The organism is Flavobacterium tagetis (assembly GCF_016735615.1).
Taxonomy (GTDB): Bacteria; Bacteroidota; Bacteroidia; order Flavobacteriales; family Flavobacteriaceae; genus Flavobacterium; species Flavobacterium tagetis.
Window position 1 is genome coordinate 980,414 of sequence record NZ_JAERSF010000002.1, and the last position, 57,671, is coordinate 1,038,084.

Consider the following 57,671-nt stretch of genomic DNA (forward strand, 5'->3'; position numbering starts at 1 on the left):
AACCAAAGAAGATGGCGAGCGTTATTGGGCAAGTCAGCGAACATTGTATGTTTTATCTAAAGATTTAAAAACGTTCGAAGGAACTCCAAAGCGTTTATTTGATTGGGATATGGGAACAATAGATGTTTTTATTCGTAAAGTCGGCGATTCCTACTACGCCGTGATTAAAGACGAAACGTATCCGACTTTGTATTGGACAACGGGAAAAACCATCCGAATTGCCAAATCAAAATCCCTTTTAGGACCTTATTCTTTGCCCCAGCAATCTATCAGTCCGAACTTTAGAGAAGCGCCAATGCTGATTCCTTCTCCAGATGACAAAATATGGTACATGTATTACGAGCAATATCCGGGTGTCTCCTACGGATTATCGATCGCAGACAACCTAAACGGACCTTGGTTTCAAGCCTCAGGCTACACTTTTTTCTCAGATTGGGATAAATACAGTCTCCCAGAAAAAGTACGCCACGGCTGCATGATTACAATCTCTAAAAAAGAATACGACAGTTTGGTGAAGAAATTTGGTCTTACGAAGAAGTTATAAGTTATAAATTATGAGTTATGAGTTTTTGTTGTGATGACTAGCTGGTTATTTATTGAGGAATAAAATAACAATTAGCAAGAACTCATAACTTCTAACTCAAAACTCATAACTCATAACTCAAAAATATGGTTAGTTAAGTTAGTTTAGTTCAGTAATTATCGGGCTTATGTGGAGATGAGCCCGGTAATTCATTTTGATTTAGAAGAAAATCATGGCATTCATTAAATGCCTAAAAATATAAAGCATGAAAAGAAAAAGCATCCTTTTTTTAGCCTTGTTATCCATGTTTGCGGTAAATGCGCAATGGAAATCACAAGGAGATAAAATCAAGACCAAATGGGCAGTGCAGGTTGATCCGAAGAAAACTTTACCCGAATATCCCCGTCCGATTATGGAGCGCAACCAATGGAAAAATCTGAATGGTTTGTGGAATTATAGCATTCAAGAATTTGGAAAAGCTGCGCCTTCAAAATATGACGGGCAGATTCTGGTTCCGTTTGCGGCTGAATCTAGCTTGTCAGGGGTTATGAAAGAAGTGGGAGCTAAAAACGAACTTTGGTATGAAACTCAATTTTCGATTGAATCGGGCTGGAATGGAAAAAACATCCTTTTGCATTTTGGAGCTGTTGATTGGAAAACGGAAGTTTTTGTGAATGATGTAAAAGTCGGTTCTCATACGGGAGGTTATACGCCTTTTTCGTTTGACATTACGCCATTCATCCAAAAAGGAAAAAATCAAAAGCTAGTTGTAAAAGTTTGGGATCCTTCCAACGATGGGCCTCAACCAAGAGGAAAACAAGTTAAGAATCCAGAAGGAATTTGGTACACGCCTGTCACCGGAATCTGGCAAACGGTTTGGATTGAGCCTGTAAATGCTAAAAACATTTCAGGATTAAAAACAACGCCAAATATTGATCAAAATACGATTAGTATAAAAGCTGATATAAATGGAGCAGAAAAAGGCGATTTAGTAGAGATTTCTGTTTTTGATAATGGAAAAGAAATTGCCAAAGAAAAGGCGGTTGTGGGCGAAAGCAATGATATTGTTTTGAATAATCCGAAATTATGGTCGCCTGAAAGTCCGTTTTTATATCAGACTAAAATCCGCTTAATCAGCAAAAACAAAGTCGTTGATGAGGTAAAAAGTTATTTTGCGATGCGAAAAATTTCGTCTAAACGCGATGAAAACGGTATTTTGAGAATGCAGTTAAACAACAAAGATTATTTTCAATTCGGACCTTTAGATCAAGGCTGGTGGCCAGACGGATTATACACCGCGCCAACCGATGAAGCTTTGAAATACGATATTATTAAAACAAAAGAATTAGGCTTTAATATGATTCGCAAACACGTAAAAGTAGAGCCAGAGCGTTGGTACACGCATTGCGATCAGTTAGGAATTTTGGTTTGGCAAGATATGCCTAGCGGAGACGATCAGCCAGTTTGGCAAAATAGGAAGTATTTTGAAGGAACAGAATTACAGCGTTCGGCAAAATCGGAAGAAATTTACAGAAAAGAATGGAAAGAGATTATGGATCATCTGTATTCCTACCCAAGTATTGTGGTTTGGGTTCCGTTTAATGAAGCTTGGGGGCAATTTAAAACTGTTGAAATTACAGAATGGACCAAAAATCATGATGCAACGCGTCTGATTAATTCTGCGAGTGGAGGAAATCACTTTCAAACTGGAGATATTTTAGATTTACATAATTATCCTGGTCCAGATATGTATTTGTACGATGCAAGAAGAGTTACGGTCTTGGGAGAGTATGGCGGAATTGGTCTTCCGTTAGAAGGGCATCTTTGGAGGGCAAATGACAACTGGGGTTACATCAAATTTAAAAATGAGACAGAAGTTACCGCCGAATACAAAAAGTACGCGGAAACCCTTCAAAAATACGTTAAAACGGGATTCTCGGCTGCAGTCTATACTCAGACAACAGATGTTGAAGGTGAAGTAAATGGTTTTATGACTTATGATCGAAAAGTGGACAAAATGGATTTTAAAGCGGTGAACAAAATTAATACGGAGGTTATTAATGCTTTGAATTAGAAATGATGTTTTCTTCTCTCGCAGATTTGGCAGATTATGCTGATAAAAAAGATCTGCAAAATCTGCAAAATCTGCGAGAAAAAATTCAAAGACTAACAAAAAACTAAAAATGAAAAAATACCTAATCCTTTTTCTGTTCACAACAATAAGTTTTGCACAGCAAAAAACATTCACAAACCCAATCCTTCCATCAGGAGCAGATCCTTACAGCACGTATTACAAAGGCTATTATTACTATACCAACACGCTTGGAAATAAACTGGTGCTGTGGAAAACAAAAGACCTTTCGGATATCAAAAATGCCGAAAGCAAAGTGATTTGGACACCACCCAAAAACACCAATTATTCGGCAGAAATCTGGGCGCCAGAGTTTCATATCATCAACGGAAAATGGTATTGCTATTTTGCGGCAGATAATGGCGATAACAACAATCACAGGATGTATGTTCTGGAAAATAAATCATCAGATCCGTTTAAAGGGAAGTTTGAATTTAAAGGCAAAATCGCTGCGAACACCGATAAATGGGCAATTGACGGAAATGTTTTTGAATATAAAAAACAGCTGTACATGATTTGGGCTGGTTGGGAAGGCGACAAAAACGGACAGCAGAATATTTATATCGCTAAAATGAAAAATCCGCTTGAAATTGATGGCGATCGCGTTATGATTTCTGCACCAACAAACGATTGGGAGACACATGGCGCTTTGCATGATGAGGTAAATCCACCACAGGTAAATGTGAACGAAGGGCCACAGTTTTTAGAAAGAAATGGAAAAATCTTCATTGTGTTTTCGGCAAGCGGCTGCTGGACCGATTTCTATGCTTTAGGATTGTTAACCTTTACGGGCACAGATAATTTGCTAGATGCAAATGCTTGGAAGAAATCTCCTGAGCCTATTTTCAGACAATCAGAAAAAAACAAAGTTTACGCGCCGGGACATAATTCATTCTTTAAATCTCCCGATGGAAAAGAAGATTGGATTTTATACCATGCCAATTCAAACCCAGGAGAGGGTTGCGGCAACAAAAGATCACCAAGAATGCAGAAAATAGAGTGGGACGCCAACGGTTTTCCAGTTTTGGGTGAGCCAGTTAGTGAAGGAACGCCATTGGCTATTCCGTCAAAATAATTAGTAAATATTTAAACCAGAGGATGGGATTACTTCGTTCCTCGTAATGACATAAAAATGAAAAACATTCAAATTGCTGCAGTTTTGTTGCTTGTACTTTTTCAGTTTAGCTGTAAAGACAGTAAAAAGGAAAATGCGGTTTCAAAAGAAAGCTCAGAAATCAAATCAGATTCAGTAAAAACGGCTTTAGAGGCCAAAAACTTCGATACAATCATTGATGGTAAAAAAGTCGGTTTGTATTGGATCGAAAATAAAGATATAAAAGCTGCTTTTACCAACTATGGCGGGCGATTAGTAGGTTTGTGGGTTAAGGATAAAAACGGAAAACCAACCGATGTTGTAGTCGGAATGAATAGCGTAAAAGGCTTTAAAAATTCCACAGAACCCTACTTTGGCGCTACAATCGGAAGAGTTGGCAACAGAGTTGCATTAGGTAAGTTTACGCTCGAAGGAAAGCACTATCAGATTCCGCTTAATAACGGAAAAAATGCGCTACACGCTGGTGTAAAAGGGTTTCAAGACGTTGTTTGGAATGTTGAAAAGACAAATGAGAATACGCTGGTTTTTACGTATGCTTCGCCAGATGGAGAACAAGGTTTTCCCGGAAATCTAAATGTAAAAGTAACTTATTCTATTACAGATGATCATGCGGTAAAAATGGAATATGAAGCTACAACCGATAAAACTACGATTGTCAATTTAACCAATCATGCCTTTTTCAATTTGAATGGAGAAGGAAGCGGAGCAATTTTAAATCATGAATTACAGATTTACGGAGATAAATTTACACCCGTTGATGAAGGTTTGATTCCGACTGGAGAATTGAAATCGGTAAAAAATACACCATTCGATTTTACATCAAAACATAAAATTGGCGAAAGAATAGAAAACAAAGACGAACAGCTGAAATTCGGAAAAGGTTATGACCATAATTATGTGCTTAATGGCACTAAAAAAGACGGGTTTATTCATGCGGCAACGATTAAAGGTGATGTTTCAGGTATTACTTTAGATATTTACACAGAAGAACCTGGACTACAATTTTATAGTGGAAATTTTATGCAAAGAAAAAACATCTTTAAATCAGGTGCTAAAGATGATTTTAGGACTGCTTTTGCGTTAGAAACACAGCACTTTCCAGATGCGCCAAATCAGCCAAAATTCCCTCAAATAACTTTAAAGGCAGGAGAGAAGTATCATACGGTTTCTTTGTATCAATTTTCGGCTAAATAGTAAGGAGTTTTGAGCTGGAAATTAGGAATTGAAAAACGTTATTCGAAAGACTTTTTTGTAAAAAATAAAAAGGAGTTTTTTGAAGGGAAATGATAGATTTTTATCAAAATTTGCATCATAGAGGTTTTCTATAGTGTTGTTTTAACTAATTGATTTTTAGTTTTTAAATTGATTTAATTGAATAAAAAGTTTAATTATGGAAATAAAAAAATATTTTACGATTTTAAGCCTGTTTTGTGTCTTTATTTGTTGTTCTCAAGACAAAGAAACGGCTAAAAAAACGACTTCAAAAGAGCAGCCAATCTTGCTGGCTGATCCGACCATTTTTTACGAAAATGGAGTTTATTATTTGTACGGGACAACGACAGGAGATTTTCCTAATGGAGAAGGTTTTCAAGTGTACACTTCTTCCGATTTAAAAAAATGGAAAGGCCCTGTTGGAGCGCAAAATGGACTGGCATTAAAAAAAGGAGATGCTTATGGAACGAAAGGTTTTTGGGCACCACAAGTTTTTAAAAGCAACAATAAGTTTTATATGATCTATACTGCCGATGAGAATATTGCCATTGCAAGCAGTGATAGTCCGCTTGGACCATTTAAAAACGATTCTAAGACTCCAATGTTTAATTCGGGCAAACAGATTGATCCTTTCTTTTTTGTTGATCAGGATGGCAAAAAATACCTTTATCACGTGCGTTTGACTAACGGGAACCGAATCTTTGTAGCCGAATTGAAAGATGATTTGTCTGGAATTAAAGAAGAAACATTGAAAGAATGTATTTCCGGTGTTCTTCCGTGGGAAAATACCCAAAATGTTTCTTGGCCGGTTACAGAAGGGCCAACGGTTTTGAAACACAATGATTTATATTATATGATTTATTCTGCAAACGATTTTAGAAATCCAGATTATGCAGTGGGTTATGCAACCGCTAAGAGTCCGCTGGGACCTTGGGAAAAAGCAACTGAAAGTCCGATTATCAGTAAAAAAGATGTTGGAATAAATGGAGTAGGTCACGGGGATGTTTTCTATGATAAAAACGGAAAAATGAAGTATGTGCTGCATACACATTTTAGCAATAGCGGTGTTTCTCCAAGAAAAGCAGCAATAATCGATATTGATTTTGAAGGAAATAAACTTAGGGCAGACGCCAAAAGTTTTGTTTTATTGAAAGAATAAAACTTATGATTTTAGGGTTGATAACGTTGGGCTGTCTCAAATTGAGTCAGCCTTTTTTTAACATTTTAACCTGCTTTTAACACGGATGCCATTTTAATATTGTCTATTTCAGTTCAGATTCGTACATTGTTAAAAATTACAGACATGACAAAAAAAATAGAAGATTTAATTCCGCATCGTGCTCCATTTCTTTTTGTAGATGAAATTATTTCTTATACAACAGATACAATCATTGGTTTAAAGACATTTACAGATAAAGATGCTTGGCTTCAGGGCAGTTTTCCCGATTTTAATTTTGTTCCAGGAACGATTTTGATTGAAGCTATGGCGCAATGTGGCGGTGCAGGAATAAAACTTTTAGGAATTGCAGATGGCGTTTTTGGCTTGGTTAGTATGGATAATGTTGAGTTTTTTGCGGGCGTTGAGTTCAATAAACTCGTTAAATTTGTTGTAAAAAACATTCGTACGAGCGAAAAAATCATAAAACAATCGGGTGAAGCTTTTGATGAAGATAAATTGATTATGAAAGGGGAATGGATGTGCGTAAAACTTCAGTGAGAGAATAGTCAATAGAGAAAAGAAGCAAGAAGAAAAATTATAGAAAAAACGCCTTAAGATTGGATTCTTAAGGCGTTTTTTTTTACATTTTTGTTATGATGAATTCGCTTCGGCGATTGACTTGGTGCTGTGCTTCTGTACAGGGAACTCCGTTTGAACAATTATTGAGCAATTGGGTTTCTCCGTAACCAATTGCACTTTCAATTCTTTCGGGAGCAACACCTTGAGAAATTAGATAATCTCTTGTGGCTTTTGCTCTTCTGTCAGAGAGTTCGAGATTGTATTGATCGTTGGCGCGCGAGTCGGTATGTGATTCAATTTTGATTACGACAGTATTGTACTGATGCATTAAGAGAACTACTTTATTTAATTCTATTGCAGCATCATAACGAATATTAGATTTATCTAGATCAAAGTAGATAATTCCGATTTTTATTTTTAAAAGACCATTTTCGCGCACAATCAAAGCTGGATCTAAACCAACTAAAGCTTCAGTTTTTCCTGAACTGTTTCCTGTTATAATTGCTTTAGTATTGTTGTTATAATTCTCTTTTGAAACTTCGACAGTATAAGGTGTATTGCAATTTACGTTATTGTTAAAATCGTATTTTCCGTCCAATTGAGAAACAGTTTCAGCCACCTTTATACCGTTAGCATTTTTCAGTGTTACCATGGCACCTGCAATTCTGTTGTTGGAAATGGCATCAAAAACATAACCGCTTACGGCTTGGTTGCATGATCTTTCAAAAGAGTAAATATCATCATCGCCTTTTCCTGTTTTTCTGTTGGAACAGACAAAACCTTTATTGGTGGCTTCGTTAACGATATACCCAAAATCGTCTCTATTGCTGTTTAATGGCGCTCCAAGATTGGCTGGCGTGTCAAAAGCACCGTCATTTATTCTGCTTTCGAATACGTCTAGTCCTCCTAAACCTAAGAATCCGTCAGAAGAAAAATACAATGCTTGATTGGTAATGTATGGAAACATCTCGCGCCCTGTCGTATTTATTTTTTCGCCTAAATTTTTTGGTTCCGAGAATTGATTGTTGCCTAAAATGTCGACTACAAAAATATCTGTAGAACCAATTGTTCCAGGCATATCCGATACGAAATAGAGCTTTTTTCCGTCTTTGCTTACCGATGGATGTCCAACAGAATAACCGTCGCTGTTAAAAGGCAGCTCCTGAATCTCTTTCCAAGTAACTGTGCCATCGCTATTTTCTACGGCTGTAGCAGAAAAGATCTTAAGATTATTAATGCCTTTGCTGTCGCGTTTCAGTTTTCCGTTATAATTGTTTCTGGTAAAATAAATCGTTTTTTCGTCTGGAGAAAAGGCGATACAGGCTTCGTGATACTTTGTAGTGATATCTTTTCCGAAACGCTCTTTAAAAGTAACATTCGATTGTGTTTCGCTAATTTTTCCCAACTGCATGTTCAAGTAAGGCTGATCATTCCATCCGTATTTTTCAGTTTTAAAATATGAAGAATCAACTGTGGTAGAGTAAACCAGATCGCCTTTGTAAAACATTGGGCCAAAATCAGAATAAGCTGAATTGATATCTAAGTTTTCAAGCAAAAAAGAAGGTTTTATGTTTTCTATATCTTCTAATGTCACATTTTTAAGCGAAAAGTTCTTCGCTCTCACGTCTGTCGATTTTTGTTTTTCGGCAAAGGCTTTCATCCATTTTTTTGCCAATTCATAATTTTGAATTCCCTGTAGCGATTGTGCATAACGAAATAGATATTCGGCAGAAACTTCGTTGGGATAATCCGCAATCAGCTTTCCATACCATTTTGAGGCACTTGACATTCTAGTATTAAAATAATAAGCGTCTCCAAGCCGCTGCAGCGTTTCTTTAGAAGCGTCTCCATTATTTATTGAAAGTTCGTACGATTTTGCGGCTTCAACATAATACATCTTATCAAAAAGAGCGTCGGCTGTTTTGTTTTTGGTTTGTGAATGAATCAGCTGTATAACCAATAATGCGAGTATAGTAATTGTTCTTTTCATAGACTATCCGTATTAAAAGAATCTTGGTGATTTTAATCCTTTTTTGCGTGAAACTAGTTCAAAGCGAAGCATGATTTCGTGCGTACCATTGTTGTAATTTTGTAAAGCGGTTGTAGTATAATCGTAGGCATAACCAGCCATAATCATTGGCGTTATCTGTATGCCGACTAAACCGCTAACCGAATCTGATGTACGATAAGAAGCTCCGAGCGTTATGGCATTGTTGAACATGAAATTGGCTGAGAAATCGGCAATAATTGGAGCTCCAGCAACATATTTTACCAAAACGGCTGGTTTGAATTTGGTATGTGCTGAAAGGTCAAAAACAATACCTCCAATAAGATATACGTGTATTCTCTGATTGACTAGATCATCGCTGATATCATCGTAGGTATAGCGTTCACGGGTCATGAAATTTGGAACTGAAATTCCGATGTAATCTCTTTCTCCATGCCAGTATAGTCCAGCACCTACAACAGGCAAAAATTTATTGGTAATGTTTTCTCGAAATTGGGAATCAGGGTCTTTGTGGCTTCCTTTAGACCAGTCAATATTAATAACACGCCCGCCGCCTTTTAATCCGAATGAGAGTTTGTGGGTTTCTCCAGATTTAATGGTATAAGAGAAGTTTGCATCTAAATACTGTTCTTCTGTAGGTCCGATTTCTTCATTTACAATTGAGATTCCAAGACCGACATTTTTTCCGAGAGGAGTGTCTAATGAAAAACTTTGTGTATCTGGAGCGCCTTCAATACCAACCCACTGCGTTCTTAAAAGACCAGTTACGGTTAAATGTCCAAGAGATCCGGCATAAGCTGAGTTTACGGTCATTGTATTATACATATATTGCGTGTATTGCGGGTCCTGTTGTGCAAAGGCTCCATATACCGAGAATAGAGTAATTATCGCGAAAACCTTTTTTATATTTTTAATCATAGCCAATTCTATTTTGGTTAATCCTATTCTTAAACTTTTCATTTTCTGGATGGTTTTATTTTAGGTAAACCCATCCAGAGGTTTTTTTAGATCCGTCTCCTAAATCAAGAATATAGAAATAGGTTCCTTCAGGAAGCGTTTTGGCAGAGCCATCTGCTTTTCCATCCCAAGTATTTTTATAGCCTTTTTGGTAGTAAACCAAGTTACCCCAACGATTAAAGATTTCGAGCTGATTATTTGGATATCTTTCGATACAATCAATATAGAAGAAGTCGTTCTGGCCATCATCATTTGGTGAAAACTCATTGTAAATTTTCAGACAGTTTGGCGAAACAGTTGCACTATCTTGATTGTTTGCCGAATTAGTATCTATCTGATCCAGTTTTGTCAAATGTGCTGTGTTCAGATAATCATTAAAATCTACCACTTTAACCGTCAAATTTAGCGTTTGTAAAGCTCCTGCATTGATTGATGGAATACTCCAAATACCTGTTTTAGAATCATAAGTTCCTGAGCTTGCAGTTGAGCTTATAAATGAGTATCCTTTTGGCAATGCATCCTGAACCTCTACATTTGTGGCAGTTATATTGCCATGGTTTTCTGCTGTAATGGTAAAGGTTGCTTGAGTGTCCATTGGAACATCTGTTTTATCAACTTCTTTATTAATGGCTACATCTGTAGAAGGAACATTGATAGATTCAGAATCTTCATCGTCCTCGCTTTGATCTCCGTTATCATTATTAGGAGTAGAATCCGGGTCAAATTGATTGCTTGCTGTTACTTGAGCAATATTAACATAATCTACGCTTTCCAATCCAAGTGGGTTTGCTACAGTAGCGTCGTATGTTAGCATAATACCTCCTACAGGAACGGTTAGATTCACCCATTTTATAATATCTTTGCTGAAGATTCCACCATTATTGATATTCGAAATATTCTTGAATCCAAGCGGTATCAAGTCTTCAACAGCAACTCCAGTAGCAGTGCTTGGTCCATCATTATTAAGCTGGAGCGTGAATGTTACAACTTCGTTTACATTTGCGTTTTTGTTGCTGGCTGTTTTTTCCAAACTTAAATCGGCAACTGCAATTTTAATCTGTAAGCTGTCATAATCATCTTCTGTTGTAACCCCGTTATTTGGAGTTGAATCAGGATCAGGCAGGTTACTGGCTATAACCTCAGTTATATTTGTGTATTCGCCTGCTGCACCCGATGGCTTATTCACTGTTGTATAAATATCCAGCGATTGATCTGTTCCAGTAGGAATGTTTCCGACATTCCAAATGCCTGTGACATAGTTATATAACCCACTTGTAGGACTGCTGGTCTGATAAGTAAATCCAGGAGGCAGCAAGTCTTTGACTCTTACGCCAGATGCATCTGCAGGACCATCATTGGTAACGGTGACAGTAAAAATAACTGTTGCACCTACATCGTAAACAGCATCTTGATTTAAAGCTGTTTTTTTAATAGATAAATCTGCCATTACAATTACTGGTGTAACAGAAATACTATCATAATCATCTTCAGTTGTAACGCTGTTGCCTGGCGTACTGTCTGGATCATGCTGATCTGCGGTCATGATTTCGGCTACATTTAAATATTCGTCTGCAGTGCCTGTTGGAGCTTTTACTAAAACATTTAAAATTAAAGTATGGCTATTTCCAGGCAATATAATTCCTGGACTCCATTCGCCAGTTAAACGATTATAAGGCCCTGAAGTAGAACTGTGAAAAATATAATCATATCCAGAAGGCAGTACATCTTTTATTGTAACGCCAGTAGCATTGCTTGGTCCTGAATTGGTTACTGTGATTGAGAATGAGATTTCTGATCCTACAGCAGGAGTAAGGATATTATTGATTACTTTTTTCTCGATAGAAAGATCAGAAACTGCAGGAACAGGAGTTAGCAATAATGAACTTATATCGTCCTCACCGCTGACATTATTATTTGGTGTCGAATCTGGATCCAGTTCATTAGAAGCATACACTTCAGCGATGTTTAAATAATTGCCTGTTGTATTTACTTTTGCACCAATTAATAGAGATTCTGAACCGCCATTTGGTATGGTTCCGATATCCCAAATTCCTGTTGTATTATGATATTGGCCAGCTGTTGAACTGTAGACTACATATTCATAACCGCTTGGCAGCATATCTATTACCTTAACGCCAGTTGCATTTTGCGGTCCACTATTTTTTACAGTTACTTCAAAAGTGATGGTAGCACCAAATATCGGACTAAAGTTACCGCCCACGACTGCTTTTGTAAGCGATAAATCGGCCATTGGAACAACAGGCGACGTTCCAATTTCAGCATAATCATCTTCTGTTGTAATTCCGTTGTTTGGAGTTGAGTTAGGGTCAAGAAGACTGCTTGCAGTAACTTCGCTTGTATTTAAATAATTGCCAGAAGCATTTACGATGGCTGTCAGTTGAAGCGTTTGCGAATCTCCATTTATTAATGAGCCAATAGTCCATTTTCCTGTTACATTGTTATAGGTTCCTTTTGTTGCGGTAAAACTAGAAAATGTATATCCCGATGGAAGCAAATCTGTCACTTCAACTCCTGTTGTGTTTTCCGGCCCTTTATTGGTAATGATTATTTCAAAAGTGACTGGAGCACCAATTAGAGGAGTTGGATTATTAACTGTTTTAGTCAATGATAAATCGGCTGTTTGTTGAGATGGTACAACTCTATTGCCAATGGTTGCGTAATCATCTTCGCTTGCAATTCCATTATTTGGAGTAGAATCGGGATCAGGAAGATCGCTAGCAGTTACTTCTGCAACGTTTGAATAATTTCCAGAAGCATTTACAACTGCAGTTATTTGTAATACTTGAGAATCTCCGTTAAGAAGTGAACCAATGTTCCACTTTCCGGTAGCGCTGTTATAAGTCCCTTTGGTGGCAGAATAGCTACTGAAAGTATAACCGCTTGAAAGGAGGTCTGTTACTTCGACTCCGGTTGTATTCTGTGGACCGTCATTGGTTACAACAATTTCAAAAATGACTTGCGAGCCTACAAGAGGCGAAAGGTTATTTACTGTTTTAGTTAAAGATAAATCTGCCGCTTGAGGGTTTGGAGTAGTTGTTGCTGTCGCATAATCATTTTCTGTGGTAATCCCGTTGTTTGGAGTTGAATTAGGGTCTGGAAGATCAGCCGCTGTTACTTCGGTAACATTGACATAATTTCCTGTTGGGTTTACTATAGCCAAAATTTGCAAAGTTTCTGATTTTCCATTTATCATATTGCCAACGTTCCATACACCTGTGGCAGGGGTGTAAGTTCCCGTAGAAATAGTGTATCCTGTTAGTGTATATCCAGAAGGGAGTAAATCTGTAACTTGAACTCCTGTGTTATCATCTATTCCATTATTGGTAATTATAACTTCAAAAATAACTTGTGAACCGACTAATGGGGTAGGGTTATTTACCGTTTTAGTCAATGAAAGGTCCGATACGGGAGTTTTTTGTATTACTGTTACCACTGCTGTATCATAATCGTCTTCTGAGGGTACTCCATTATTTGGTGTTGAATCAGGATCAGGCAGATCAGATGCTGTTACTTCTGCAATATTTGTATAATTACCTGTAGGCAGTACCGTTGCAATTATCTGTAACGTTTGGGAATTTCCATTTGGTAAAGTTCCAACATTCCATAAGCCGGTTGCCGAATTGTACGTTCCTTGTGAAATAGTATAAGCATTAAATTGATAACCGCTAGGAAGCAAATCGGTCACTTGAACTCCAGTTGCGTTCTGTGGACCGCTATTAGTAACTATAATTTCAAAAGTTACTAAAGAATCCACCAATGGGGTAGGATTACTAACTGTTTTAGTTAACGACAAATCTGCTGAAGCTGGGATTGGAGTTGTAGTAGCTTCTGCGTAATCGTCTTCTGTTGTAACCCCGTTGTTTGGAGTAGAATCTGGATCCGGCTGGCTGCTTGCTGTGATTTCGGAGCTGTTAGTATAATTTCCTGTTGCATTAACGGAAGCTGTTATTTGCAATGTATAAGAGTCTGAAACAGGCATATTTCCAACTGTCCAAACTCCTGTTAACGGGTTATAACTTCCTGTTGTTGCACTGTATGATACGTAGGCATATCCAGAAGGCAATAAATCGGTAACAGCGACTCCATTAGCTTCCTGCGGACCTGAATTAGTTACCTCAATGCTGAAGGTTACCTGTGAACCTACAAGTGGGGCAGTGTTGCTAACTGTTTTAGTTAATGATAAATCTGCTGATGTTGGAACTGGTGTAGTTGTAACCTCTCCATAATCATCTTCTGTTGTGATTCCGTTATTTGGTGTCGAATCGGGATCAGGAAGATTGGCTGCGGTTATTTCGGCTGTATTAGTGTAAATACCAGTTGGATTTACTTGTGCAACAATCTGCAACGTTTCTGAATCGCCAGTTACTAAATTACCAACAGTCCAAATTCCTGTGGCAGTATCGTATGTTCCTGTAGAAATGGTGGATCCTGTAAATGTATATCCTGAAGGAAGAATGTCTGTTACTTGCACTCCAAAATTATCCTGAGGTCCATTATTCGTTACCACAATTTCAAAAGTAACAAGAGAGCCTACTAATGGTGTTGCATTGTTGACTATTTTAGTTAATGATAAGTCAGAAGATTGGGAAATAGGTGTAGTTGTTGCTGTTCCGTAATCATCTTCTGTTGGCACTCCGTTATTAGGTGTTGAGTCTGGATCTGGAGTGTCGCTATTGGTAACTTGAGCAATATTGGTATAATCTCCCGTTGGGTTGACTATAGCGTTTATCTGTAATGTTTCAGATTCGCTGCTTTCCAATATATCTAGAGTCCATAAACCAGTTGCACTGTCATAAGTTCCGCTTGTTGCATTAAAAGTAGTAAAAGTATATCCAGAAGGCAATAAATCTGTTACTTGAACTTGAGCTGCATCTTGCGGGCCGCTGTTTGTTGTAATTATAGTGAAAGTCACAACAGAGCCTACCAAAGGAGTAGCATTACTCACCGTTTTTGTCAATGATAAATCTGCTGATGGCGGTATAGGAGTTAACACCACATTATCTTCATCATCTTCACTCTGATCTCCATCGTCATTATTGGGTGTACTATCAGGATCAGGAAGGTTACTGGCTGTTACTTGTGTTATATTAGTATAATCTCCTGTAGGCAATACTTTTGCATCCAAAATAAGTGATTCTGTAACACCAGTATCGACTGTACCAACATTCCATATTCCAGTAGTACTGTCGTATGTTCCAGCAGACGAACTATAATTTACGTATTCGAAACCAGAAGGTAATAAATCAGTTACCTGTACTCCAGTTGCATTATTTGGACCGTCATTTGTTATTTTAAGTTCAAACGAAACTTGACTTCCAACCACAGGACTTGTATTGCCTGCTACAACATTTTTGACCAAAGACAAATCAGCAGAAGGACCGATAAAAGTAATTTCGGCATCGTCTTGATCATCTTCAGTAGGAACATTGTTATTTGGAACACTGTCTGGATCAGGCAAATCGCTGGTTATTACTTGGGCAACATTCAGATAATTTCCTAAAGGATTAACAATAGCGCTGAAAGTTAGATCTATATTTGAATTGGCCGGAAGATATAGATTTCTCCATTCTAGAGTAGCAGTAGCCACCTGATAGGTTCCACCGTTTGATACAGAGCCGGGAATTAAAGTGTAACCAACAGGAACAATATCTCTTATACCAACTCCAGTTGCGTTTCCGGGACCTAAGTTAGTTACGTTTATAGTAAAGCTAACTTGTTCTCCTGCCGCAGCAGAAGTAGGAGTAACGGATTTGGTAAGTTCTAAATCGGCTTGTTTTAGAGAAACCGAGACTGTGGATATATCATCTTCTGTTGTAACACCATTTCCAGGAGTACTATCAGGATCGAACTGATGAGCAGTCTGTATTTCCGCCGTATTAAAGTAATCGTTCATTGATGTCACGACATTCACTTTAGCGGTAATCTGTAAAGAAAGCGTATTTCCGTTGTTCAAATTGCCAACATTCCAAATTCCCGTAAGACTATTGTATTTTCCCGCACCATTGTCACTTACATAAGTATATCCAGGAGGCAATTTGTCAGAAACTGTTATTCCAGTTGCGTTATTTGGACCGCTATTAGTTACTGAAATGGTAAAAATAACATTGTCATTTATGCTAACCGTGCTAGGTGAAACTGTTTTCTTAAGCGATAAGTCGGCTACATCAAGGACTACTGTAGCGCTGTCCTGATCATCTTCGGCAGGATTTTGATTGTTTGGCGTGCTGTCTGGATCAAATTGATCTGATGCGATAACCTCTGCCGTATTTACATAAGATCCTCCTGTAGGCAATATAGTAGCTTTGAATGATAAATTTAAAATGCTTCCGCTTGGAATTGTAATACCACTCCAAGTAATAGTATTGTCACCAACATTATATACTCCTGCTGAAGTAACAGATCCGGCAACAAGCGCAAAACCAAGCGGAATAAAGTCACGTATGGCAACATTGGTAGCCGTGGAAGATCCTCCCAATGCATTATTATTAAAAACATTGATGTTAAAAGTAACCACATCGCCAGCACTCCCTGTTGTTGGCGTTACAGTTTTAGTTAATTCAAGATCGGCTACGGCACGTATTGTAAGATTCATTGAATCTGATGATACGGCACAATTTCCATTTGTTACATTCCACTGAAGGGTGTAAATACCAGGAATTGTTCCAGTTACAGCCGTTGTTGGACTAGTAGGATCGGTAAAACCTATTGTACTAGGGCCGGCAGTTTGAATCCAGTTTCCAGTTCCTACAGTTGGAACAACTGCATTCATATTAATAGCTGAAAATTGAGGTTTAATTTGATCCGGTCCTGCATTGGCTGTTGAAGGATTTGCGTATATAGTTACTAGAACAGTATCTTCAGATATACAACTAGTTGAGGCGGCTGTAGTAACTGTCCATTTAAATTCATAAGTACCGGGTATTAGGCCAAGCATTAATGAGTTTTCATTGTTTGGGGATCCTATACCAGCTGTATTTGGACCAGAAATCTGCGTCCATTCTCCCACTCCTGAAGTAACGGTGGCAGCATTCATAGTAGCACTAGTTTCATCACAGAGTTCTTGATCAGGACCTGCATTGGCTATAGATGGAGGAACATCATTAAAAGTAATAGACACATCATCTGAAGTAGGCTGACATAATGATGGATTTGTAAATGGACCGTTGCTAACTGTCCATGTTAAAACATACGTGCCTAGAACGTTAATATTAGATAAAGTAGTAACGGGACTGTTTGGGTTGTCAATTACTGCATTTCCGCCAGGAGGCTGAGAAGAAAATGTCCAAGTTCCTATACCGACTGTAGGAGGAACCGCAGCAGTTTTATAAGTCGTCTGGCAGGCAACATTATCATCAGGACCAGCAATAGCACCGCTTGGCGGTGCGTTCATTTCTATTCTCACAATATCGGAAAGAGAGCGACAATCGTTGCTTTTAAATACCCATTCCAAAATGTAAAGTCCAGGAATGGTTAAATTTGAAACCGTTGTTAATGGTGCAGTTGGAGTATCAATAACCGCTACACTTCCTGCCGGCTGATATACAAATCGCCACTCAAACGAGGTAACGTCGGGAGGCGGAGTATTTCCGCTCATAGTTGCAACACCACCAACATCACTAATACATAAGGTTTGATCTGGACCAGCATTTGGGTCAATGCTGGCACCATTAAATATAGTGACATTTACAGAATCTGAAGTTCCAGTACACGTACCGCCATTTGGAAATGTAGTGCCGGTGGTAGTAAATGTAAAAACATAATCATTTCCAGGAACCACGGTTGCATTTGCAATATAGCTGTTTGAAGGCGATTGTGTAATTATAACATCAGCAGGGTTTCCTGTTGTACTGGTTAGCGACCATGTTCCAGTTGAATTTTCATTGGCAATCAATTGCACACTGGTAACGTCGCAGTGGGTTTGGTCAGCACCTGCATTTGCTGCAGGATCAACTACAACGACTACATCATCAAAACTGCCAGGGCATAAGAATATGCTTTTTGCGGTTATAGTCCATCGAAATGTATAAGTTCCAGCTACAAGACCATTAATTGCCGTATTTGGATTGGAAGGATCTACAATTGTAGGCTGGTTAGGAGAACCAGTAAGTACAGACCATTGCCCTAATTCAAAAAAACTGTCATATGAGCTTCCTGCCATGATAACGCTGCTGTTGTTGCAGATATTTTGATCAGGACCTGCATTTGCTGGATGAGGCGGAAGTCCGATAGTAAGATTGATGTCATCAAATGCCTGACCGCAAATGCCGGCATCGACTGTCCACCTGAATATGTAATAACCGCTGTAAGAGAAAGTAAAAACAGCATTTGGATCGTGAATATCGCTTATGGTATAATTTCCAACGCCCGAAATTCTAGACCATGTACCTGTCGATCCGCCACTTTGAGTAGCGGCCATAGTAATTGTGGTTCCGCAAATTTCTTGGTCGGGACCTGCTGAAGCAACGGGAGGAGTTTCTGCAACTGTAACAGATACGCTACTTTGGCTTGGAATACAGGTTCTTAGTCTTGAACTGATAGACCATGTAAAAACATAAGTTCCGTTTCCTGGAACCGTTACCATGGTATTTGGGTCTTCTATATTATCAATGACTACTCCAGTTGAGGGTTGTACCGTCCAAATTCCATAGTCTCCAAATCCTGGGGTATTTCCGCTAAGATTAAAAGTGGTTGTACCAGACGAATAACAGGCATTTGGTCCTGCATCTGATGTAGTAGGAGCCTGATTGTTATTTGTAGTAATAGTTACATTATCTGAAACTGCCGCACCGCATGATGGACCTGGGTGCGAATAAGATACCGTCCATTGCAATTCATAAGATGCCATCGGCGTAAGAAAACCAGATGCAATAGCATTAGGATCGTTTACATTTGAAAATGTAATGGTATCGGGACCTGAAACTTGACTCCAAGTTCCAATTTCACCAGCTTCAGCCGGTATTGCACTAAGAGGGACTAAGGAACTCGCACACACAACCTGATCTGTTCCAGCGTCAACATTGCTTATCGTGCTATCTGAAACGTAAACGGTTACCGTTGCCACTGAAAAACCGCAGGTCGCACCGCCGCCTTTTGTAATGTACTGAAAGACGTAGGTTCCAGAAATAAGATTGGTGACCGGTGTGTCAATGGCAAAGTTATCAGCAATTGTTGCGGTGTTGGGACCGCTGAGCTGGCTCCAAAAATGCAGGCCATCAGCTGTACTTACTCCGGAAAGAACAGTAGAGGTATCTCCGCAAGGAAGGCTTACATCGGTTCCTGCATTAGACGGGGTTGGATCTCCAGAAACTAAAATTCCCAAGGTGTCAAAGCCAAAATCACACTCAACAGTTAATGCTCCATTTTGTTTTCGGACAAATTCGACCGTATATTCTCCTGGTGCAGTAAGAGTTAAAGTCAGTGAGTTTCCAACATCTGTCAAAGCAGTTGGAAAAGGGCCAAGAGGAGAGAGTGGAGGACCACTTACAATACGGTATTGGTTGGAACCTGTTCCAGTTACAGTAAGCGGAATTGTAAATACAGTTGCATTACAGCTTCCGACGATATCATTTCCGTTATTCGCGAGAATAGTTCTAGTTGGACCGTTATATTGTACAATATAATCTTTGGTAAAAACGCAGCCTGTATTATTATTTGTCAAGGTGTAGCGGAAACGGTACGGATCACCTCCTTGAAAAATATTGGTCACTAATGTTGTAGGGTTGGTTGGCGAAACAATTACAGCACCTCCGTCACCAGAGACCTGAGACCAAGCTACAGTTTCACCTGCATACAAAGGAGTTTGTGCAACTAATGTTACCTGATTTATAGTGTTATCGCAAAAGAATATGTTTTCGTCTCCGCCAGGAAGTTGTGTTACATCTTGAGTTGCTGGAGGTACAGTAATTACAACTGTATCATTTCCAGAAGCACAAGGGCCAGTAACAGTCCATCGGAATGTATAAGTTCCTTCAACAAGATTAGAAATGCCTGTATTGCTGGCATTTGCATTGCTTATAGTTGGCGTATTTGGCCCGCTCACAAATGTCCACTGTCCATTTTGTCCATTAAGTCCGCAGCCGCCATATGTAGCATCTAAATTTGTCGATTGTGTCGTGGTGTAACAATTGCTCAAAGTTTGATCTGGTCCAGCCGAAACAGGTTTTACACCTCCATAATTGGTTACCGTTATCTGAGAAGTGGTTCTGCATCGCTGTCCAGGAGCATATTCTGGGCCTTCAATAACCCATTGAAGTGTTGTGACGCCGCAACTTGTTGCAGGCAGGCTGATGGTTGAGGTAGCTAAATTTGGAAAATTAATTACAACTCCAGCATTGTTTGTGCCTACAATTTCCCAATACCCTGTTTCTCCAGTATTTTGCGGAGTGTTTGCAATAATGGCTAATGTTCCGTTGCTGTTTGGACAGCTTGCAATATTGGCACCAGCATTGGCTTTTGTTATGGGTTTAACATTAACCACTTTATCCTGATAGGATACAATGCCGTCGCTACAGGTTGCGCTGTATCTAAAAATATAGGTATTGCCTCCCGTGTAGCCAGAAACAGTTGTGCTCATACTTGTTGGCGAATTGATAGTTACAGCTGGACCCGAAATTTGTGTCCATTTGACTGTGCCAGTGATTGGAGAAGGATTGTTTCCTGTTAAAACCAATGCATCGGTTTCACAAATAGTAACATTAAGTACTCCAGCATTTACAGAACAGTTTTGTGCATTTGTTTGAAAAATTGAAAGAAAAATCAACAAGGCAGCAAAAGCCAGTTTTTTTGATAAAGTGCAAATTCTCCAAGAAAAATAAAATTGTGCCATAAGCAATCAGGAATGAAAAGGCAGCACAATAGATTTATAACTACCTTAAATTAATAAATTGATTTGAGCATTAATTGTAGTTAAGATTTGAATTTGATTTGAGGGTTACTCAAATTTAAAGAAAGATAGTCATCAAATTTTTTTTTCTATGTTGCAGATTATAAAATGAAACATAAAAAACAGATTTTGAAACAATAAAACGCTCTGTAGTAGTGTGAGTGAGCGTTTGTAGAAATATTGGGTTTAGTCTTATTTTTACAAAAAGTTTCGGTGGAAATAAAATATTCGGAAAAAATTAAAGGATTTGAACACTTAAAAATTATATAAAAACAGCAAAGACTGTCTTTTTGAGACATCTCTTTTACAGTGTTTTTTTTAAGATTAAAAAGCTTCGCCGATTCTAAAATAAACTCCCCAATCTCCTTTACCAACAGCGCCGTCCAGACCGACATTAAATTTTGATTTTTTGAATGGATTGTATCTGTATCCAACTCCACCTCCTGGATAAATTTTCCAGTCAAAGCTAGGAGTGTCAGAACCATAAATTGTCGCAATACCAAAAAAGCCGACCAATCCCATTTTGTTTGCAAAGTTATATCTGTATTCACCCTGGATATCCATTAATCCGGCACCTCTATATTTTCCTTCAGAATAACCGCGAATATCTGTTCCGCCGATCGTGCTCTGCTGTTCAAACGCAACATTTCCAAGACCAAATTTGCCAAAGACTCTAGCCGCAATAACATCTTTATTTTCTCTAGTGGGAATATATCTATTGGCTTGAAAAGATATTCGATTTGACGCCAATTCATTGTCTAAAAAATCAGGATAAGTAGACCAATCCAATTTAATCTTGTATCCTTTTGTTGGATAATAAACAGCATCTCGAGTATCATACAATAGATTTACAACCAAAGCATTACTATGCGATACAGAAGAAGGAGAAATGTCATCTTCATAAACTGTATTGTAATGCGAATAGGTATAAGAAAGTCCGCCGTAGAATTTTCCAACGATTTTGCGCTGACCTCCAACGCTTATAACCGTTATTTTGGTTCCATAATCATAAAAATCAGGCTGATCTATATCATCCACATAAAACTGAGAATTCTGATTTCCATTAAAAAAGAAAAGTTTCAAACGCCATTTGTCTTCATTTAAATACCATTTATTGAAAAAAGCCAAAGCATAAGATTTATTAGTTGTATAAATGGCCGACATTCCCGATAATGATTTTGGCGAAATAGTATCGGCTTGATTCATTTTATACATTGCCATCGGAATAGCTCCGAACATAAAATCAAGATTCCGATTGTAACTTATATAAGGCATTACTCGCAGTTCAATTTTCTTTTCTTTTTTCGGAATAGAATCGGCTGTTTTTTGTCCAAAAGTAGAATGCATAAAACAAGCAATAAAGAATAGGAGTAGAAGATGCCTCATGGTATAAATTTATTTGGTGAAACTTATATTGGCGAAGAAAATGTTTTTCGGGTAATTGTAAATTTAGATAAAAAAATATAAGTAATTGGAATAAAAAGATTTAAGTTTTAGCTGTTTTGTTAAATATCGAAAGTAATCTTTCTAAAGCATTTTCAGAATGCAACTGCTCCCCATTTTTTAAAGTATTTTCTAAAGCTATTGCCGCTCTTTCCAGCATTCTTTTTTCAAAGTGAGAAATAGCAGTTTTCATATCAGAAAATTGATTATTAGTCAAACAGTCTGCCAGTTCAACAGCATCTAGCAAAGCTAAGTTAGCGCCTTTTCCCGCAAAAGGAGGCATTCTATGCGCTGCATCGCCAATCATAGTCAAATTTTTCAACGTCTCCCAAGATTGGTTAAACGGAAAATAATATTGCGGACGTGGAATGAAATACAATTCGTTACTTTTAAACAACTCATCCCATTCAGAACTCCAATCTTGATAAACTTCTTTAAACCATTCAAAAATCTTTTGATTATTTTTAAAGTCTAAATCATTTTCTGCAATCCAACTTTCGGGAATTTTACTGCTAAGTAAAAACATCAGCGAACCATCTCCTTTTGTGCCGTACATAATGGTTTGTTCCTTTCCAAAAGCAAGAACTTTTCCTCCTTTCGAAAACTCAAAAAGATTGGGAGCATTTTCTTTGGCATTATAAATTGTGCCTTCAATCATGGTAATTCCAGAATAAATTGGTTTTTCAGTACTTATATAACGACGGATTTTAGAATTTGCACCATCTGCAGCAATTACCACATCTGCGTAAATGGTAGTTCCGTTTTTAAAATGCACTCGCCAACCTTCGTTTTCTTTTTCCATAGAAGTAAACTGGCTATTCCAGGCAATGGAATCAGGAGAAAGGGAATTCAATAAAATGTTTCGAAGAACTGAACGGTCTATTTCTGGACGAGGTTTTGAAATGTCTTGAAGCGAATCTTGATTGTTTTCTGAATTAGCCTTGGAAACAATTTTCAGAATAGCATGTTCATCAAACCTCAATTCAAAATTTTGGTCAACAATTCGGGCTTTGCTGGCGTTTGGTCGGATGTTTTTATAAAATTCATCCAATAACTCAGCTTGTTTCATGGCTATTAAACCTGAATCTTCATGTAAATCTAAAGGAGATCCCTGCACACGAACTTCTGAGTTGAGGTCTCTTTCGTAAACTTTTACAATACTATTTTGTAATTGTAAAAGGCGGGCTAACATTAAACCACCCATTCCGCCACCAATAATCGCAACTTCTTTATTTTCTAGTAACATAGTTTTGTATTTAAAATCTATGCCACAAAATTATTTGGATGAAAGAGCAGATAATAGTATAAATCGGTCGTTTTTATTTTGAAACAACTCTTTTGGAAGTGAGCCTGAAATCTTTTTGATCTCTTTAATAAAATGGGTCTGATCTGAAAAATTCTCTTCAGGAAACAATTTCCCTTTTGCAATATGTTCCAAAGAAGCACGAAAACGCAGAATCGAACAATACCCTTTTAATGAAACCCCAAAATACTGATTAAAATATCGGTTGATCTGTCGGCTGCTCCAATTAGCTTTTTCCGATAATTCTTTTACCGTCATGTCTCCGTTGGTTTCGTAAATGAGTATGAATAATTTTTGTTTTCGATTATCGATTTCTTTTAATAATAAAGATTCAATTTTTGCAGATGCTTTTTCGCAGAACAATTCAAAATTTTCTAAATCATTTTTATTGAAATCCCAGAAATTATTTTCAAGCAGTTTTCCAGAATTTAAAAGATCTGCAATGCTTTCATGAAAAACATATTCAGCAGCAGGAAGTTTAAAACTAATTGTAAAAGTCAGACTATTGGCTGGAATTTTTCCTTTTTCGTATTGCTGTGTTCCCAAACCCAGAAGTCTGATTTGAAAAGGAATTTCAGCTGTTTTTATCAGTGACAAATCAATTCGGCCGTCGGGAAGGCCAATTGTTTCTAAAGTTTGATCCGATTTATTCTCCATGCACCAAAAACTATCCACAAAATCTGAGAGTTTTTTGTTGGGCTTAATAGATTGATATACTAAATCGTGAATCATTTCATCAAATTTAAAACGAAATTATGCAATTCGCTACTCATTCTTGCAAAGAAAGAATAGCTGTAAAAAGGCTGTACAGACGTTTTTAATTTCGAAAAAATAGCATTGAAAAACTTAACATTGGATAAGTATTTGATTTTTAATCTAATACGGTCTGTTTTTTCTTGCCATGAAAAACTTAACATTGGCGAATGTCTTTTTCAATTTATCTTTGTTTATTATTTTTTGATGTTAATTTAATGATTTAATAACATTAAAAATTAGTTTAATTAAAAATAAATTTAATCAATTTCTTAAAATTAACAGAATAATGGCAAAAGAAATACTTGTTGGTGAAACCATTCAAGAAACAGAAACTGTTTCGGTTATTTCTAATGAAGAAAACGAGCAAAAAGAGACTCCGATTCTAGAATCTGCTGAAACTCCAGAATCAAAACCAAAATCTAAAAGAGCTCCAAAAAAAGTGGCTACTGCAACGGAAGAAGAATTGCAAGAGCCAAAACAAACGGAAACAGAAGAAACTATATTAGAGGCTGAAGAAGAAATTTCAGAACAAAACGAAGATAAACCAAAATCTAAAAAGAGTAAAAAAATGAAAGATAAAGACAAAGAGAAAAAAGAGAAAAAGAAAAAAGCTGTTGCTAAGAAAAAAGAGAAAGCAAAAGACAAAAAGAAAGAGAAAGCTAAAAAAGCAAAACTAAAAGCTAAAGCGAAAAAGAAAGCCAAAGCTAAAAAAGCTAAAGAAAAAGCAAAGGCGAAAAAAATTGCTAAAAACAAAGCGAAACGATCTAAAGCAAAGAAGAATAAGAAGAAATAATTTTTAATTGTGAATGGTTAATTGTGAATTTTCCTAAACCAATTAGATCAATCAAAATATAAAGCCACAAATTACAAGATTATCACAGATTTTTTTAATCTTTTTAATCCTTTAATCTGTGGCTATTTTTATTAGCAATCTTAGCATTTCACATTTCACATTTCATAACTCACCATTCACAATTCTTTGACTTTTTTCTGTATCGCGAGTTTGTCAATTTTTTGGAGAAATTCAGGATCAAATTCGGAATAGGCTCTTAATCTGTATTTTTCATCTCTAATTTTCATTACTAAACGAATTTTTTGAACCATTAGCCAAATAGGTTCATATCTTTTATGTCCAAGTAAGTATTGAATTTTGAGTATAGATATTCTTCTGTGTGAGAGGGTCATCAATTCGATGCAAATCATCCAGTATCGAATCGGTAGATTAGAATTTTCCATAACAGTTCCAGATCTAAGACTGGTTCTGCTTCCGCATTTTCTGCACTGAAATTTTAAATCATTTTGTCTGAAAGAATGCACATTATGACTGCATTTTCTGCACACAAGACCATTTTCTAAGCGCTTATTTTTTAGCTCCTCAATACAAGTTGCCTCATCCGGATATTTTTCAAAATATGCGCGTAATTCCATTTATATAATTCCTCATTTGTTTTTCGAAATATAAAATATTTTATAGAATTGAAAAACAAACTGGAATAAAAAATAAAAAGGAATATCCGAAAACGAATATTCCTTTTTACATGGGGCAAAATTGTGTTATAATTTAGCTACGATTTCTTTTTTGTACTTATTAAGGATAGATTTTGTCATTCCTAAATTAGCTTTTGTAGAATCTACAGCCAGGTAAATAAAGTAATCCTGATTGTCAGAAACATCAATAATGTGAATTTGAGAACTTAATGTAATCATGATATTATCGATTACTTGTCCTTGTAATCCTAAAGCTTTAATAGCGTTCATTTTTGCTTTTACCACTTCAAGATTATAAGCTGATGCAAGTTCTGGATCAAAATCTGCAACTACAGACTGAGAATAGTATGACATACCGCTTGCAATTTCGGCTACAGAAACTGCGATGAACCCTGGGACGTTCTTTTTTAGATCTTCCCCAAATTGAGTTAAAAAATCAGACATAATGTTAGAATTTTAGTTGTTGTAAATAAGATTGAATTGTTTTGGATACAGGCAAAATTAGGGATACAATATTATTTAATTATCCGCATTGAGTACCTTTTTTTATACAATAATTAAAAAATAACACAAGTCTGATAAAATCAGTTTTTTGTTCTTCTAGCTGAATTCTGTTTTGGTTTGAAAATGAAATAATTAAACTAGAAATGCTTCTGAAAAAGCACTTATAAGCCTTTCAGAAGCATTTTATTTTAAGCAAAAATTAATTTTTTACTTGATTTCTGTTATAAATTCTTCTTGAGCAGTTCTCACTTTTTTCAAGTTTACCAACCAATCGTTTGCATCATCTCTATAACCAAGTGGTAAAACTAAAACACTATTTAAACCAAGTTCGTTTAAGCCTAAAAGTTTGTCTACTTCAGCAGGAATAAAACCTTCCATTGGAGTTGCGTCTACTTGTTGCTCAGCAGCTGCAGCGATTGCGATACCAAACGAAATATAAGCTTGTTTAGCAGCATGGTTAGCGTGCCATTCTTGACCAAGAGGCTCGTACATACCCCAAAGTCTCTGTTTGTACTCGTCCATAGCATCTGCAGGAATTCCTCTTTCAGCAATTGTTTTGTCAAATATAGCAGAAATTTTCTCTAGACTGTAACCGTCCCAAGCAGCCCAAACCAAAACGTGAGAAGCGTCTGTAACTTGACTTTGATCAAAACTTACCGCTCTTAGTTTTTCTTTAACTTCTTGGTTTGTAATAACAAAGATTTTATAAGGTTGTAAACCAGAAGAAGAAGGAGCTAGTTTTGCAGCTTCAAGAATATAATCTACTTTTTCTTGCGGAACAGCTTGTCCGTTCATTTTTTTTGTAGCATAACGCCACTTTAGTGCATCTATTAAGGCCATCTTTTTTAATTGATTAAAATTGTATTCAAATGTAAAAACTTTAAGTGTATTTTTGTCATCTGATTACCAAAAGTAACTGTAACATCGAGGTAACCTACTATTATAACATGATAAAAGAACCAATACACGATAAAAAATCTTGCAATCAGCATATTATGGCAGTGCACGACGCCATGTATATTTTAAACGGAAGATGGAAAATTTCTATAATCGCATCTCTTTGTTTTAATACATTGAGATTTACCGACTTGTTAAGAGAAGTTGAAGGTATTTCTGGAAAAATGCTAAGCAGACAATTAAAGAATCTAGAAGAAAATCAATTGGTAACGAGAACTGTTCTAAACACACAGCCTGTTACCGTTGAGTATGAATTAACAGAATACGGACATACATTAAAAGAAGTCATCGATTCTCTTGCAAAATGGGGGCATAACCACAGAAAGAAAATTACAGGAAAAGATTAGTTTTTGTCTTTTAGTTCAATTGCTTTCTGAAAAAAACCTTGACGTGTTAGATTTTGTTCTGCTTCTTCAATCGCTTGCAGAAGATTGTTTTGAGTATTGGTGATTTCGTTTAAAGCTTTTGTCATAATGCTCCAAACGGGCTGCATTTTAGTAATCAGTTCTTCCCCTTTTGCTGTTAAGATGATCAATCTCTTACGTTCGTCTTGTTTGTCTTTTTTAGAACTAATAATTTTTTCTTTCTCCAATTCCTTTAATAAATTGATGGTTGACGGATGACTGTAGCCAATTTCATTGGCAATTTCAACCACGCTCAACATTTCTTTTACGTGTAAAGTATAAATTACAGGAAACCATTTCGGTTCAAAATCAATATTAAAATAGCTGTAAATCTGTGCGCCATCTTTGCGTAATTGTTCGCTAAGACGCTGCAAACGCGTTGATATGGCTAAAATTCCAATTTCGTCAATTATATTCATTTCTATGGATTTAAGTTTAAATGACAAAAAACATTGTCAGGTTTCATTAACGGAAAATCAACAGGAAGTGTATCTTTTGGTATTTTTACAAAACTATTCTTTTCGTAAAAACGTAAGGCCGCCTGCAATAAAGTAACCGTTCCTAAATATAGGTCTTTAATTTTGTTTTCTTTGCTGTATTCAATTAATTGCTCCAATAATTGTTGGGCAATTTGAAATTCTTTTCCCCTGAATTCTTTCTTGACGAACATTTTTCTGATGGCTGCAGCTTCTGGATTAAATTTTACCAAAGCGATTGTGCCAACCAATTTTTCGTCAATAAAAGCCCCCAAAAAAGTACCGCCCGATTTGAAATAAAAGTTTTGGATATCTAATAAATCTGGCTGATCTTCTAAAGTAATAGGTACATTGAATTCTTTTTGCTGAATGTTTAATATGAGATCTACGATTTCATTTTCGTACTCATTTTGTATAGGTTTAATCTGCATGGTTATTTCAAATAATTAAATATGAGTACAAAACTACGTAGTTAGCTACATATATACAAGCAAAAAACCGCTGAAACCAGCAGTTTTAAGTGTTTTTTATGATTTATTACAATTTTTTGTTTCTGATTTTTATTCTTTAACTAATACGATAACAGCTTTATAACCCGTACCAACATTCCATTCGCTTGACGAAATAACCTGGCCTTTATCGTCATAAACTTTAAATTCGGCTGTGTTCGGAGAAGCAAAACCTTCGTTTAAAGCTTCAATGTCAATTTTATTGATTCCTTTTTCCAAGTTTATTTTGACACTTTTAAAATCGCCATTCAAAAAGACTTCAGGTTCAATAACTTTATCGTTCAAATATACTTTTACTTTATCGCCGTCTACAAAAGCTGCATCACGGTACATTATAGTAGAAGTAATGGCAGTAGTATTGAAATTGCCTAAAAACTGATTCCTTCTATAAAATATTCCCTCGACATTAGCTTCTGGCTTATAAAGATTTGTGTTTTTAAATAACTCGTCTGGATTAACCTGAAGTGGAGCAGGTTTCTCAATAGGCGCTGGCGGGTTTTCTTTAGGAGCAGCTTCTGTTGGTGGGATAACTTCTTTTACAGGAGATTTTTTTGCAGGAATCGATTTGAATTTTTTATCCAATTCCTGGGCAAAACCCTGCAATGAGAAAGAAGCAAAGGCAATTATCAAAAATATTTTTTTCATGTTTTTATACTATTAATCTTGTGTGGTATTGATTTAAAAAAAATTAGATGCATCATAATCTTTTATATATAAACATTTTATAAAACCAATTATTGCCTTATAAGAGGTTATTTTTCTAAAAATTAACTTTCTGCTTTGTTTTTTTTAAGTATAAATATACTTAATATAAAATCGTTTTTAAATACTTTAATGTGTTTTTAATATATTGATTGTTAATGTTTTATATTTGTATTTCAATCGAAAAAAATATGCTATGATTAAGTTAAGTTTGGCCTTACTTCTTTTTGCATTTGCTAGTTTTGCTCAGGGAAGTAAAAGTGATTCGGTTTTTAAAAAGCAAATTGAAGAGTATAATACTTCATTTGCAAATGCTTTTATAAAAGGAAATCAGGGCGATTTGGTAAAAGCTTATACAGATGAAACTATATTTATGCCAGAACACAGCAGACAGCGAGTTGGCAGCAAAACGATTCTAGACTTTTACAAACAATGGCTGAGTCAGGCAAAAATTACTACTTATGAAAGAAAAATTTTGGACCTGCAGGATTTTGGAAACTATGTTTTAGAGATTGGAACTTTCGTTGAAACTTTAAATCTAAACGGACAAAATCCTTTTTCTTACGTTGGAAAATATGCGCTTTTATGGAAAAAGCCTTCCAATAGGAGCCTACCTCCAACAATCGCCGCTGAAATTTGGGGATCTTCAAGTTATTTTGATGATAAAAATATTCCTGATATAGACGATACCGCAATTTTAAAGATTAAAGAATATATTCCGACAGATAAATTAACTTTAGAAGTAAAAGAAAGAAATAATACAATTAAAAATCTGGTACAAAATAGGCAAGGAGCAGAACATGCCAAAATGTTTATGACAGATGCCATGTATCTTACATATTACACTCCGATTCTTTCTGGAGAAAAAGAAATTACAGATTATTTTACGGAGCACGAAAAACCAGGAACTTTAAGCATTGAAAAAATTTCGATTCTGACATCTGAAATTATTTATGCCAGAACGGCAATTATAGAATTTGGGTTTTACAGTGTAGATTGGCGTGATCGTGATAATCACGGAAATGTAAAAGGTAAAAGCATGAACGTTTGGAAAAAAAATAATGATGGAGCACTACTGCTTTTTCGCCAAATCGTAAATCATGATTAACTTTTTAGTTTCTTCATGATATGGTTTATTTCTTCTATTTATTATTAAATGCTAGTAATTTTATATAATTTTGAACCCATCTTTATGATTTTTATACACGATGGGTCGATTACTTTGCATATTTTTTATTTTCACTACTTTTTATATTTATCCGCAATCTTCAACAAAAGAATGGATTGATAGTCTAAATATTACTGACAGCCATGAGAAAAAGGTTGACTTAGCCCTAAAAATCGCTTCCAAACTTAAGGATACTGATTGGGACAGAGCCATAAAATATATAGAGCTTGCTGAAACAGAAGCAAAAAAAATAGACAAAGCCGATTTAGCTTTGGCTAAAGTTTATATATCTGCGGGAGGAATTTATAGTTCAAAAGATGTCTTTGATGTTACCTTACAATATTATTTAAAGGCTTATGAAATTTATAAAAGCAATAATATTGAAGATGAAATTGTTCAGGTAGAAAATAGTCTTGCTATTATTTATGGAAAAACCAATAACCAAGAAAAAGCGCTTAAATATTTCCTGAATGTATATCGTTATGAGAAAGCTAAGAATAAGCCAGATAAACTAGTAAAAATCTTAAACAATATTGGTACAGCTTATCTCGGTAAAAGTTTAGATTCTTCATTGCATTATTATCATAAAGCCGATGCAATTGCAAAAAAACTGAAAAACTATACCTTAACGGTTTATGTATACACCAATTTAGCTAGGGCTTATAGTTTAAAAAAAGATAAAAAAAATGCTGATTTATATTTTGAAAAAGCTTTTTCATTAATAGATACTCCTATCGATAATTCATTAAAAGCCTTTGTTTTCGAATCGTTTTCTGAATATAAATTACAGGAAAAAAAACTAGATGAAGCTATTCTAAACGCAAAAAAGTCGTTAGAATATTCCAAAGAAAATCTATTTGGTTTTTCGAGCATGCGTTTGAACAAAATGCTTTATGATGCCTATTTGAGTAAAGGAGATTATAAAAATGCAGTGTATTATTTTCAGCAATACAATAAAATAAGCGACAGTATTAATATTGAACAAAAAGCGGTAAATCTGGAGAGGCTTAAACTAGAGCAAGATTATAAAGTAAGAAGCCAGATAAGAACATTGGTAGAAGAGAAAACAAGATTTAAGTATTATGTAGTTGGGTTAATATTGATTGTCGGAATGTTGGTTCTCATTATTTTACTGATTAAGTATCGCAATAAACACATTAAAAACCAGCTCGAACAGGAGAAATTAAGAGCAAAACAGCAAGAGCTCAACCAAAGTCTAGAGGCTAAAAATATGGTTTTGGTTGGAAAAGCCATGGCTGAAATTCACCGTACTGATAATATTAATGAAATCTTGACTGATCTTAAAATGATCAAACTCAAAACACCTAACAAAGAATTGCAGCAGGCAATTGATATTGTTTTAAAGCGTTTGGAGAAAGATTTGAATACAGATATCTGGAAAGAATTTGAAATCAGTTTTGAGCAGGTTCATAAATCTTTCTTTGATAAACTAACTATCGATTACCCAAGTCTTACCCCAAAAGAGCGTCGACTTTGCGCACTGCTTTATTTAGATTTAACTACAAAAGAAATTTCCCAAATTACAGGACAATCGTTTAAATCGATAGAAAATGCGCGAACTAGATTGCGTAAAAAGTTCGATTTAACCAACGAAAAAGTCAATCTTTCCACTTATTTAAACAGTTTTAAGGCAGAATCCATTTAAAATAATTTTTACTGTAACTAATTGTTATAGTTGATTTTATTTTAAAATGAGTGCTTAATAAGTGCTCCTTTTTTACCCGTGAGTGTTTTTGCATTAGTCCTTTTTTTTTGAGCAAAGAATCCCCATTCTATTTTTACCAAACGATTGCAATAAATACGTTTGATGAATACCACAAAAAAAGAAGAACCTAATAAAAGTTTAGAAGAACTTTTAGAAGAAACCAAAACTAAGAAGAGCGCGCTCTTAAAAATTCTACAAAAAATAACAAAAACAAATTCTAAGAATCAACCGCCAAATTGATTCTAAGGAAATTGCCTATGTGGTTTTCTGTAAAAGCTTTTGCGCTATTAACTCGAAGCCTTAATACTAATTTTAAATTAAAAAGAATGAACCAGATTTACCCTAAACCGAGGTATTTGTTTCTTTTGTTAGGTTTACTGACCTATTCTGCTGGAATGGCTCAGTCTCCTTTGCCAAAGAACAAAACCGCAAATGTGCAGACGACATTAGGATCGTCTGGCGCAAATCAGAAAAATGATCAAGTTTTTAAGAAAGCTTCTGATCCAACTCTCAATCAAGAAGATAATGTTAATCCTTTTTTAACTCAGAAAAGTGTAAATGGCACAGCACTTTCGCAGGAAGAAAGCGACGCTGTCAATAAAAGAATGAAGGAAAGCCAAAAGCTTTTGAGTTCAAATCAGAATTCAGCAACAGCTAGAACTATTCAGGTTGCTTCAGATAGCACTAAATTGAGATCTTTTGCCAAATCTTCTAATTTGACATTACGAAACGTGTTTGAAGTTAGAAAAGAAGATTTTGAACTGTCGAATGCAGACAAAATGCAGTTGAAATCAGTTTCAGAAAAGCACGGCAGAAAGCTGGCAACTTATCAGCAGCTGCACAATTCTGTTCCTGTAGAAGGCGCAATTTACAAGGTTAGAGAAAATAAAACTAAAATTGATGCTTTTGGTGAAACTTCTAAAAAGCTTCCAACAAACAGCAATTACAAAGTAAGTGCTTCGCAAGGGTTAGAGAATGCTTTAAGAGAGGTAAATGCAAAAGAATATGTTTGGCAGAGTAAAAAGCTTTCGCCATTAGTTCATAAAAAAATAAGCACAAAACCTCAAGGAGAATTAGTTTATGTTGGCCCAAATTTTTCTTCAGAATTAAAAGAATACTATTTGGCTTGGAAATTTGATGTGTTTGCTACAAATCCACAGTCAAGCCAGACAATTTATGTAGATGCTAATACTGGAAAAATCATTCTAAAAATTGATTTAAACAGAGATCTTCGTTTGTCTTCTGCACCTGTTGCTGATGGAAGAGCAGCTATTGGTAAAGGAAAAGCGAGATTTTCTGGAGATGTTACTTTTGGAACCACTCAATATGCGGAGGGTTATAAGTTGGAAACTTTAGAAGGAAAATATAAAGTGCCTATTTATACTTTAAACATGAATCATGCAGAGCACGCATCTGATGAAGTCCTTACAGAATATATCGATGAAGATAATAACTGGAATGATTTATACAATAAAGATCACGATGAAGTGGCAATAGATATTCATTGGGGGTTACAAAAGACTTTGAACTATTACGAAGAAAAATTTGATCGCAATAGTGTTGATAATGAAGGAATGACCATTTTTGGACTAGCGCATTTAGGAACAAATGTTCAAAATGCTTCTTGGACAGGTGGATGGGCACAGTTTGGTGATGGAGATAAGCAGCCTTTTGTAAGTTTAGGAATTACAGGTCACGAGATGACACATGCTGTAACGCAGTTTTCTGCTGGATTGATTTATCAGGGAGAATCTGGAGCGATGAACGAATCTTTCAGTGATATTTTTGGAATTTCGATTGAGCTTTATGCTGGAAAAGATTCTAAAAATGATATCTGGATGCTGGGCGACGAATTGTACAAACACGGAAGTTTAAGAAGCATGTCTAACCCAAAAGCAGCTGGACAGCCTGATACTTATGCAGGTGAATTTTGGACAAATCCAGCAAACATCCAAGACGACAATGGTGGAGTGCATCAAAACAGCGGAATTACTAATTATTGGTATTATCTTCTAGTTGAAGGTGGCAATGGAGTTAATGATTTAAATAATAGCTATAGTGTAAAAGCAATTGGTCTTGAGAAAGCAGAAAAAATTGCTTATGCAACGCTTACCGAATATTTATCGCCGTCTTCGAACTTTATGGCAATGCGTCAGGCAAGTTTATTGGCAACTGAAGATTTATATGGATTAGGTTCTGAAGAATACAAACAAGTTACAAATGCTTGGTATGCAATTGGCGTAGGACCTGCGTATGGAGATAAACAAGTGCTTTTGGTTTCTTATGAAAATCCATCTGTTCCTTGCGGTCCTTTAAAAGGAGAAGAACCTTTTTATGTGAAAATTAAAAATACAGGAAGCACTGTCATTAAAGCAGATGAAAATTTAAACTTCAAATTGAGAGCAATGGCAAGCGCTCTTGGAAGAATGATTACTTTTTATACTTATGATGGTACAACTGCTTTTGGAAAAGATTTAAACCCAGGCGAAGAAGCTACTCTTGCCTTAAAAAGTAAAATTCCGTACCAGACAGGAGGAGCAATAAACTACATAGAAGTAAAAGTAGATTTAAATCCGATAGCAGAATTTGGAGCAAAAGAAGGATATACTTTTATTTCACAAGTAGTTGTTCCAACGGCTCAAAAAGATTACGATCTTAAAGCGACCGCATTAAGCATGCCTTACTATACTGGAGATGCGCTTTCTTCAAGTTATCAGTCATCAATTACAATTTTTAATTTAGGTTGCGCAGCTATTCCAGCAGGAACTGTGCTAAAAGTAGGATATGCTGATACAACTCCTGGAAGTGCAACGGTTTGGAAAGATGTTACTTTAGCAGCAGATTTCAAAGGAAATTCAGAAATGACAATTGCTTTTGATAGTACTTTCGATTTATCTGGACTTGGCTTGCATACTTATGAAGGATATGTAACATTGGCTCAAGATCCAGTTACAACCAACAACAGTGTTTTGAATGCCGCTTACAGTGGTATTGTAACTCAGCTTCCTTACAGTGAAGGTTTTGAAAGAACACCTGGAGGATGGAATACAAAATCATTAAATGATGTAAATCAAAAGTTTGTGTTTCAAAATTATCCAGGATCTTTTAGAGATATAAAATCACAATACAATTGGGCAACAGTAGATTTTAGATCAAATGAAAGAATGGCTCTTAATTCTGATTTTGTATTAGAATCTCCAATATTTGACTTTACGAATGTAGCTTCGCCGTACATTGAATTCGATTTGTATTATTTGTTCCATGCGGGATATGACGGATTAATTGTTGAATATTCAGAGGATAAAGGTAAAAACTGGAAAAAAGTAGAAAATGTTAATTATCCGCAAACTGTGCATTATGATGAATATGAATCATTTGGTGGACCATGGTTTACAGGAGTAAATACGGTTCTTAAAAAAGATCCTTATCAAATGCGTTTAAACGACTTGGCAGGAAAAAAAGTAGCAGTTCGTTTCCGTATTAAAACAGACGATTATAATGATGGTTTTTTAGGAGGGTTTGTTGACAATATTAAAGTGAGCGATGCGCCTTACGATTTGGCATTGTTATCATCAAAATTAGAAGCAGGAAAATGTACTGTAGATAATAATAATGTAACAATAGTTAGTAAAATCAGCAACAACTTTCCAACAACAAGTCAGCGTGTAAATGTTACAACTAAAATTCTAGATGCGGCTAAAAATGAAGTTTTCTCTAAAACAGAATTAACAACTTTAAACTTTACAAAATTTAAGGATACAATTAGTTTTTCTACTCCAAATATTAGTATAAAGACTGTTGGAACGCATACTATTTCGGTTTCTGTTTTCCCAGAAGATATGACTAAAGATGTAAAACAAGGCAATAATGCTTTGACCTTTACATATGATAATTGGAATAATGAAGACTTAAAAGTTACTGTTCTTCCTTATAAAATGGACTTTGAAGACGCTAGTAAATACAAGGGCTGGAGAACGTATGAAAATAATGGTTCTGCAGGATGGAATCACGGTGTGCGTGCAGACTTAGGTTCTCCGGGCTGGTTTATTGATGATCATACGAAGTTCATGGCGAGTAACGATGATAAATGTAATTGTGATGAAGGAAATGATATGTTGGTTTCGCCTGTATTTGACTTAACAAATTACAAAACAGCACACTTAACTTTTGACGGCTTTGGAGATTCACAACATCTTTCAGATGGATATGTAAAAGTAAGTACTGATGGCGGTGAAACTTGGAAAGAAGTATTCCACATGCCTTATTATGGAGCTTGGTGGGAATATGGTGTAGATTTGACTGAGTATGCAGGAAAATCTTGCGTAATGGTAGCATTTGTACATAATGATAATGGATATTTTGCAAATGGTTTTGCAGTAGATAACATTGAAATTAAAGAAACAAAATCGAATGTAAGACTGTCAAATCTAAGTGTTGCAGAAAATGTATACGAAGATTCAGCTTCACACGAATTTGTAGTAAGCGCTAGAAATTCAGCTTATAAACCAATTAATAAAGTTACAGTTGAGTATCAGATTTCTCAAAACGGAACTGCCATTGGAGCGCCAGTTTCTTTAGAAAAAAATGATGAATTATTAGTTGGACAGACTATTACCTATAAAATTGATGGTTTACCGAAATTGGCTGCTGGAAATTATGAAATTGCTTTAAAAGCATTTACGGCAGATGAACCAAAAGATCAGGCTCAGGTGGTAAAAGGCACTTTCCAAGTTGCTGCAAACGCTCCAGAATTAAGTATTGAAACTTTTTCAAATCTGCCAGCTGGTTCATTATTGGGACAAAAAGGATTTGTTTCGAGCCAAAGCGATGATAATTATCCTTGGAGAGCTGTAACTACTCCTGATAATGTGAACTTAACTGTTCCTAAAAAAGATCATACTGGGGATACAGCAAAAACATTGCTTTATAGCCAGTTAGAAGGATTGTCTTATTATGGCGAATTAATTTCACCAATGTATAAATTGTCTGAAAAAGCTTCTGCCGTAGAGTTTTATTATGCAATGCAGAGTAATGCAAATGATATTTTCTTAGTAGACATCAAAGTTGCCGGTGGAGAATGGACAGAACTTTGGAGAAGAAATAAAGAAGGCATGTATGCAGATGCAGATTGGAAACGAGCATCCTTGAATATCAGTAAATACAAAGGTAAATCGGTAATGTTCCGTTTTAGACATGCGAAAGCGGCAGGGTATTCTTATATGGTTTTAGACGATTTAAAAATCTTCAACGAAGAGATTACGGACGTTGCTATGCAGATTTTATCGCCAAAAGATGTTTGCGGAAGCCAAGAGTATAAAGTAAGATTGACTAATGAAGGTCAGGTTGCAATCAAAGAAAATGCAGTTCAGGTAGAAATACAATATGTAAATACTTCTGAGACTATTTCAGAAACGGTAGAAGCAGGAATTCCTGTTGGAGAGAGTATTGAATATATCTTCAAAAAACAGCCAAAATTAGACGATATGGGAGATTCGCATGTGTTTAATTTTACAGCCAAATTGGAAGGTGATATTGTTGATCAAAATAATACTATCGAAAACTATTACTACCAAGGGGTTTCTGGTGATTTCAAATTATTTGATAATGCTTTGATTCACGGTTATGCAGGTAAAAGTGTTTACATTAATGCTCAAACCAATTTACTGATTAAAGAGCTTGATGCAGTTTCATACAAATGGAATACTGGAGAAACAACGAGCGATATTGAAGTGACTAAACCAGGCGATTATATTGTTACGGCGGTTCTTGAAAACGGATGTACTATAACAGAAAAAGTAACAGTAACATTTGACACTTTCGAATCTGGTCTTCCAAGTGGTGATGTTTGTGGGCCTGAAGTAGTTTTAAATCCAGGAAACTATGCTGCTTACGAATGGTTTGATGGTTCTACAGATCCGACTTTTACCACAACAGAAAGCGGTGAATATTACGTAACAGTTTACAACGAACACGGATTAGGTAAAATTTTCATTACAACGATCAATGTTCTTGAAAATATAGTTCCTGAAATTCAGGCATTAGAAGGAAATAAAATTACAGCTTCTGCTGATGCTGCAGGTTATCAGTGGTATTTAAACGGAAGACCTTTGCCAAATGCAACCGAAAAAATGGTTTCTACAATTTGGGAAGGAAGCTATAGTCTTCAAGTAACAAATGCACATGGCTGTACAAGTATGTCGGCTCCAATTGATTCTAAAGGTCTTCTTATTGGAAAACTGACAAACTCTTTCAGAGTGTTCCCAAATCCAGCGGCAGACAATGTAAACATCTTCTTGGCTGAAAAAGCAGAAGGTCAAGCAGAGATGAAAATTTATTCTATGGAAGGTAATGCAGTTTGGAGTAAAACCTATTCTGCTGTTCCATCAAGCGTAAATGTAAGTCAGCTTACAACTGGAGTTTATATTCTAGATTGTACGGTACAAGGTAAAAAGTACACGGCTAAGATTATTAAAAAGTAACAAATTACAGATAGAAATGGCAGTTCTCGCGTAGAACTGCCCTTCTAAAAAACAAATACATACGATGAAAAAATCAAAGCTGATAATTTGTGCACTAATGATGTGTGCAGGTGCAATGGCTCAAACCGAAAAGGTTAAACTGGGCGTAAAAGCAGGATTAAATGTTGCGAGCCTTACATTTGATGAAAATGAATTGAACTCATCTGCTAAAACAGGATTTACTGCCGGTTTAATGGCAGAGATTCCGTTGGCAAAAAACTTCGCAGTACAGCCAGAGTTATTGTACAGCCAGCAGGGAATGAAATTATCTTATTCAGATCCAGACGTTCAGAATTCGCATTACAAAAGTACTATTGCCTTAAACTATTTAAACATTCCTGTAATGTTGAAATATTATGTTGTAAAAGGTTTAAGTATTCAAGCAGGACCACAAGTTGGAATTTTACTTAAGGCAAACAACAAATATCAGGACAACTTTTTGGGTTATGAAAATAGCGAAAAAATGAATTTATCAGACTATTCAAATGGAGTAGATGCTTCTGTAAATTTCGGATTGGGTTACCAGTTTAAGGATAAATTTTATGCAGATGCAAGATATAATTTGTCTTATACCAATGTGTTTAAAGATGCAACTGCAAACACAAATTATATTATTAACAGCGATATGAAGAATAAAGTTTTTCAAATAACAATCGGTTATTTTTTTAAATAGAGTTAGTAACACCTTCATAACTGTTTTAAAACCACTCTTTTTTAAGAGTGGTTTTTTGTTTTTTGTAAAAAATCAAATTCTAACTTGCAGACACCATACCTGAGTTATATCTTTACCCCAGATTTTGGTCTGCTTTTTTCAATGTGAAATAAGCAGTTAAAAGGGAATCAGGTGCAAATCCTGAACAGACCCGCTACTGTAAGTTCTACACAAAGTCTTTAAACATACTAATGCCATTGTCCCGCTTTGCGGGGTGAGAAGGCCGTTTAAAGATAGAATAAGTCAGGAGACCTGCCACGATCACATAGTTTAAAACTTTCGTGGTATGAAGTTGATGACAAGAAATAACCTGCTATTTATAGCGGGATTACTACTGTTATATAATTACGGCATCACGCAAAGTTTATTTAATTAAATCGTGATGTATAATTTTAGAAAAACGCTTCTTGCAACTTTTGCTTTATTGATTCCTTTTTTGCTTCATTCTCAAGCAGTGACTGATAGTTCGCGGGTTTTGAAAGAAGTTATTCTAAAAGGAAAACCCTATCAGGAAGTTATTCCCGTACAAAGTCTTTCGGGGGTTTTGCTCGAAAATCTTTCCAGTCATAATGTTGCCGATGCGCTTCGTTATTTTGCAGGAACGCAAATCAAAGATTATGGTGGTGTTGGCGGACTCAAAACAGTTGATGTTCGAAATATGGGAACACACCATGTTGGTGTTTTTTATGATGGAATTCAGCTTGGAAATGCCCAAAACGGCGTAACCGATCTAGGAAAGTATTCGCTTGACGATATGGAATCGCTTACGATGTACAATGGCCAGAAAAGCGAAATTTTCCAGTCAGCAAAAGACTTTGCAGCTGCTTCTACCATTTATTTGCGAACCAAACGTCCTGTTTTTATTGGCAATAAAAAAACGAATCTACTGGTTCGTTACAAAATAATGTCCATTAATTATCATGATCCTTCTTTTAGATGGGAACAAAAGCTGAACGATAAAGTGAGTTTAAGCGTAAGTTCTGAATACATCAAATCAAACGGACAGTATAAATTTAGATACAAAAGAAAAAACCAAGACGGAAGCATTGCCTACGATACCACAGCTACACGATGGAACAGCGATATAGAAGCATTCCGATTTGAATCTGGTTTGTATGGAAAAATAAATAAAGGAACTTGGGATGCTAAAGTATATTATTATGATTCTGAACGTGGTGCACCGGGAGCAATTGTAGAAAACAAGTTTAAAGACGGTTTCAAACAATTTGACAAGAATTTTTTCGGACAATCTTCTTTAACTAAAGACGTTTCAGAAAAATATAAATTCCAGCTAAAAGGAAAATTCGCTTACGATTATACCCATTATATTGCACGAGATACGACTAATGTTTTAGGCGAAACCGTAACCGAAGGAGCACAATCTGATGACAGTTATTTTCAACAGGAAGCTTATTTCTCTGCAGTCAATATGTACAGCATTTTACCCACTTGGGATGTTTCGCTGTCGACCGATTTTCAATACAATAAACTAAATGCGACAAGAAGAGGAATCCAAACACAATTCTCTTTTCCACAACGTTATACAGCGCTTGTTTCTCTAGCAACTTCGTATCGATATGAAGGTTTTAAAGTTTTAGGAAATGTATTAGGAACCCGTGTCATTGAGGAAGTAGAATACAATGCCAAAGCTCCCAATAAAACTGAATTTACGCCCGCTATATTTCTAGGCTACACGCCTTTTAAAAAATATGATTTCAATTTAAGAGCATTTGCCAAACGTATTTTCAGAATGCCAACTTTCAACGATTTGTATTATACCATGATTGGTTCGAGCACTTTGAGGCCAGAATATATGAATCAGTACGATGTTGGTTTTACGTATAATTTCCCCGTAAGGGAAAGTTTTTTCGACAAATTTTCTTTTCAGGCAGATGCTTATTATACCAATACAAAAGACAAAATTGTTGCCGCACCGACTGGAAATTTATTCCGCTGGATGATGACCAATATCGGACAGGTTAAAGGAAAAGGAATCGAAACGGTTCTAAATATGGCAACTCATTTTAATAAGTTAATACTAGATGCCAACTTAACCTATACGTATTCTCAAAGTCAGGATTTCACAAAAATTGTCGGTTTAGAAATGTCTTCTTACGGAGATCAGATTCCGTACACGCCTTGGCATAGCGGATCTGGAATTTTAAACGCCAATTACGAATCTTGGAACTTCAATTACAGCTTTATTTATGTCGGAAAACGCTACAACGGAAATGTCAATAATATTAAAGTAAATGAAGTTCAGCCGTGGTATACACACGATTTGGCGGTTCAGAAATCTTTCGCATTCAAAAATTACAAATTAAACGGAACAGTTGAAGTTAATAATGCTTTTAATCAGCAATACGAAGTGATTTACAATTATCCGATGCCAGGGCGAACATTCAAATTTATAATCAGTTTTGAGTTATGAAAAAGAGCTTTTTAAAAATACTATTTGTTTTAAGCATATCTGTTTTGCTGGTTTCCTGCCGTGAAGACGAAATGATATTTCTTTCTTCTGATACAGCTGTTGCCGCGCCAAGAAGTGACGGAAATATTGAAGGTTTCTATCTTTTAAACGAGGGAAATATGGGCATGAATCGTGCGAGTTTGGATGTTTTCAATTACAGAACGGGAAATTATACCACAGATGTTTATTCCGAACGAAATCCTTCGGTTGTAAAAGAATTGGGAGATGTTGGAAACGATATTAAAATCTACGGGAATAAGGTTTATGCCGTCATAAATTGCTCCAACAAAGTTGAGGTTTTAGAAAAATGGACAGCAAAACGCATTAAAAAAATTGACATTCCCAATTGCCGTTATGTGGCTTTTTATAAAGACAAAGCGTATGTGAGTTCGTATTCAGGACCAGTTGCCATTAATCCGAATGCAGAAATCGGTTTTGTGGCTGAAATTGACACCACTTCATTAGAAATAAAAAGAAAGGTAACCGTTGGCTATCAGCCTGAACAAATGGTCATTCACAACGGAAAATTGTATGTGGCCAATTCTGGCGGTTATAGAGTGCCAAATTACGACAGAACAGTTTCAGTTATTGATCTAGCGACTTTCACAGAAATCAAAAAAATAGATGTGGGCATTAATTTGTACAGCATGCAGATTGACAGTCGAGGCGATATTTATGTGAGCTCACGCGGCGATTATTACAACACGCCATCTAATCTTTTTGTGATTGATACGCAGACGGATGAAAAGAAAATGCAGTTAGATATTCCCGTTTCAGGAACTTGTTTGGTTGATGATTTACTGTATTACTACAGCGTTTCTTGGAGTTACTTATCAGGCAGTAATAAAGTGAGTTACGGAATTTTAGATACTAAAACTAAAAAAGTAATTGCCAATCAGATTATTACGGACGGAACCGACAAAAAAATCATGATTCCGTACGGACTTCAAGTCAATCAAGAAACCAAAGAAATCTACATTACAGATGCTCAAAACTACGTCGTAACAGGCTATATCTACTGTTTTACGCCCGACGGAAAACTAAAATGGAAAACTACCGCAGGGAATATTCCCGCTCATATTGCTTTTATAACTAAAAATTAAAAAATGATGAATAAAGCTTTTTTTAAAATCGCTCTGTTTTTAATTCTTTTTGTAGGATTTGCTTCTTGCGATAAGGACAATGATAATGAAGAGGAAGTGCTTCCCGCAGAAGTGCTGAAGGAAACCTACACGATTGACCGTTTTAAAGTCCTGAATATTGCAACAAACCTTCCAAGCACGGCAAAACTGACTTGGAGTGTTAAAGATTCGATTATCTCAGAAAATGCTGATTTAGATTTTATAAGTCCGTTTCAAAAAAGTTATCCACTGACTTTAAAAGTTGAAATTAACGGAGAAACAAAGATCTACAACTCGTCAATCAATGTTATAAAAGAAACAGGAACGTACAGTAAATATATTTCTAATGTATTTGATTTTCGCCCCGCAGTCGGACAGTTTACAAACGAAATTCCACAATATACCGCAGGAAATACTGAAGCCAATATGATTTCTGCGGCTAAAAAAGCAATTGTTGGTTCAAATACAACCATGATTTCTTTAGGCGGTTTTGGCGGTTATGTGGTTTTTGGTTTTGATCACACCATTCCAAATATGAACGGACGAGATTTTAAAGTTTTAGGAAATGCTTTTTGGGGAAATGAAGCCAACGAAGCACGTGCGGGATCTTGTGAACCAGGGATTATAATGGTCGCTTACGATAGAAATAAAAACGGAAAACCAGACGAAGACGAATGGTATGAGATTGCAGGAAGCGAATATTTTAAAAACACGACTATAAAGAACTATTCTATTACTTATTCCAAACCAGATCCAAACAAATCTCCAGTTGTAGGAAACGAATTTTGGCAAGTTAATATTGAATACATTAAATGGCAGGACAATGCTGGAAATTCAGGCTATAAATCACAAAATGTGTTTCATGAACAAAATTATTATCCGCTTTGGATTACCGATGCTTCGTATACTTTGAAAGGAACGCGAATAGCCGATAACTTCTACGATCAAAGCGGTGAAGGTTCGTATTGGGTAGGTAAATCGTTTGAATTTGGTTATGCCGATAATGCCCCAAATAATGATGAAGCTTCCAATATTGATATTTCTTGGGCAGTAGACAAAAACGGAAAATACGTAAAACTTCCCGGAATAGATTTCGTAAAAATATACACAGCAATCAATCAGGAAGCGGGCTGGCTTGGAGAAGTTTCTACAGAAGTTTCAGGCGCTTACGATTTACATCTTAACTAACACAATAAAAAAATTAACACATAGAGACATAGATTTTCGAAACTTAGAAAGGCGTTTCACTTTGTTTAAAAACACATAGCTATGTGTTAGAAACTAGTTTCTTTTTCTTTTCTTTTTTCCGATGAGAAAAATCTATGTCTCTATGTGTTTAAAAAACATTAACTCAACATTTTTAAAACCAATACATTATGAGAAAAAATTACTTTATAGTAATAATGCTATTTTTTGCATTTCTAACCCATGCACAGATAAAAGTGCAAGGCGTTCCTAGAAATGACATTAAGTTAAAAACGGCCACACAAAAGCAATTAACAGCAAAGAATGCTAATGCAACCACATTTGATGATATTCAGTTTTGGGTTGGTACTGGTGCCAATAAAGCAGCTTTTGCTGTGCAATGGAACGATGGAAAAAATGCAGACGCCTTAATCTGGGGATTTAAATGGGATGGAAATGCAACTGGAGAAGATATGATGAAAGCCATTGCAAAAGCCGACCCTCGTTTTTATACTCTTTTACTGCAAGGAACACAATTTGGAACCGCAATTGGAGGATTCGGTTTTGATTTGGATGGAGCCAACACAATTGGATTGTACAAAAGCGGAAATGTAACGTATCCTTATTATCCTGTGAGTGGTATTGTGAATACAGCGGTTTATGATTTTGACGAATATACACCAATTGATGCATCAGATCACTGGCAATCTGGCTGGACGACTAAAGGATATTGGTCGTATTGGGTAAGAGACGATGTTAATAATGGGTTTGATTATTCTGGATTAGGAGCATCGAGCCGAGTTTTACAAAACGGTTCTTGGGACGTCTGGAATTTTAATGTTTCGTTTGCAGAAGAACCCATTGCAGCATTTACTCCTGTAACACCTTACGCGAATGCGATAGATTTCACAAAAGGCTATTTCGTGGTCAACGAAGAATGGTTTGGCCACACTAATGGTTCTGTAAATTTTGTCAGCAATGACGGGAAAATTAATTATAGAGTGTATAGCGATATAAATGAAAATAAAGCTTTTGGAGCTACAACTCAATACGGAACTATTTACGGAGATAAATTTTATTTTGTTTCTAAGCAGGCTAAAGATGGAGGAGATACACAATACACTCCAGGTGGAAGGCTCGTTGTTGCCGATGCGTTAACGATGAAAACCCTTGCGGAATTTGATAATGTAGGAGGAGGAGATGGACGTTCTTTTGTTGGAGTTGATGAAAAAACGGGATATATAGGCGCTTCAAACGGAGTTTTTATTTTTGATATTGCCAATATGAAAGTTGGAGCTGTCATTGCAGGAACTGGTGGCGGAAGTCAGTACGCGGGTCAGATTGGAAACATGATTCGTACTTCTCAATATGTATTTACAGTAAAACAAAATGGTGGAATTTTAGTCATTGATCCTAAAACTAATACTGTCGTAAAAACCATAACAGGTGCGTTTCATTCGGTTACACAATCTAAAGACGGAAGCATCTGGGGAATTCAAAACAAGAAAATAATTAACATTGATCCCTTAACTTTTGCAACTATCGAATATGCTATACCAACCACTCAATATTTAGGCTCTTGGGGCGCATGGAATGCCGGTAGTTTTACTTATAGCAATAAAGAAAATGCTTTGTATTGGATGAATTCTGTCAACGCATTTACTTCGGGAGTTCAAATTATAAAGTTTGATGTGGCAACCAAAAAATTCAATGAAAGTTTTGCTACACTTCCAGGACAAACGGGAACTTTTAAGCAAATTCCTTACGGAGCAGCATTGAGACTTGATCCTGTTTCAGATCACATTATTGTAAACACAACAGAAAGCGGTTTTGGTGCACATTATCAAAAAAACTGGATTCATACTTTTGATAATACAGGAAAATTAATCGATACTAAAGTTTTAAACGATTATTACTGGTTTCCTGCCATGACGGTATTTCCTGATAATGCAGTGCCGGTTGTAAATGCAATTTTGCCATCACAAATTTCAACGGGAAGTCCGACAATTATTGATCTAAAAGCAGTAGTTTCAGATGAAGACAATTTGTCGGCAGCAATCGTAAAAACAATTAAATCAAACAGTGATTCGAATATTGTTTCTGCAGAAATTAATGCTAATGAAGAACTGATCTTAACCCCAAAAATAGGAGGAACTTCGACAATTGTAATCAGTTTTAATTCTAATGGAAAAATAGTCGAAAAATCGATTTTGGTTGATACAGCGGTTTTAGGCAGAGACGAATTCACGAAAGTGCAATTATCGATTTATCCAAACCCAGTTTCAGATTATCTGAATATCAGTACTGAAGATGAAATAACAGATGTTGTGATTTATGATATAAATGGAAGAACGATTAATGCTAGAATTAATAACAATCAAATTGATGTAAGTAATTTTGCCAAAGGATTTTATATTATCAATATTGAAACTGATAAAGCAAAGTATACTCAGAAATTTATTAAAAGATAAGATTTAAATACTGTAATTAATGAGGCTGTCACTTTGGTGACAGCCTTTTTTTGTGCAACAAAATGCTTCGGAGAAGCATAATATTTATAGCAAATAAAATAGCGAGAGAAAAAAGCTCCAGAGGAGTGACATATCGATAGACATTTTTTTCAATAAAAAGATCATTATATTTACGAAACAAAATTCCGAACATTATGAAAGCATTGGTAATTGGAGCTACAGGCGCAACAGGAAAAGAGTTGGTTAATCTTCTATTGGAAAATAATGATTATGAAGCGGTTTCAATTTTTGTGAGACGTCCAACAGGAAAATCACATCCAAAACTGACCGAGCATATAGTTGATTTTTCTAATATAAATTCATTTCAAAGCGCAATTACCGGAGATGTTCTTTTTTCTTGTTTAGGAACTACACTTAAAGATGCGGGTTCAAAAGAAAAACAATGGAAAATCGATTATGACATTCCCGCGGATTTCGCAGCCGCTGCCAAACAAAATAATGTAAAATCTTTGGTTTTGGTTTCTTCTTACGGAGCTTCAGCAAAAAGCAGCGTATATTATTCTATGATGAAAGGAAAATTAGAAGAGTATCTTCAAGAGCTCAATTTTCCACAATATATTGTTTTCAGACCTGGACCTTTAATTCGAGAAAATACAGACCGTTTGGGCGAAAAGATTTCGGTAAAAGTGATAAAATTCTTTAATGCGGTAGGTCTTTTTAAGAATTTGAAACCTATAACAACCGCATTTTTAGCTGAAAAATTAGAAAAAGCGCCAAAAGCGATTTCTGAAGGAACAACAATTCTAGAGCTGAGTCAGATTATCGAGCTTTAGCTTGTAATCTTTTTATATCAGGGCGGTTATATATTGTTCTCTTTTTAAATAAGAATTGCTACTAAATAAAGGGTTTTAGACTAATTTGCTTTACCTTTATACCTTTACTACGCCAAAAAATGAATAAAGATTACCCCATTCCAGAAAACGAACTGCAGCGTTTAGCAGCCCTAAAACGCTATAATATTCTTGACACACTTCCTGATGATGCTTTTGACGATGCAACAAGGCTTGTTTCTTATATCTGTGGTGTCCCAATTGCCCATATTTCTTTTATCGATGAGGATAGGCAATGGTTTAAATCTGAAATAGGAATAGGTGTTTCCGAAGTGCCGCGTGAAATCACTTTCTGTAATTACACTATTTTGGACACTGAAATTGTAGAAATCAATGACACTCATGTAAATGAAAGATTTAAAGACGATCCTAATGTAACAGGCGGATTTAACGTTAGATTCTATGCGGGTGTACCCCTTACAACACCAGATGGTTACAATATAGGAACTCTTTGCGCTATTGATCATGAAGTTAAGGAACTGAATGAAAACCAACGTAATGCGCTTTCTATTATAGCCAAACACGTTATTGCACAGCTGGAATTAGGCACAAAAAACAATCAGTTGTATGCCCAGCGAAAAATTGCCGAGCGGGCTATTTTGGCTAGAGACAGTTTTTTGGCCAATATGAGCCATGAAATCAGAACTCCTTTAAATGCTATTGTTGGTTTTACAGATCTGCTTGCACAGACTGAACTAGACGAAACACAGCGTGATTATATTGAAAGTGTTCAGATTGCTGGAGAAAGATTGCTTTTGATCGTAAATGATATTTTGGATCTTTCTAAAATTGAATCGGGTAATTTAACAATCGAATCCAACCCATTTAATTTAAAGAAAACGCTTAAGCATATTTATAATCTGCTAAAAGTAAAAGTAAAGAGCGATGTCGATTTTAATCTCTTTCTGGATGCTGAAATGCCAGATATGGTTGTGGGCGATCAGGGAAGATTGAGCCAGATTTTGGTAAATCTTATCGGCAATGCGCTTAAATTTACGACAGAAGGAGAAGTTATTGTTTCTGTAAAAAAAATAGAAGAAACAGAAGACAGTTATTCCCTTAAATTTTCGGTTAAAGATACCGGAATCGGAATCCCAAAAGATAAGCTTGAAACTATTTTTGAACGTTTTACTCAAGGAGAAGAAAGTACAACGCGAACATTTGGCGGTACTGGGCTTGGACTTAATATTGTAAAACAGCTGGTTGAACTGCAGAAAGGAGAAGTTCATGTAAAAAGTACTTTAAACCGCGGTTCGGAGTTTTATGTAATTATCTCATATCAAAAAACAAATTTTGAAGAAACTGTAGTAAAAACCGTTTCTAAAAATGATTTAGGACACCTTAAAATATTGCTTTGCGAAGACAATGTTTTAAACCAAAAGCTGGCAAAAAGCGTAATTAATAATTTTGGCTTTGATTTGGATATTGCAAGCAATGGAGAAGAAGGCATTGAACTTTTGTCTCAAAACGAATATGATTTGGTTTTAATGGATTTGCAAATGCCTGTTAAAGATGGCTACCAAACTACAGAATACATTCGTAATGAGATGAACTCTACTATTCCGATAGTGGCCATGACAGCACATTCGCTGGTAGGAGAGCAGGAGCGCTGCTATCAGTCAGGTATGAATGCTTATGTTCCTAAGCCTTTTAAACAGTCTGTTCTTTTAAAAGCGATAAAAACGGTAATGACCCCAGGCAGTGATGCATATCATAGGAGAATTATTGATATGTCTTTTTTGGATGAAATGTCTGGCGGCGATCCCGAATTTAAGAAAGATATGATTGCTCTTTTTATTGAAAAAATTCCAAATCAGGCGACGCTCTTAGAAGAAGCATTTAAGAATACCGATTATGAAAACGTAAAAAAACTGGCACACAACATGAAATCAAGCATGGACATTTTTATGCTCCAAGATTTAAGCAATTGTCTGTCGATTATCGAAGGAGAAGCGTCATCTGGCGAATTTACTGCTGAAACATTAGATAAAGTAAATATTTTCAGCTGCGGAATAGAAGAGGTCGTTAAAATTTTAAAAGAGCTATGATATAAGGGAAATATACAGTAGCTTTATAGTAATGATGAAATAAATTAGTTTGTCCCAAAGAGAAAAAATTAAAAAATGAGAATTATTGTAGCCGAAGATAATGATATCCTACGCAAATCGTTATCTTTTTTCTTAGAATCTAAAGGATTTAGTGTTGACCAGTTTTCTGACGGTAAAGAGGCGCTTGATGCGATCGAAAAAGAAAACTATGATTTGATATTGACCGATATAAACATGCCGGGAGTCAGCGGGATGGAAATTACCCAACACGTTAGAGAGAACCTTAAATCTGATATTCCTGTCATTATACTGACTTCTTCGGGAGTTGAGCAGACTGAGCTTGACTCTTTTGATATTGGAGCAAACGAATTTATTGCCAAGCCAGTAAGTCCGGCCGTACTTTTAGTGAGAATTAATAAACTGCTAAAAACCCGAATCTAATGAAGTTTGTATATTATTCTATTTTCCTGCTTTTTATTTCCTCTATTGCAATTGGACAAGAAATCAACGTAGATGAAGCTTTGGCAAATGTTAAGCGCGAAGTCGAAAAAGGAAATTTCGATAAAGCCTTATCTATTATTGAGCCGTTGCGTGCCAAATATCCTGAAAACGAAGACATACAAACTTACACAGGACGCATTTACAGCTGGAAAAAAGACTATAAAACTGCTATAAAGATCTTGTCTCCAATGGCAGACAGAAACAATCCGAATCCAGAAGCTTTACAAGCGCTTACAAACGTTTATTTTTGGACAGAAGATTACGAAAAATGTATTTTGTATTGCGATAAATATCTTGCGATCGATCCAAAATCGGTTGAGATTTTGAAGATTAAAGCAACTTGTCTGGAGAAACTAAACCGCGATCAAGAAGCATTAGATTTAATAGATAAAGCATCTTATATCGATAACAGCACGCAAGCCTTTAGTGGAATACGCACGCTTATCGGACGCAAAGCAAAAAATACAGTTTCAGCTTCTTACCTAAATATTTCGACTTCAGATCCAGGACAGCAACCATTTCATTACGGATATGTTGAGTATTCGCATAAATTCAGCAAATCGGCAATCGTAGGAAGGGCAAATATTGGAAATATCGGCAGCGAAACTCAAATGCTTTTTGAAACCGATTTTTATCAGACCTTTTCAAACAAAAGCTACTTGTACGCAAACGCGGGTGTTTCTACAGGAGAAACTATATTTCCTGTTGCCAAAGCTGGTTTAGAATATTATTTTAAGCCACAAAAACATTTTGATTTTTCGCTTGGAGGAAGATTCATGCATTTTGACACAGACGATATTACACTGCTTACAGGACAAGTAGCCTATAATGCCGGAATTTACAGTTTTGCTTATAGACCTTATTACGATATTTCGAACGAACTTTTTTCTCATGTTTTAAGCGTTCAGCGTGTAAATGAAGAAAAGGAACGCCTTATTAGATTAGAATTGCAATATGGAAATGTTCCTTATTTGTATCTCTACAATAATTTTACGCAGCCATTAAAAGCATATCGTGTCGGACTTCAATATCAGCATCGTTTTGGAGATTCGTTTTTTGTGCGTCCGATTTTCCTTTACGAATATGAGGAATATATTCCTAGTGAATATAGAAACAAGTTTAATGTACAGCTAATTGTAACAAAACGTTTTTAGGATGATAGAATTCTGGGAACTATATAAAAACGGCCAATGGGAAGTACCTTTTCTTACGTTCTCCATTTATCTGTTTGTAGCGGCCTCACTTATTCTATATCTTATTATTGTTGCTAGCAGAAACGGTAAAATCAAAAAAGAACGCCTTACCAAAGAATACAGTGTAGTGATAGACAAAATAATGTCAGATGTCGTTTTTGAAGAAATTCCTTTTACCGAAGTAAAAAAAGACAAAAACTTTCTAGTTCTTTTTGATACTTCTTTCTTTAGAGAAGTTTTGACAGATTCGCTTATCAATCTGCATAAAAATTATGAGGGTGTTTATGCTCAAAAATTAGAGCAGTTTTATAAAGATTCTGGATTGATAAAAGATTCATTTAAAAAACTCAAAAGCCTAAAATGGGAAGTAAAGTGTAAAGGAATCACCGAATTATCAGAATTTAACATCAAAGAAGCATTCGATCAGATTATTGTTTATTCTAAAGCCAGAAAAAAGACTTTAAAAATTGTGGCAATAAATGCAGCAATTAAACTTGAAGGAACCGAAAGCATAAAGTATTTAGTAGAACATTCAGATCCTATTGACGATTGGATGCAACTGAATATTATTGGCGCTTTCAAAAAACATGATATTGGCGATACAGAAGGAATTGAGCATTTGTTGGAATCTCAAAATATGACGGTGGTTACACTTGGATTAAAACTGATAAAAGAGCTTAAATTGTCTCAGAAAGTTCCTCATGTGGCGCAATTGGCAGCTCAGACAACCAACACTATTATTAAGTATGAAGCGCAAAGTATTTTGCAGACCTTAACAGCATAATATTATAAGAAAATGACTTTTTTTAATACAGAAATAACGTGGTTTTTGGATGTATATATACTCCTGATTCTTGGTTACGCCATACTAATCATGTCTTCTTATTTAATATTGGCTTATCTTTCTACAAAAGAGCTTAGAAAATATCTTAAGCGAAACAGTTTTGTTGATTATGATGTATTGTTAACCAGCGAATTTGCACCTAAACTTTCGCTCATCGCACCTGCGTATAACGAAGGTCTTACGATCGAAGAAAATGTAAAATCGTTGCTTTCGCTGAATTACAACAATTATCAGGTAATTGTGGTCAATGATGGAAGCAAAGACAATTCGATGGAAATCTTAACCAAAACCTACGATTTGGTTTTGACCGATTTGGAATTTCATCCGAAAATTGAAACCAAAAAAATCAGAGGAATTTATACTTCAAGAAATGCAGCTTTTAAAAAACTGATTGTTGTCGATAAAGAAAATGGAGGTAAAGCCGATGCCTTAAATGTCGGACTTAATATTGCCCAAAACCCTTATGTGGTTTGTATAGATGTCGATTGTATCTTAGATAAAGATTCGCTTTTAAAACTCGCAAAACCATTTTTAGAATCGTACGGAAAACGCATTATTGCAACTGGAGGTGTGGTGCGAATTGCCAACCAATGTGTGATTAAAAACGGACGCTTGGTTGAAGTGAATGTTCCAGATGTGATGCTGTCGAGAATTCAGGTTTTAGAATACTTAAGAGCTTTTCTTTTAGGAAGAATGGCGTGGGGAAAACTAGACGGATTACTGCTGATAAGCGGTGCATTTGGGGCTTTTGACAAAGAAATAGCCATACTTTCTGGCGGTTACAGCACCAAAACGGTCGGAGAAGATATGGAACTGATAGTAAGAATGCGCCGTTATATGTTGGATAATAAACTGTCTTATTCAGTAAGTTACATTCCAGACCCACTTTGTTGGACCGAAGCGCCTGAAGATTTCAAAATATTCAAAAAACAGCGCTCCCGCTGGATGAGAGGAACAATAGAAACTTTGAGCATTCACCGCAGAATGTTTTTAAATCCGAAATATAAACTGCTAGGAATGTTGAGCGTGCCATATTGGACCTTATTTGAATTTCTAGCGCCTGCAATAGAATTTATTGGTTTGGTCATTACTGCTGTATTTATACTATTTGGTCTTTTAAACTGGCATTTTTTCTTTTTACTGCTGCTTTTTGTGTATACCTTTGCAGTGTTGTTTTCGGTGATTGCATTGTACAGCGAAGAGAAAACCTATCACAAATATCCAAAACAAGCTGATTTTTTTAAATTACTAATGGCGGCTTTTATTGAACCGTTTTACTTTCATCCGCTTACCGTTTATGCAGCGTTAATTGGTTATAAAGAAAAAATGATGGGAACCAAAGGCTGGGGCGAAATGACAAGAAAAGGATTTACCAAGAAATAGTGGAGATGACGAAGAAGATTTTAATAGTAGATGATCATTTGGTAGTGCGTAATGGAGTTGCCATGATTTTGGAACGGCAATTTGAAGATGTTGCCATTTCGAATGCCGAAAATTTCTTTGAAGCGATCACACTTTTAAAAAATCTTCCTTTTGACTTAGTGATTTTAGACATTAATATTCCTGGTGGAAAAAATACAGATATGATAACCGATATCAGAGCCATTCAGTCCGATGTCAAAATATTGGTTTTCTCTGCTCACGAAGAAGAACAATATGCATTAAAATACCTTTCTTCTGGCGCAAACGGTTATGTAGACAAACTGTGTAGCGAAGAAAAAATCATGTTTGCCATTACTTCAATTTTCGAATCGGGAACCTATATTTCGTCTGAACTGGTAAGTAAATTGGTAAATGTTCAGACTAACAAAAAGACTTTAAATCCGTTGGAAAGCTTATCCAAAAGAGAACTTCAAATTGCAGATTTACTGGTTGAGGGAAATGGCAATTTAGAAATTTCAAACAAACTCAATATTCATATGTCGACTGTGAGCACTTATAAAGCACGAGTTTTTGAGAAATTAAAAGTCAATAACTTGGTAGAACTCATTAATTTGTACAAAACTTTTAAAAGCTAGTTGTACTCAACCATAATCTCAATCGTAGTTCCTTTATCAATATCACTAATAATATTGATGTTTCCTTCAATTAGAATAAGAAGTTCAATAATCATGTGAAGTCCGAGATGATAATTTTTTGAAATCGGATTTTTATAAAAATTGTGATAATAATCAATAAGCTCTTTGCTCATTCCTTTTCCATTATCAATAATTTTTAAAGTTAGAATATTATTCTGAGTAGTGCATAATAGTGCAATTCTTCCGTTTTTGGTGTTTTTTATGGCATTATCAATCAAATTATGAATAATGATCGAAAGCGCTTTTTTGTTTGTTTTCACAAATAGAGCCTTAGGTACATTATTGATAATGACATTGTTTTCGGCTTCTGCAATCTTTTCAAAAATCTGAATACTTTCTTCGATTAGTTCATATAAAGAATAACATTCATCTTCTAATTTTTTTCCTTCAATAAAAATAGAAGAGTACTTGATAAGATTTTCAACATACTCATACAATTGAGAAGTTGATGTTTGCAAAGTTCCTAATTGCTGTTTGAGTTTTGGGTCTTCTTGTATCGTACTGTTTTCAAAAAGATGTTTTATAGAAGAAGACAAGAATTTCAACGGACTTTTGATGTCGTGGCTCATGCTTTTAACCAACATTTCGTGTTGTTTAATTTCTTGTTTTAAGTTGTTCTCTGCTTTTTCTAGTTTTTTAACGGTGGAGGCTAATTTTTTTGTTTTTTTGGCGATTACTTTTTCCAATTGCATTCTTTTCATTCTTTGATAATACAATCTTATATGCCAAAGTGAAATTACAAAACCAGCGGTTAGAAAGCAGCAAAGAATTGCAAACCAGATGGTCTGATAAAATTTTGCAGGCACAACAAGAATTACAGTTTTGTAAGCATAATTGGCATCAAAACCAGACAAACTTCTAAAAGTAAGTTTGTAAGTTCCTGGCGGCAGCGTAGTAAAAGATATCGATTTATCGGCTCTCAGCCTTTCCCAGCGATCACTGCCAATTTTGTCCATTCTCGCTTCGATAGTCAGGTTTTTAGGATTTCCATAGTAAGGATAAGAAACCACAAAACTGACTCTCTGAAAATTGTTTTTTAAGACGATAGTGTCTTTTGGCAAAAGTGTTTTCTGGTCCAAAACAACTCTGTCAATAAAAAGATCTTTGCTAGGCAATAAGGGAGATACTTTATCAGGATTGAAAAAAACAATTCCATTCATAGACGGAAAAGCGATATTGTTATTTTTAAGAAGATTGCCGCATGGCTGACATCCACCATTAAATTCATTAATCAGGAAACCGTCCGATCTATTATATTGATGATAGTATATTACCGTATTTTTATTTTTAGAATAGTTGAGCAATACTTTTCTTGAAACCTGAAAAAGCCCTTTGTTGGTTGATATCCAAAAAAAGCCATTTTTGTCTTCAATGATGCAATGCGATGTGTTAAGAGAATATTCTTCGTCTACAGGAAAAGAATGTAAAACATTATTGGAATACAGATAAAAACCTTTTTCGTATGTAGTGAACCATAGTTTCTGCTGGCTGTCGATAAGAATACTTCTAATGCTTAATTTTTCTGTATTTTTTTTAAAGTGTATTTTTTGAGTTTTTAAATCGTATTCAAATAAACCTTGATCTCCACCCAAATAAAGCACATTTTTGAGCTGAACAATATAATTTATGTTCTTTTTAAAAACAGCTTTTAGCGTTATCTTTCCATTTTTTATAGCATACAATTTAGGTTTATGAAATTCATCTATACCCATAGAAACCCAAATAGTATTACTGTTATCCTTGAATATGGTTTTCGGATTTTGGTTAAAACGATAAGTAAGATGTTTTTTGTAGCCCGATTTTTTTAGATAACAAAGCACATTTAAACCTCGGCTGATCCATATATTTTTTTCATCGTCAAGAGCAATATTCAAGCGTTCCTCCAAAAAAACACTTTTAGGAAAAGGAATACTGTCAATAACCTTTTTGTCATTAATAACTAAACCTTCGGAAGTGACAATCGTACTATCGGTAAAAGCTTGTGCGGCATAATACACTTCGGCTCTTCCTGTATTTTTGGTTATCGATTTAAAAGCAGGAAAGGAAATGATGCACAATCCATTTGTACTGCTTCCCAAGTATAGGTTTTTATTTTTTTGATCGAAATAAATTGCAATAATATTGCTGGTTTCAAAATCTTTGTATTCTACAATTAATTGTGCTTTTAACTCGCCATTTTGATTTTTTAGCTGATATATTTTATTTTTTACGCAAAGAAAAATCTGCCCAGTAGTAATATTCCAAAATAGTTTGCGATTGTTTATTGATGCTGATATATTTAACTTTCCAGACGATGTACCTTTTTGCGAGAAAGAGTGATAGTTACCATTTTCTGTGAGGTAAAAGAGAGAATTGTTTAGAGCAAAAAAATTAAAAACATTATCATTTTTAAATGAAATTTTAGAAATGGTTTTCATTTTCGAATCGCATAATTCCACCATTTCATTATCTACGAAAAATATATTTCCAGTTGATAATTTAATATAATAAGGTTCATGTTGATTGATGGTATAGTTTGAAGGAAGCCCGTCGTGAAAAAAGAAACGTCTGCCGTTTCGGTCTAAACTAGAACGAGGAGCATTTCTTTTAAGTATTTGAACCTTGGCATTTCTAATAAAGACAAGTTCTTTTTTACTCTCGTTATAACTTGTAAGACTATCTTTTTCTATACTTCCAAAAATATCAGTAAAACGATTGTGCTCTAGCGAGGTGTTTGAAGAATTGAAAACAAGAAAATTATTTCCGTCATAACGCACAATACCATTTTCAGTCGTCATCCATATAAAATTATGTTTGCCCTGAACGATTGCCTTTATGCTATTCTGCTGCAGTTCATTATTATCCGCAGTGTACCATCTGGCCTTGTAGTTTTGTTGGCAGACCATTTTAGTTGTCATTAGCAGCAACAAAAAACAACCATAACGAAAAGAAACAAAAGCCGTCATTTTAGACATCGGACTAATTTTATATGATACAAACTTATAAAACATAAATCAGAAATTGCCGTTTGTAGTTTTAAATCTACAACGATGTAGATGTATTGGTACAGCCATAAAGGGCTTTGTAAGGGTTTGTAACGCTATATTTGTTTAAAAGGTTAACAAAAAAGATGAGGATAGGAGTAATTGGTTTATGCAGTTTTACAATGGATTTTGTGAATAGAGCAGTTGAGGCTGGACATCAGGTATTATTGAGTTCTACCCGAGAAAATCGGCAGTTTCAGGATCTGGCTAAGAAAATGGGAGAAAATGTAAAATTAGTAAGCAGAAACGAAGCTGTAAAAGCCAGTATTTTGATATTATTTGTTCCTCGAGAAGATGTTGGATTATTTCTGACGGACTTGCCAGATATGAATGAAAAAATAATAATTCATGAGAGTAACCCAATTTTTAGCTTAGAATGTTTGAGGCCAAATGCAAAATCATCGGGTGAAATGATCGCATCGCTTTTGTCAGAATCTCATGTTATAAAGGTCCTTAATATAGTTAATAAAGAAGTTCTTTCTATGATAAACCAAAAACAGGACGGCAATGAAATATTTTATACAGGATTGAATAAAGAGGCAAAAAATAAAGCAAAAGCATTTTTTAAAAGCCTTAATCTTGCTGGGGTCGATTT

The 57,671-nt window shown here is 35.6% G+C and carries 36 protein-coding genes, 1 pseudogene and 1 riboswitch (2 of these 38 running past the window's edge); of the genes and pseudogenes, 24 read left to right on the top strand and 13 right to left on the bottom strand.

The annotated features are described in order from the left end of the window. The 6 genes from JI750_RS11735 to JI750_RS11760 form a co-directional block, all read left to right on the top strand. Positions 1-544: the 3' portion of a glycoside hydrolase family 43 protein gene (locus tag JI750_RS11735; RefSeq protein WP_202001834.1), read on the top strand. Its footprint begins 497 nt before the window's first position; the window shows 544 of its 1,041 coding nt (coding positions 498-1,041); its start codon lies beyond the left edge, outside the window; its stop codon occupies positions 542-544. Between the two features lie 244 nt (positions 545-788). After that, positions 789-2,597 carry a glycoside hydrolase family 2 protein gene (locus JI750_RS11740; RefSeq protein WP_202001837.1) on the top strand — a complete coding sequence of 603 codons (1,809 nt, stop codon included), beginning with the start codon at positions 789-791 and terminating at the stop codon, positions 2,595-2,597. 109 nt (positions 2,598-2,706) lie between these two features. Then, complete coding sequence (locus JI750_RS11745) at positions 2,707-3,729, top strand: glycoside hydrolase family 43 protein (protein ID WP_202001840.1); 1,023 nt, start codon at positions 2,707-2,709, stop codon at positions 3,727-3,729. A gap of 57 nt (positions 3,730-3,786) precedes the next feature. Then, entirely contained in the window at positions 3,787-4,962 is a 1,176-nt protein-coding gene (locus JI750_RS11750) for an aldose epimerase family protein (protein WP_202001844.1), read from the top strand. A gap of 196 nt (positions 4,963-5,158) precedes the next feature. Then, entirely contained in the window at positions 5,159-6,139 is a 981-nt protein-coding gene (locus JI750_RS11755) for a glycoside hydrolase family 43 protein (RefSeq protein ID WP_202001847.1), read from the top strand. A gap of 144 nt (positions 6,140-6,283) precedes the next feature. Then, positions 6,284-6,697: a 3-hydroxyacyl-ACP dehydratase FabZ family protein gene (locus tag JI750_RS11760; RefSeq protein WP_202001850.1), complete on the top strand. Its 414-nt coding sequence runs from the start codon at positions 6,284-6,286 to the stop codon at positions 6,695-6,697. An 82-nt stretch (positions 6,698-6,779) separates the two neighbouring features. On the opposite strand, the gene JI750_RS11765 is transcribed toward JI750_RS11760, so the two are convergent. From JI750_RS11765 to JI750_RS11790, 6 genes are all read right to left on the bottom strand, one after another. Further along, a complete protein-coding gene (locus tag JI750_RS11765) occupies positions 6,780-8,708 on the bottom strand; it encodes an OmpA family protein (RefSeq protein ID WP_202001852.1) in 1,929 nt (642 codons plus the stop codon). A 12-nt stretch (positions 8,709-8,720) separates the two neighbouring features. Further along, positions 8,721-9,686: a PorP/SprF family type IX secretion system membrane protein gene (locus JI750_RS11770; protein WP_236673025.1), complete on the bottom strand. Its 966-nt coding sequence runs from the start codon at positions 9,684-9,686 to the stop codon at positions 8,721-8,723. 13 nt (positions 9,687-9,699) lie between these two features. Further along, positions 9,700-20,529 carry a PKD domain-containing protein gene (locus tag JI750_RS11775; protein WP_202001855.1) on the bottom strand — a complete coding sequence of 3,610 codons (10,830 nt, stop codon included), beginning with the start codon at positions 20,527-20,529 and terminating at the stop codon, positions 9,700-9,702. A gap of 381 nt (positions 20,530-20,910) precedes the next feature. After that, positions 20,911-21,972: a BamA/TamA family outer membrane protein gene (locus tag JI750_RS11780; protein ID WP_202001857.1), complete on the bottom strand. Its 1,062-nt coding sequence runs from the start codon at positions 21,970-21,972 to the stop codon at positions 20,911-20,913. 100 nt (positions 21,973-22,072) lie between these two features. Next, complete coding sequence (locus JI750_RS11785; protein WP_202001860.1) at positions 22,073-23,275, bottom strand: FAD-dependent oxidoreductase; 1,203 nt, start codon at positions 23,273-23,275, stop codon at positions 22,073-22,075. Positions 23,276-23,305: 30 nt separating this feature from the next. Further along, positions 23,306-24,064 carry a helix-turn-helix domain-containing protein gene (locus JI750_RS11790; protein ID WP_202001863.1) on the bottom strand — a complete coding sequence of 253 codons (759 nt, stop codon included), beginning with the start codon at positions 24,062-24,064 and terminating at the stop codon, positions 23,306-23,308. Between the two features lie 310 nt (positions 24,065-24,374). On the opposite strand from JI750_RS11790, the gene JI750_RS11795 reads away from it, so the two are divergent. After that, positions 24,375-24,881, top strand: coding sequence for a hypothetical protein (locus JI750_RS11795; RefSeq protein ID WP_202001866.1), 507 nt, complete (start codon positions 24,375-24,377; stop codon positions 24,879-24,881). A gap of 191 nt (positions 24,882-25,072) precedes the next feature. On the opposite strand, the pseudogene JI750_RS11800 reads toward JI750_RS11795, so the two are convergent. The 3 genes and pseudogenes from JI750_RS11800 to JI750_RS11810 form a co-directional block, all read right to left on the bottom strand. Continuing rightward, positions 25,073-25,516, bottom strand: a pseudogene (locus tag JI750_RS11800) (transposase); the annotation flags it as partial. A 126-nt stretch (positions 25,517-25,642) separates the two neighbouring features. Continuing rightward, entirely contained in the window at positions 25,643-26,020 is a 378-nt protein-coding gene (locus JI750_RS11805; RefSeq protein ID WP_202001872.1) for a hypothetical protein, read from the bottom strand. A 267-nt stretch (positions 26,021-26,287) separates the two neighbouring features. Beyond that, positions 26,288-26,920: a nitroreductase family protein gene (locus JI750_RS11810; RefSeq protein WP_202001875.1), complete on the bottom strand. Its 633-nt coding sequence runs from the start codon at positions 26,918-26,920 to the stop codon at positions 26,288-26,290. A 107-nt stretch (positions 26,921-27,027) separates the two neighbouring features. On the opposite strand from JI750_RS11810, the gene JI750_RS11815 reads away from it, so the two are divergent. Further along, positions 27,028-27,384, top strand: coding sequence for a winged helix-turn-helix transcriptional regulator (locus tag JI750_RS11815; RefSeq protein WP_236673026.1), 357 nt, complete (start codon positions 27,028-27,030; stop codon positions 27,382-27,384). Here JI750_RS11815 and JI750_RS11820 read toward each other — a convergent pair. From JI750_RS11820 to JI750_RS11830, 3 genes are all read right to left on the bottom strand, one after another. Continuing rightward, entirely contained in the window at positions 27,381-27,860 is a 480-nt protein-coding gene (locus JI750_RS11820; RefSeq protein ID WP_202001878.1) for a MarR family winged helix-turn-helix transcriptional regulator, read from the bottom strand. The two genes, JI750_RS11815 and JI750_RS11820, sit on opposite strands and share 4 nt — an antisense overlap. Positions 27,861-27,862: 2 nt before the next feature. Continuing rightward, positions 27,863-28,348 carry a GNAT family N-acetyltransferase gene (locus JI750_RS11825; RefSeq protein WP_202001882.1) on the bottom strand — a complete coding sequence of 162 codons (486 nt, stop codon included), beginning with the start codon at positions 28,346-28,348 and terminating at the stop codon, positions 27,863-27,865. Between the two features lie 129 nt (positions 28,349-28,477). Then, positions 28,478-29,071, bottom strand: coding sequence for a hypothetical protein (locus JI750_RS11830; protein ID WP_202001885.1), 594 nt, complete (start codon positions 29,069-29,071; stop codon positions 28,478-28,480). 253 nt (positions 29,072-29,324) lie between these two features. Here JI750_RS11830 and JI750_RS11835 point away from each other — a divergent pair, with 253 nt between their 5' ends. From JI750_RS11835 to JI750_RS11905, 15 genes are all read left to right on the top strand, one after another. After that, positions 29,325-30,236, top strand: a complete 912-nt coding sequence (locus tag JI750_RS11835; protein WP_202001887.1) for a YybH family protein — start codon at positions 29,325-29,327, stop codon at positions 30,234-30,236. Positions 30,237-30,336: 100 nt separating this feature from the next. Continuing rightward, positions 30,337-31,962, top strand: coding sequence for a tetratricopeptide repeat protein (locus JI750_RS11840; protein ID WP_202001889.1), 1,626 nt, complete (start codon positions 30,337-30,339; stop codon positions 31,960-31,962). A gap of 386 nt (positions 31,963-32,348) precedes the next feature. Next, entirely contained in the window at positions 32,349-38,501 is a 6,153-nt protein-coding gene (locus JI750_RS11845; protein WP_202001891.1) for a M4 family metallopeptidase, read from the top strand. A gap of 64 nt (positions 38,502-38,565) precedes the next feature. Then, positions 38,566-39,213, top strand: a complete 648-nt coding sequence (locus tag JI750_RS11850; RefSeq protein WP_202001893.1) for a porin family protein — start codon at positions 38,566-38,568, stop codon at positions 39,211-39,213. Positions 39,214-39,321: 108 nt separating this feature from the next. Beyond that, a riboswitch (cobalamin riboswitch) is annotated at positions 39,322-39,526 on the top strand. Between the two features lie 108 nt (positions 39,527-39,634). Beyond that, positions 39,635-41,683 carry a TonB-dependent receptor gene (locus tag JI750_RS11855; RefSeq protein ID WP_202001896.1) on the top strand — a complete coding sequence of 683 codons (2,049 nt, stop codon included), beginning with the start codon at positions 39,635-39,637 and terminating at the stop codon, positions 41,681-41,683. Then, positions 41,680-42,825, top strand: a complete 1,146-nt coding sequence (locus JI750_RS11860; protein WP_202001900.1) for a beta-propeller fold lactonase family protein — start codon at positions 41,680-41,682, stop codon at positions 42,823-42,825. The genes JI750_RS11855 and JI750_RS11860 overlap by 4 nt, the downstream gene beginning before the upstream one ends. A gap of 6 nt (positions 42,826-42,831) precedes the next feature. After that, positions 42,832-44,031: a cell surface protein gene (locus JI750_RS11865; RefSeq protein ID WP_202003127.1), complete on the top strand. Its 1,200-nt coding sequence runs from the start codon at positions 42,832-42,834 to the stop codon at positions 44,029-44,031. A 188-nt stretch (positions 44,032-44,219) separates the two neighbouring features. Further along, entirely contained in the window at positions 44,220-46,499 is a 2,280-nt protein-coding gene (locus tag JI750_RS11870; RefSeq protein WP_202001903.1) for a T9SS type A sorting domain-containing protein, read from the top strand. Between the two features lie 194 nt (positions 46,500-46,693). Next, positions 46,694-47,332 carry an NAD(P)H-binding protein gene (locus tag JI750_RS11875; protein ID WP_202001905.1) on the top strand — a complete coding sequence of 213 codons (639 nt, stop codon included), beginning with the start codon at positions 46,694-46,696 and terminating at the stop codon, positions 47,330-47,332. Between the two features lie 119 nt (positions 47,333-47,451). Further along, complete coding sequence (locus tag JI750_RS11880; protein WP_202001907.1) at positions 47,452-49,437, top strand: GAF domain-containing hybrid sensor histidine kinase/response regulator; 1,986 nt, start codon at positions 47,452-47,454, stop codon at positions 49,435-49,437. Positions 49,438-49,512: 75 nt separating this feature from the next. After that, the gene (locus JI750_RS11885) at positions 49,513-49,878 is read left to right on the top strand and encodes a response regulator transcription factor (protein ID WP_202001909.1); all 366 of its coding nucleotides are present in this window, start codon (positions 49,513-49,515) and stop codon (positions 49,876-49,878) included. Beyond that, positions 49,878-51,092, top strand: coding sequence for a YaiO family outer membrane beta-barrel protein (locus tag JI750_RS11890; RefSeq protein WP_202001911.1), 1,215 nt, complete (start codon positions 49,878-49,880; stop codon positions 51,090-51,092). The genes JI750_RS11885 and JI750_RS11890 overlap by 1 nt, the downstream gene beginning before the upstream one ends. Before the next feature lies 1 nt (position 51,093). Then, positions 51,094-51,915 (top strand): hypothetical protein, encoded by an 822-nt coding sequence (locus JI750_RS11895; RefSeq protein WP_202001914.1) that lies wholly within the window; start codon positions 51,094-51,096, stop codon positions 51,913-51,915. Between the two features lie 12 nt (positions 51,916-51,927). After that, positions 51,928-53,358 carry a glycosyltransferase family 2 protein gene (locus JI750_RS11900; protein ID WP_202001917.1) on the top strand — a complete coding sequence of 477 codons (1,431 nt, stop codon included), beginning with the start codon at positions 51,928-51,930 and terminating at the stop codon, positions 53,356-53,358. Positions 53,359-53,363: 5 nt separating this feature from the next. Further along, positions 53,364-53,993, top strand: a complete 630-nt coding sequence (locus tag JI750_RS11905; RefSeq protein WP_202001920.1) for a response regulator — start codon at positions 53,364-53,366, stop codon at positions 53,991-53,993. Here the strand turns inward: JI750_RS11905 and JI750_RS11910 are convergent. Beyond that, positions 53,990-56,938 carry a sensor histidine kinase gene (locus tag JI750_RS11910; RefSeq protein WP_202001923.1) on the bottom strand — a complete coding sequence of 983 codons (2,949 nt, stop codon included), beginning with the start codon at positions 56,936-56,938 and terminating at the stop codon, positions 53,990-53,992. The two genes, JI750_RS11905 and JI750_RS11910, sit on opposite strands and share 4 nt — an antisense overlap. Before the next feature lie 224 nt (positions 56,939-57,162). Here JI750_RS11910 and JI750_RS11915 point away from each other — a divergent pair, with 224 nt between their 5' ends. Continuing rightward, positions 57,163-57,671 carry the 5' portion of an NAD(P)-binding domain-containing protein gene (locus JI750_RS11915; protein WP_202001925.1) on the top strand. It continues 46 nt past the right edge of the window, so only the first 509 of its 555 coding nucleotides appear in the window; it begins with the start codon at positions 57,163-57,165; the stop codon falls past the right edge of the window.

Bases quoted from the DNA above. Each gene is read 5' to 3' on its own strand.
- JI750_RS11910 (WP_202001923.1), bottom strand. From the start codon at position 56,938: ATGGTCTGCCAACAAAACTACAAGGCCAGATGGTACACTGCGGATAAT.
- JI750_RS11870 (WP_202001903.1), top strand. From the start codon at position 44,220: ATGAGAAAAAATTACTTTATAGTAATAATGCTATTTTTTGCATTTCTA.
- JI750_RS11845 (WP_202001891.1), top strand. From the start codon at position 32,349: ATGAACCAGATTTACCCTAAACCGAGGTATTTGTTTCTTTTGTTAGGT.
- JI750_RS11750 (WP_202001844.1), top strand. From the start codon at position 3,787: ATGAAAAACATTCAAATTGCTGCAGTTTTGTTGCTTGTACTTTTTCAG.
- JI750_RS11810 (WP_202001875.1), bottom strand. From the start codon at position 26,920: ATGGCCTTAATAGATGCACTAAAGTGGCGTTATGCTACAAAAAAAATG.
- JI750_RS11755 (WP_202001847.1), top strand. From the start codon at position 5,159: ATGGAAATAAAAAAATATTTTACGATTTTAAGCCTGTTTTGTGTCTTT.
- JI750_RS11765 (WP_202001852.1), bottom strand. From the start codon at position 8,708: ATGAAAAGAACAATTACTATACTCGCATTATTGGTTATACAGCTGATT.
- JI750_RS11830 (WP_202001885.1), bottom strand. From the start codon at position 29,071: ATGAAAAAAATATTTTTGATAATTGCCTTTGCTTCTTTCTCATTGCAG.
- JI750_RS11865 (WP_202003127.1), top strand. From the start codon at position 42,832: ATGAATAAAGCTTTTTTTAAAATCGCTCTGTTTTTAATTCTTTTTGTA.
- JI750_RS11850 (WP_202001893.1), top strand. From the start codon at position 38,566: ATGAAAAAATCAAAGCTGATAATTTGTGCACTAATGATGTGTGCAGGT.
- JI750_RS11875 (WP_202001905.1), top strand. From the start codon at position 46,694: ATGAAAGCATTGGTAATTGGAGCTACAGGCGCAACAGGAAAAGAGTTG.
- JI750_RS11900 (WP_202001917.1), top strand. From the start codon at position 51,928: ATGACTTTTTTTAATACAGAAATAACGTGGTTTTTGGATGTATATATA.
- JI750_RS11835 (WP_202001887.1), top strand. From the start codon at position 29,325: ATGATTAAGTTAAGTTTGGCCTTACTTCTTTTTGCATTTGCTAGTTTT.
- JI750_RS11760 (WP_202001850.1), top strand. From the start codon at position 6,284: ATGACAAAAAAAATAGAAGATTTAATTCCGCATCGTGCTCCATTTCTT.
- JI750_RS11885 (WP_202001909.1), top strand. From the start codon at position 49,513: ATGAGAATTATTGTAGCCGAAGATAATGATATCCTACGCAAATCGTTA.
- JI750_RS11820 (WP_202001878.1), bottom strand. From the start codon at position 27,860: ATGAATATAATTGACGAAATTGGAATTTTAGCCATATCAACGCGTTTG.
- JI750_RS11895 (WP_202001914.1), top strand. From the start codon at position 51,094: ATGATAGAATTCTGGGAACTATATAAAAACGGCCAATGGGAAGTACCT.
- JI750_RS11790 (WP_202001863.1), bottom strand. From the start codon at position 24,064: ATGATTCACGATTTAGTATATCAATCTATTAAGCCCAACAAAAAACTC.
- JI750_RS11770 (WP_236673025.1), bottom strand. From the start codon at position 9,686: ATGAAAAGTTTAAGAATAGGATTAACCAAAATAGAATTGGCTATGATT.
- JI750_RS11785 (WP_202001860.1), bottom strand. From the start codon at position 23,275: ATGTTACTAGAAAATAAAGAAGTTGCGATTATTGGTGGCGGAATGGGT.
- JI750_RS11775 (WP_202001855.1), bottom strand. From the start codon at position 20,529: ATGGCACAATTTTATTTTTCTTGGAGAATTTGCACTTTATCAAAAAAA.
- JI750_RS11840 (WP_202001889.1), top strand. From the start codon at position 30,337: ATGGGTCGATTACTTTGCATATTTTTTATTTTCACTACTTTTTATATT.
- JI750_RS11740 (WP_202001837.1), top strand. From the start codon at position 789: ATGAAAAGAAAAAGCATCCTTTTTTTAGCCTTGTTATCCATGTTTGCG.
- JI750_RS11815 (WP_236673026.1), top strand. From the start codon at position 27,028: ATGATAAAAGAACCAATACACGATAAAAAATCTTGCAATCAGCATATT.
- JI750_RS11880 (WP_202001907.1), top strand. From the start codon at position 47,452: ATGAATAAAGATTACCCCATTCCAGAAAACGAACTGCAGCGTTTAGCA.
- JI750_RS11780 (WP_202001857.1), bottom strand. From the start codon at position 21,972: ATGAGGCATCTTCTACTCCTATTCTTTATTGCTTGTTTTATGCATTCT.
- JI750_RS11795 (WP_202001866.1), top strand. From the start codon at position 24,375: ATGGCAAAAGAAATACTTGTTGGTGAAACCATTCAAGAAACAGAAACT.
- JI750_RS11805 (WP_202001872.1), bottom strand. From the start codon at position 26,020: ATGTCTGATTTTTTAACTCAATTTGGGGAAGATCTAAAAAAGAACGTC.
- JI750_RS11860 (WP_202001900.1), top strand. From the start codon at position 41,680: ATGAAAAAGAGCTTTTTAAAAATACTATTTGTTTTAAGCATATCTGTT.
- JI750_RS11855 (WP_202001896.1), top strand. From the start codon at position 39,635: ATGTATAATTTTAGAAAAACGCTTCTTGCAACTTTTGCTTTATTGATT.
- JI750_RS11890 (WP_202001911.1), top strand. From the start codon at position 49,878: ATGAAGTTTGTATATTATTCTATTTTCCTGCTTTTTATTTCCTCTATT.
- JI750_RS11825 (WP_202001882.1), bottom strand. From the start codon at position 28,348: ATGCAGATTAAACCTATACAAAATGAGTACGAAAATGAAATCGTAGAT.
- JI750_RS11745 (WP_202001840.1), top strand. From the start codon at position 2,707: ATGAAAAAATACCTAATCCTTTTTCTGTTCACAACAATAAGTTTTGCA.
- JI750_RS11905 (WP_202001920.1), top strand. From the start codon at position 53,364: ATGACGAAGAAGATTTTAATAGTAGATGATCATTTGGTAGTGCGTAAT.